A 57,671-nucleotide genomic window follows, 5' to 3' on the forward strand; every position below is an offset into this window, starting at 1 on the left:
GTGATACAGCGACGTTTTACCGTATTGCTGAACAACATACCTCCCAGTTAGTAGAGCCTTCAATATTCTCAGTTGAAGAATTCGATAATAGTGTAGCTGAAATTCGGAAATTCAACCTCTTCAATGAACTGAATCAGCAAGAAGTCGAGAAAATTGTAGTAGAAGGATCGTTCCCTGTTCACCCAGTCGCACTTTTCTTGCTGCCTAGAATATCGAAAGTATTCGGGCAGAATGAAAGAACACTATTCACGTTTCTGGAAAGCAAGGAGTCAGGTGGATTGCTCAATCATCTAGCCAAAAATCAGGACTATTACTACTCTCATAACTTATTTAATTTCTTCTTTAATCAGAAATTCCGAAATGATTACGATGATGAAATATTCAAGCCGTTTTATCTTTATAAGAAGATCACTAATAACCTGGTAGAGAATCAAGAAAATGAGCAACTTTACTCAGTCCTTCGCTTCATAACATTATGGGAGCTGAGTAATTCAAATGCTGTCTATAAACTGGATATTGAATTAATAGCATTCGCTACTGGTATATCATCGGAGCAAGTAAAATCCTTGCTCGAAAAAGCAACTCAATATAAATTTATCCGATATAACCGAATTCTTAGTATTTGGGAATTACATGAAGGAAGTTCCGTATTGTTAGATGAGGTGATAGAAGAAAACAAAAAGTTTCTCAAATTAAATAATGCGAAAAGAACAGAGTTTATGGAAAGTCTGTTACGGAAACAATATTACTTAGCCAATGGCTATAACGATCAAAAGAGTATGACGAGGTTTATGAAAGTCAATATAGTGATGGCTGCGGAGCTGCTTAATGGAGATATCCATGTAGACGAGGCCGAAATCAAAGATTCAGATGGTTTGATTTACTTTGTTTTATTGGACAAAATCCAGAACTTCAAGCCGGCTTTAGAAAAGGCGAAAGAAATTCTAGGTAAAAGATTCATGTTCAGCTTGGTGCCGGTTGAATTCTCAGTTATTCAGCCTTTAATCGATAAAGAGATGGTTGTATCAAATGTATTGAAAAACAAAAAAATACTTAGTGAATATGCTCTACTGGAAGAAGAACTCCTTATTTTACAAGAAGAGCTGTTATACCAGATTTCAAACTTCTTAGAAAAGTATACGGACTTTTCTAGAGACCCTATATGGATTACTAATGGTAAGCGAATACAGCTATATAGCGAGATTGATTTGGAGAACCATATAAGTAAGGTTATGGAAGAACTCTATGCCAAGACACCGCTTGTACTGAATGAAGCTGTTAACCGCATGCATGTCAACGGGGTGCAACAAAAAGCATTATATCGGGTACTTAGCGGCGTCTTGATGGATTATGACAAAGAGGATATCGGAATTGAGGGGCAGGGTCCTGATTACTTGATCTATGCTACAGTCATTAAGAATAACGATATACAGTTTAATGAATTATCAGAGCTGAAAAATGAAATTTTAAAGGAACTTAGAGAAAGACTATTGCGTTGTATCATGGAAAAACCGGATGGCAATCTGCGTTTACTGGTGGATATTATGCAGTCACCACCTTTTGGCATTAGAAAACCATTGATTCCACTATTGTTTGTCATTCTGTTACGTGACAAGTGGGATCAGTTGATGTTTTACCGGAATGATATGTTCGTTTCGGCAGTTGAAGCTGAGAAGATTTATACAATGTTCGATGACTATGAAGAATATCAATACGAATATCATCAGTATTCTGATGGTTTGCTAGCATTCATGGAGAAGTTAGAATGTGAAGTGAATTATTTAATCAGTGAAAACGTAAAAGATAGAACTTTATTAATAAAAGTTTGCAGTGGTTTGTTGAACTGGTTGCGTCAATTACCTAGAGTCACACAAATCACAGGACACCTAACCCAGCGTGAAAAAGAATTGAGAGACTTAATTCGGCGAACTGAAATCAGTCCTTTGGAAAGCATGAAAAGAATCTATCATGAATTTTCAGGGGATGTATGTACGGTGGTTAAAGAGATGGAAGTGATCAGTAACTACTATGGAAGGTTCGCTTTGCATGTAACTGACTTACTTACAAACACATTGGGTATAGACGAATTTGATGGAAAAGAGCAATTCCTACTTCAATATGATCACCAAACAGTCTACAAAAACCGTATGCTAACTGGTTTATCGCGTGCATCTTCAATTGAACAATTTATTGATGAATATATTGGAATTGAACTGGAAGGATGGTCTGACAATACACTTGAATTGTATAAACAGCAGTTGGCAAATGATTTTGAATCCATTGGAATAAACGGTATTGAAGACTTATTGAATGAAGATGCTATCCAGTTGAATTATAATAATAAATATATGAGCATTGAACCTGTTGAACTTTCGACGAAGTCAGAGGTCGTTTTGAAAAACGTTGACAGGATGATTAATAGAGCGGGCAGAAATGTTCCGAAGAAGGAACTTAACTATATCATGTTTAAGTTGATCGAAAAGTATCTTGAATAGGAGTGGAAATGATGGATAGAAAGCCTGTTCATGTTGCGATGTATAGTGGTGGGGCTTCTAGTGCTTATGTAGCTTATCAAATGGTTCAGACCCATGGAGTTGAAAATTGTATACTTTTCTTCACTAATACACTCTGGGAAGATGAAGATAACTATAGATTCATGGAAGAGGTTGCTGACTACATAGGTATTGAAATCACCGAAAGAATTGACGGCAGGACCCCAGAAGAAGTATTTATTGACACCAGGTTTCTGGGAAACTCACGCTTAGCCAAATGTTCAGAGGAATTGAAAGTAAAACAGACAATATTCTTTTTAGAAGAGCTGCGAGATGAACACAATTTAGAACCTATATTGTATTTCGGCATCGGTCCCCACGAATCTCACCGTGCGGATAACCTGAAAGAATTTTATGCACACAGACCAATTGAACCAGTAGAAACGAGATTTCCTATGATAGAAACGTTTAGAGAAGACATAGATGTAAAAGTGATAATTGAACAGGAGTGGGGGATTAAACTTCCCAGAATGTATGAGTTAGGCTTCTCACATGCCAATTGTGCAGGGAGATGTGTGCGTGGTGGTTTCCAACACTATGCACAACTTTATAAAATTTGGCCTGATCAGTATGCTTTGCAGGAAGAAATGGAAGAGAATTTCAGAAAACACTTTGAAAAAGATGTATCAATTCTAAAGAAAGATGGTGGACCGTATACTTTAAAAGAGTATAGAGAGCGAATGGACCAAGAAGGTATAGAGAAGTTTTTGAAGATTCAGGACGAAACAGTGCCGTGTGTTTGTTCGTTTTCTTGAAAATTATAAAAAAACACTATATTTTTGTGGAAAAAGGTATGCAATTAAAGGTTATTGGTGAATTAGAGTAATTCTACAACATGTATATAATCTTGAAAATAAAGTGATTGACGAATCGGTCTAATTGTCTGGTGCCTGTGTCAAGTTGGAATCAGTTAATTCGCTACATTTACATATAAATGAGCACGGAATGCGTCAGGAACAGGTACCTTCAAACTTTTAAATTGTTTACAGATAAGTGGAAAAATAAGATCGATGGTATCACGCCGAATTTCGAGTATTGTCGAGATTCGGTTTTTTAAATAGTTGAAATCATAGATTGCTCTATTTGAATTGGAAGTGTTGTGGTAAAATTGTTACAGAATCGTTTATTCTAAGAACTATTAATAAGTTTACCTTCACATCACATATAGGAGTGGACATACTATGCACGATGAAAGCTATTTTTATCAATTCCTAGAGTCATTCACAAAAGAGTTAGCTGATGTTGCTCATGAGTTAGAATCTACAATTTTCTCTAGTCCAAGAATGATGCTTACGCATTCTAGAGGATTTATTGAAAATATTATATTACTCGTTATGCGTGAAGAAAAGATTCAAGTTGACGATTGGATCACACTTAAAGAAAGACTAGATATTTTGAACAACGGAGGCTTTCTTACAGCAGATGTACGAGATTCGCTCCACAGAATTCGCAAGCTGGGAAACAAAGCTGCACATGACGTGCGGCAGTTCCGTTTCTCGGAGGCATTAGGTACATGGGAGCAAATTTACGTAGTCGTAAAGTGGTTTGTTGAGGTGTATGGCCCAGTAGATATAGTTGTTCCAGAATATACCGATCCAAAGCCAGATAAATCCGATACATACGATACTACTGAGATAGAGTTGCGGTTGAAGTCGCTTGAAGAGTTATTAAAGAGTAAAATTCAAGCTGGCAATCAAACAAAAGCACAAGTGGCAGTCAAGCCGCCGCGAGTGACTACTTTGCCAGGATACACTGCAATCCGTACGATTTCTTACAAAGATGATAGTGTCGACATCCCCTATTTTTTACGGGACGCATTTTTGTTACCACAGCGATTCGATAAATCTGAAACATTTTTAATCCGATTAGGGGCTGAACAACAAGCGAGAATAATGAGTGAGCTTCCAAGTAATTTGGAAGGTCTCCATAAACATGTCAAACGCTATAATGAAAAGAATGATGCGAACTTCTTTAGTGAGTTGAAAGTATTTATTGCAGAAGAAATAACAAGAAGAGAACTGGTCATTCAACGCCCCGGAGAGTTATTCCTCTTCTATAAAGATCGTCATATCGTTGTCACTGAAGAGTTAGCGAAAATTCCATTTAATGCAGATGAATTTACCGGCAGCCCAAGTCTGTTACGCCAACTGAAAGAAGATCAGATCGAAACGGTAGGTCAATTGCCGAGTGAGTTAGCGATACTAGCTAAGTATGATAATGTCGGGATTAAGACGATTGAAAGTTTGTTTGAGCAGTTGGAGAGGAAGCAACTGGATAGGGTAGGGGTTTAGTTTAAGTTACAACATCTTGAAGATAGATGGCTTCGATTTACATGAATGTTTCAGGCATAGGCACCGTCAAATTTGAATTTTCGTTATAATGTAGGTGCACGGAAAGTATCACATCTTGCAGCATTAATCGTAGCAATACTGTTGTTCTTAACAAAAATAATCCATCCTTGAGTAGCAGCTCCTAACTGATGGATTATTTTGTCCAACTAGCTGATTTTCCTTGAAGGGAACCTGTTGTTATTACTTATGACAGACCGCCTAATGTTGGTAGCATTAGGTGGTCTTTTTAGTATATGCTTGTTATTTTTATTACAAAGCTGTTTTTCATCATTACAAAAAACATTTTAAAAAATCAAATGATTCAGGAGGAACTCACCGTGCCCAACACCAACAACAAATCCTATCCCTCATCGAGGATTCCGAGGAATTCACCTATTTACATAACCACTTCAACCGATTTAATCCATTCAAAGTTCTTCAATTTGACAATTATGAAATCCGCCATTCCAATGTGTTGGCGTGGTTGATGGATCCGCAGCAAAATCATGATTTAGGCGCGCATTTCATTAAGAAGCTAATCGCGAAGTTGTTCGTCAATCCTGCCAATTATGAGGATGAGGACAAGATTGCCAATTATGATGTACTTCAGCTGAGCCGTCATTCGTATCATGATCTTGTTGTGTATAAAGAGTTGTCTACTTCTAACCGCAAGCGAATTGATCTGTTGGCTGTCTCTCATATGCATCAAGTGGCGGTACTAATTGAAAACAAGTTTTGGTCCAATGAATCGGAGGTAAAATGCAGCCTTCTTGTTTGATGATTTCTTGAATTTCTTACATGTTTTCAAGAGAGTCCCATGTAACGACTGTTAACTTCTAAAAGAAAAATATTTTAATTTTTAAAAATAAATAAAAATCAGTATGTTTTTAATGTTAGGAACGCATGTATGGTACAATAACAGAGTAATAGAATAGGTGACTCGAGGGTGGTCGGTATGACAGTATTTGAAGCGCTAATGCTGGCAATTTCATTTGCCGCCGTAGCAGTATCGTCGTCTAACCATAAAAAATAAACCATCCTTGAGTGGCTGCTCATAATGGATGGATTATTTCAATACCAGAGCTGATCCCCTTGTAGGGAACCTGCTATTACAGACTGCCTAATGTTAGCAGCATTAGGTGGTCCTTTTTAGTTTATTCATTTTCAAGAATTATATACTTATATCTTTATTATAGTGCAATTTTTTGATTATTACAACCAAATAGTGATTCCTAATGGACTTTGATTGAAATTAATAATAGTAATCCTCTACTTTTTTAAGTGACTCCAAAAAATGTAATACATTATCGTTGAAGGAGTACTCTAAATTGTCAATTGAATAAATGATTAAATCCGCGTCATCTTTATAGACTTTATTGTAAACAGGTTTTACATTACTGTTTTGGATAAATGCCTTGGCAAGCTCAATTGCCAGCATTTTATTCTCATTCAAATTAGACACCTCCTTGAATGAGAATATTTTATAAGAGGATTTATTATGACAAGACTTGATTATTGGTGCCAGATTCTTAGTGAGTTTCGAATTGTTTTAGACCTTAATGCACTAATTTGTACTGAAAAGTAATCCATCCTTAATTTACAAATCATTGTTATGGATGGATGTTTTTGTTTTGAAAAGCGAGTGCCTATGCCAAGTCGAATCGACGTGATGTTTTTGCGCAGGAACTGTCAAAAATGAGAGAAGTTATTTAATAACCACTCCAATTTCTTGGTGAGCGTGTGATTCTCAGCCTCTCATGTACTTATTATAGTAGAGCGTAAAATCGCTACTACCTACTGGGAGGCAACATAAAATGACAACTAAATCATTTCAACCCATTCACTTTTCGGTTCAAGCAGAGGGAATGGAACTCGGTAAGGACTATGCCATTGTTTCTATGGAGCATATTAACGATCCGATTCTAGGATGGGAGTTGGGTTCTAAGAAAGCGTTTTTAGAAGGGCTTGATGTGAATGACACGAAGGCATATGATCATATTTGCGGAATCGATAGTTTGCAACTGCTTGAATCTGAAAAAGTCTATACGGATCATCAACAGTTTTTAAAAGCAGAACTTGTGAAACGTGGCTATGGCCATATACAAATTCATAAAACATCTTATATATCGAATGCAACATTTTATTATCCGAAGCAACCTATTCAACTAGCTGCTGCGCATACTTTCGGGTTGGGCGTAGTTCAGATTTTACGTGGGAAATTTAAAGGTGCATACATGTTGTATAATTACCAACGAATGAATGCTGAAGATTTAGTTGAAGAGGATGATTATGACGAGCAAATGATACTGCATTTGTATTTCCAATTCACAAATCCTTCTTCATACTTTGACAAGCAAGTTGTGAATTTACTTGAAAGAAATTGGGATCTAGCGCAAATTTTGATTATTAACCATAAGGAATACATGCGTGATTATTTCCATGCTGTTGCAGCTTATCATCGGGCGAAGGAGCAGGGAAGTGTGCCGATTGATTTGATGCGGGTGATTCGTGGGATGCGTGTATTCTAATAGAAAGAGGGAAGTATATGAGTCGACGATTGCTGACAGACAAAGTGCGCTTAGAAGAACTTTACGCAAAAGAACTAGAATTAAAGCGAACCGAACCGATTGGTTCGAGCCCACTTTTAGCGCATCTGTCCTATCAGATTTTGCTATTAGAGAAGAAATTAAAAATTAGTAATCCTGACAGACAATTCGATTGCATAGGCATTATGATTGAGCATGCGTATTATATGAAGATGGAGCAGAAAGATCGACATGTTGCAAAGAAGACATTCCAGCAAATACTAAGGTTGGATCGTTATAATCCGGAGGCGAATTATCGTTACGCATTTCTTCATTATGAAGAGGACGATTGGATAAAGGCAATTCAATACTTCCAAGCTGCACTTTTAGAGAACGATTCGAATTTTCCTTTGTCGTCAGATCAGGTAATGAAGGCAAATCTATTCATTAGCTATTGTGCAATGATGATCGTGAAAGAATCTATACACACTGTAAATGAACTGAAGTCAGATGAATTGATGGAGACGGAAGGCATTAGTATCGAGGAGCTGTCCGATAATGTGAAAGACTTGCTCAGTCAGTCAGAATATAAGATTATTCGTAACGAAGGTGAATCATTCATTTCACAAACACACTATGAAGAACTTGAATCGATTGTTGAATCGGACGCAATCTGGCTGGACCTGACGTTGGATCAGCCATATATAAAGAGTGGCAACCGGAGTATAGAGATTTCGCGACAAAACGGCTTGTTGCTAAAGCGGTTGTTATTGAAGTCTGCCAAACAAGAAGGGCTTGCGCTAACCGAGATCACAGGCTATCAGGATGAATTCCTCGCTAATAGTATAGATATTAGTTGGGACAATTATCGGCAGAAAGTCCGTAGGATTAATGAAAGGCTACGTACGATTGGGTTACCTTCTCCGTTCATTCAACATGTTACCGGTAAGCATAGTTATCGAATAGAACCATGTACATTTTCAATTATTGAATATGATGCTAAATAAGAAAATCTCTCTACTGGCTAGAGAGGTTTTTTTGTTCGCGAAAATCGTGTGACAGGGGTGTCACAGGTGTGTACGTATACTTGAGTTATCAAATGAATTGGAGATGTTGAGATGAAGAAGAACTGGAAAGAATTATTCATTGGTTTTGGCTACGAAGTGACGGAAGTCAAAGAAGGACAGTATGATTTAAGCGCTTTAAACGAGCTCAATCAACAACTCCTTATATCTGTTTTAGAGAAGCTACCCCTTACAATGGTTGTTTCAACACAATTACTGTCCATAAAAGAAGAAGCTGTAGCAGAGAATGCGTGGATTTGCCAATTAGAGAAATCCATTTACGGTAGAAGTGAAGCGAGTTATGCGCCGGCTGAAATTCCATTGCAGAAGATTGATGTGTACATTGCCGGCCTTGTCATGCAGCTGAACCGGCTTGGGTATGTTATGACCTATTCATGTGATGGTCATGAGCGACGTATGCCTACACTATATTTTGAAAAAGTGAAGTATGCACGGGAAGCGAAAATCTTGTTGGCTCATTTCGGACTGGAAAGTAGACGAAGAGGGTTGCAACTTTCATTCCCTGTTAATCGCAAAACGTTACCGGAAGTTGCTTTAAAAGTTTCTTGGCTTACACGTGAAGATGTGGAGAGAATTTGTCGTAAAAACAATGACCTCGTTGAGGAAGCATCGTTCAATGAGACATTGGAGAAGTTACTATCCATCCGAGGAGAGAGCGGAAACGAAGATAGAATTCGCGAATTTGTAACTGGAGAACTAGAACCGTATACAGATCATATTGAAGTCGACCACTATGGAAATGTCGTAGCAATCAAGCGATATGGATACGGACCTACCGTACTGTTAAATGCGCATTTGGACACGTGTGAAGCCATTGTGAATGAACGAGAAATTATTAAGAAAGGTGATAGTTGGACGAGCAGTGATGGCATACTAGGCGCGGATGACCGAGCTGGCGTTAATGTAGTATTGTCGGTTGTCAAATCAATGACCAGCAGCCAATTTAAAGGGACGATGAAATACATCTTTACCGTGCAAGAAGAAGTTGGGCTTCAAGGTGCTCGCCAAATTGCAAAATCGTTCCTTTGGGATGTTGATATGGCATTTGTCATCGACCATCGCGGCACCCACGATATCGTCACATAAAAAGGCGGTATGGTTCCATTTTGTACACCTGCGTTTGGTAGAGAACTCGAGCGCATTGCCCGTAGATCTGGCGAAGCGAGATGGCGGACAGTACCAGGGGGCTCAAGTGACACGTATATATGGGCGCAAAGTGGAATTGAAAGTGTGAATCTATTTGCAGGCTACATGCATGAGCACACAGCTGACGAGACGTTGGACGTGAAGGCGTGTTATGGCACGTATTTGTTTGTGATGGAAATATTGGATGCGTGTGATCGGATTGTGCGGAGGGGGAGGGAGGTTCGACGTCAGGATGAGACTAGGGCTGTATATTGAGAGATTGCGTAGAGAGGCGAGTTAAGCTTCTCTATTTTTATATTGAACAATAATAAATCAGATTTGGGATGTAAAGTGAAGAGATTAAGTATTGGTATTATAAGCATAATAGATGTTTATTAGCTTAATACTTTAAATCTATCAGATAATTAAGGAGATATGAAATTAGTTACAAATCATGTAAGGAAGTGGTAGAATAAAATTAATTATTTGATTATTTGTTAATTTATTTAGTTAATTATAGTAAAATGGTTTTGTAATTCAGACTATGTAATCTCAATATACTTTAGAAGATACTATTTGTGGGGGGATTTTATGTTAAATCCTAATATCAATCAATACAGTATAGACAGAGTTGGTAAAATTAATGATAGTCATGAATTTTTATACGAACTGGTATGCTTATCTCATATAGGCATAAAAAAAGACGTGAAAACGGCTGAATTTCATGATTATTCGATTCGATTATTAAATTTTATTCTTGAGACGGGAAATGCTTCGCTTGCTTTACTACTTACAAGAACATTTGTTGAAATACAAACGCATGCTAAGTTTTTCTTGACAGCTAATGCGACAAATGTTAAGCAACTATGTGATTTAATTTTATTACAGTTCAATGAATTAGAGGTAGATATTTATTACAATGTTATGTGGTTACTGAACAACTATGATGAGTCCAAAAGTGAGGTCTATAAATCAATAGATGAGTCTATCGGAGAAGCGAATATAAAATCTATACTTCCTACAAAGATTGACGAAATGGACGGAAATCTTTACGAATGTTATAATCTATCGTTATCTATTGAGCTATTACATTGTTATTTAATTATTGATTATAGCTCACTCAATCACCTTTACTTAGATTTGCTTTCGGATCGAGAAAGATTTAATGGAGAACTTTCGGATGTCAATTTCTCAAAATTACTTTGGTATGGATTTCTTTTAGATCATGAGACTTTATTGAAAGATGTACTGAGAAATTACGATGAATTGGTAAAAAGCCAATTATGGACAATTCGATTTTACAGATTTATTGAACAAAACTTGTCTAAAAAAGAAAAAAGAGATGTTGATAAAATTAATCGTGTTATAGAACGTTTTAAAAAGGAAAAAATTTTCTCAAGTACTGAAAAGAAATTTATTGTAGAAAAAATAACTACCTTGATGGTGACCAAAAAGAAACAAACTCCTCAAAAGTTGAAGAACTCTAACATAACGAAAAGCGTAGTTAGATTGTCGCCATACAATCTTCCACCTAATTTACCAATAAGTGATATTAAACATAAAGTGATGATTGATCTAGCTGTTTATGACAACGAGAAAATGAAAAAGATGATAAAAACAATAAGAGTAGAGGTATTAACTGATAGCAATAAGACGGCTATGTATGTGAGTAAAAATAGCTTGAAAGAAATAAATAAAGAAGCATTGCCAGGATGTGTATGGGTAGAACACTATACGCAACACACAAAAAATTTAACTAAAAATAGAATAGTAAATCCAGAAGTAGCTGTCCATTCTAAAGGAGTTTTACGTGATAGTTCTGCCTTGTTTAATTGGCCAACAACAGAAGTTACAGGAAAAGGCTTTTCTGCAGAAATCGAGTCAAATGGTTTAAATGAACAAAGTATTCTGCGTAAAATGGGCTATCAAATAACAGATACTACTAGGGAAAAAAGGTGGGAAGCATTAATACGGGCTGTTCCAAAATTGGGGTTAAAAAGAGTAGCCTATACGATTGCAGGTTTTGTAAGAATGCGAAAAGGACAAAAAAATGGTCGTGTTAAATTTAAGCATGCAATTGCTGAATGGGAGTATGATTTGCAACGGTTGAAAAGCAAGTATTACAAAAAGGACTTTAATTGGCCGAGAACTTAAAAACAATAGCAATAAGTTATGAATTTAACAACAGGTGCCTGTACCATGTTAAATTCAGTGTTAATTCACTACAATTGCATATACATGAGTGATAGATAGTTAAGTTGATGGGTTTGCAGTTAATTCTTGCATAACTACTCAAATTGATTGTATTGACGTGAATGTTTCTGTCACAGGCACCATCAATACAATCGTCCAATACAATATCCACCGATCCGCGAACCTTTTACAGGTTCTACGGGTCGTTTTTATTTGTGAAGACAAATGGTAGGATGAATTATAAAGCTTTTATAAAGTTACGAGATTTGAGGAATGTCGGTGATAGATTAGAGTCAGGAGGAATGATGATGGGTGAACAGCTATTGCTCGTAGAAGATGATGTGGAAATTGCTCGCGTCATTCAAGACACGCTGCGGCAGGAAGGATATGGCGTGGCATGGGCGACGACGGGGCTGGAAGGATGGGAGGATTTCCAACAGGGTCAGTACGATCTCGTGCTCGTCGATTGGATGCTGCCCGAAATGGATGGCATTACACTCTGTCAGAATATCCGTTGGAAAAGCGATGTGCCGATTATTATGATTAGTGCGCGGAAAGAGGATGCGGACAAAGTGGAAGGTCTCGGCATTGGCGCAGATGACTATTTGGCAAAGCCGTTCAGTCTGGCCGAATTGAAAGCACGTGTCTCTTCACAGTTGAGGAGATGGCGGCGGTATAACGGTCTTGAGGAGGAGTCGCAGCAAGCCGATTATTCGAATGAATTAACGATTGATTGGCAAATGGAGCGTGTGTTTATTAAAAAAGAGGAAGTTGCTCTTACACGAAAAGAGTTCGAACTGCTGAAACTTCTTGCTCAAAATCCGGAACGCATCTTTTCGAAAGGCGAATTGTATCAGCACGTGTGGCAACAACCGGAACTCGGCGATGCACCAACAGTGGCCGTACATATTAAGGAACTCCGTGAAAAACTGATTGACCCTGTCAAAACACCGCGGTTCATCCAGACAGTATGGGGCAAAGGATATCGGTTCATCGGTGAGCGATTATGAAGATCAAAACGTGGTTGTTGCTCTCCTATTTCCTTGTCATGCTGTTGCCGCTTGGTGCCGCATACGGACTGTTCGCGTGGATTAATGCCTATCATCAGGATCGCAATATCGCTGAATATATGGAAAGGTGGACAGAGCTAAACGCTATGCAAGCAGTGTTGAACGATCCCTCTCTGTACGAGCCGAATGCTGATTTGACAAAGGTCAAACAACTTGAAAGCAATCACTTGTCTGTGACGTTATACACGAACATCGGATTAGTCTTATATACGTCTAACCCTATGAAGCATACCCCGCTATCTTTCGTTACGAAAGAGCAATTGTTTGAAGGGTTTTATGAATTACAGCAGAAATTCGGTGCTTTCACTTATAAGGAACCTATTTTTGCCGGCACTACGCTCGTTGGCGTGTACGAAGTCCAGTTGCTGCGGGATGAATGGGTGGCAGGAGTCGGACAGCGGACCTGGTTCGTTGTAGGAATCTTTTCAGTCTTCTTCATTGCCCTGTTCACGTGTGTAACGATTCTCGTCAACCGGAAATTAAACAAGCCACTTCATCAGCTAATGGGACAGATGGATTCATTCGCAAAAGGGGAGCCGGTCACCCAAATCACGACGCGCCATGACGAAATCGGGGAACTGACGAAAAGCTTTGATAGGATGCGGTCGGAATTGACGGAAGCCAACCGTAAACTGGCGGAGGAGCAGCAACAAAAGGAAATGATGATTGCGAGTATCTCCCATGACTTGAAAACACCCCTCACCTCCATCCGCGCTTATGCAGAAGCATTAAAGACGGGAAAACTTTCAAGTGATGAGCAAGCAGAATATCGCAGCGTCATCATTTCAAAGTCTGTGTATATGCGGCAGATGTTGGATGACCTTCTGATGTACACATTATTGCAGTCGAAAAATTATGAGACAGATTACGTAAAAGTGGACGGTGGAGAGTTTTTCGATATGCTCGTGTCCGGTTATGACATGCTGTGTGAAAAGAAACGAATCAATCTAAGTGTAGTGAGCGATGTAACCGGTGAGTATGCGGTCAATGCTAAACAACTGATGCGTGTCATCGATAATGTAATGTCAAATGCGATTGCACATACGAATCCAGGCGGGGAAATCGGGCTTGCTGCTGTAGATGTCGGGAAGACACCGGAATGGAGCTTTCCTTTCGCCGCAGAAGCACTCAAGCGGGAAGATGGCATGTATTTAATTGTCCAAAATGAAGGGCGCGGTCTTACTGACGCTGAAATCGCAAAAGTGTTTGACCCGTTATTTCAAGCGGATCCAGCGCGAACGAAAGCGGGCGACCGGGGGACGGGCCTCGGATTAAGTATAACGAAACAAATTATGGAGAAGCACGGAGGCGACGTGCGAATGGTTTCGGTTCCAGACATCGGAACAGCGATTATATGCTGGTTGCCAAGAATGAAAGGAGAAGAATCGTAATGAAAGAATGGATTAAACCAATGATAGCCGTTAGTTTCTTGCTCTTTTTTGCAGTCGGATTGGCGGCTTGCAACACAGAGCACAATAAGTTTTCACCACAAGAAGTAGTGAATGCAGCGCTAAAAGGTGCAGATGAACAAATAGATTTCTATGGAGAATTTACGATGAAGACAAATGACGATGAAGGCGATTATTACGGGAAGCAATGGGTAGCGAAAGATGGAAAACGCCGCATCGAAATGGCGTCTGCTGATGGTGCGGAAGAAACAATCGCGGTCAATGACGGTACAAACATGACGATGTATGACAAAGCGAGCAATACCGCATCAGTTATGGCGATGACGCAGGAGGATATGCAACTGATCAGCCAGCAGACTCCTCAACAACAAGCAAAAAAGTTGCTCGAACTCGTCAAAGACTCACATGATTTATCGACGGTAGGCAGCGAGAAGATTGCCGGCAGAGATACGTTCCATATAAGCGCAAAAGCTAAAAAAGGGAATACGTTGATTGGTGATCAGGAGATTTGGGTTGATAAGGAAACATGGATGGTCCTTAAATCCATCTCAAAGAGCACTGATCTTGTCATGACACAGGAATTCACGAATGTTGAGTATGATCCGGAATTTGAAGAAGGCATCTTTACACTTGATATTCCTGAAGGTGCAGAAGTAGAGACGTTTGACAAAGAAAGCATGGCACCAAAAGAAGCAACGTTGGAAGATGTGAAAGCGGAACTCGGCACATTCCATATGGTCGTTGAAACAGACGAAATGAAGCTGTCTAGCCTAACAGTTATTGAAGGAATGGAAGGACGTCCCGAATTCTCATTAGACTATACCGATGAAGAAGGAATTCCACTATTTTCAATTTCTGTCTTTAAGGATATGTCGAATACCGTAGATTTCGGCGCAACAGCTAAAGAAGAGCAAATAACAATCCGCGGGCAAAAAGGATCGAAAATGGAAAGCGGCAACTTCCGGTTATTGAATTGGGTCGAAGACGGTGTCGTCTATAGTGTCATTTTGGAAAACCCGACAATCGAGTTTGATGAAATGATTGAACATCTTGAAGAAATGAAATTGGTGGAATGAAGTGAGGCAAAAATCAAAGGGACTCTTTAACCGTAAAGGTTGAGTCCCTTTGATTATAAATCGGTTGACTTTGTCAGGTTGAATTAACGTGAATGTTTCTGGCACCGTCAAATTAGAAATGACTTAGAGCTCGTAAGGGAAATAGTACGCTGTTTTTATCCTTGAAAAAACGCCTTGAACGCTGATGTAACAACGTTTAGGCGTTTTTAAGTGTCTAAGATAAGATGATAGGAAATTTAGTAGGTTGATTGGGTAAAAGGAATCTGTCTAGTTTGCTAGCAAGACGGTAAATACAGTAAAGATCAAAGAATTCCTACCAATATATTAATGAAGGAAAATACAGTTTCCAGTTCTGCTTTTACATCGATATAATAGAAATTAAGTAAAGATCGCTTTAACAATGAAATTGATAATTAGGAACTTCGCAATTCCCAGTGCCAAGTCCTTAAACTATCCCGAAAGGATGATGACAGTGCCTTCTACCCCCATCACAGCGAGAGAACGTCTCCTGGAAGTAATCCGTATATTAGAAGCCTATTCAGATGAGGACGATAGGTTGTCTATCCACGACATACATAGCCGTTTCCCTGAAGACTCACAAGTGGGTATCGGGGCGGTGCGGGAGGATGTCGCTGCCCTTGAGGAATCGATTGTCTTTCCGGTTTCAGCGGTGCAAGAGAAACTAGGAATGCCGAAGCATTATTATTATGACGGCAGGCCGTTTGAAATTCATGAACTTCGCTTACTCATGGATGCAATCAGTGCAGCGAAATTCATTTCACGGAATGAAACGAACCGCTTGCTCATGAAAATCCGGAAGCTGACAAGCCGTAGACTAGCTAAGCAATTGACGAATGAATTGCATGTGGCGGAGCCTTCCGCACAAGACGCGACGAATATCGTTGCAACCGTCCAGCTGCTGCATGAAGCAACCCATGATAAACACATCGTCGCCTTTCAATACGGACGTTATGGGACAGACCTTCAATTCCAATTAAGCAATGAAGGGCAAGATTACATCATCCAACCACTCGGTCTCGTATGGAACAATGATCGTTATTACTTGGTCGCCTATTACCCATCGGTAGATGATATTCGCCAATACCGGGTCGATCGGATGCGGAACGTCCGTGTACAAGACGAGCAATTTGTACCCAACCCGTATTTTGACTTACAAGCATATACGAAGAAGATGTTTCATATGTTTGGCGGCGAGCTGATTTCATTGGAAGCAAGATTTTCCGATAAGCTTATCAATGTAGTGATTGACCGATTCGGCCTGGATGCCAATATACAAGATCATGAGGATGGGACATTTCGTTTAAAAGCGCAAGTAGCGATGAGTGAAGGGCTCGTCCGCTGGCTGTTCCGGTGGGGCGGTGACGTTAAAGTCATGCATCCACAAGAACTTGTCAGCAGAATGAAAGAGGAAGCTGAAAAAATGTATAAGCATTATCTCTAACCTTTGTGGATATTCGCAAAGGTTCTTCATCACATGCCCTTACAATAAAGGAGTGAGAAAAAAGGAGGGCATTGTAATGAAGAAATTGTTGATGGTTTGTAGTGTTTTCGTTGTGATGATACTTGCGGCGTGTGGGGATATTGACGAGAAAAATAGTCGGGAAGTGAAGTCGAGTACGGACGTTGCTTCAGACACTGACGAAGCAACAGAAACGGAAAAAGAGGAAGTGAAAGAAAAAGAGAAACCGCTCGGTACACGGTCCAATCCGTTGCCATTCGGTGACACGATTACTGTGAAAGAAAATATATACGATGATAGCTTCAACGCCTATGAATCATTCGTCGACATTACACTCCTCGAAACGATCCGCGGCGAGGAAGCGTGGAAAATGATCCAAGAAGAAAACATGTACAATGAACCGGCGGATGAAGGGTTCGAATATGTGTTAGTAAAAGTAAAAGGATTTCTAAAAGAATCAGAAACCGAAGACGACAGCCTTTATTTCAGCAGCATGAATTTCAACTTCGTATCGAATGAAGGGGAAGTGTATGACTGGAAATCTGCTGTCATTCCGAACCAACTAGACAAAGAGCTTTACAACGGCGGCTCAGCGGAAGGTTTTATCGTAAATCAAGTGAAAGTCGGAGATGACTTTAAGGTTTCTTATGATTCGAGCGAAGGCTCACCTGTGTTCTTTTTTGTTAAATAAGTAATTGGAGTTGAAAATGATGAAGAAAAAACGATTGGCAATTCTGTTGTTATCAATATTCACCTTAGTAGCTTGCTCATCTAAAGAGGATGCTAACGAAAAAGCGGATAACGGCAAACAAGAAGAGAAGACTGAAGAAACGAGCGGATCTGTGGCCGTCGATAAAGGGCTATTGAACGTGGAAGTGACAATTCCTGCTTCCTTCCTAGAGGGGGAAGACATCGACGTAGTCGTAGCTGAAGCAAAAGAAGACGGCATTAAAGAAGTCACGAAAAACGACGACGGATCCGTCACGTACAAAATGACAAAAGCGAAGCACAAAGAAATGATGCAAGAAATGAAAACGAATGTAACGGAGTATGTCGATGAGCTCGTCAACAACGAAGACTTCGCCTCCATCATGGACATCAAACACAACAAAGACTTCTCTAAATTCACACTAGAAGTCGACAAAGAAGCATTCGAAAACAGCTTTGATGGATTTGCAGCCATGGGACTCGGAATGACCGGGATGTTATATCAGTTGTTTAACGGCGTCGATTCAGAGAAATTGAATGTAACAATCGATACGGTGGACCATAGTTCTGGAGAAGTATTTGGTACGGTGAGTTATCCAGAAGCGTTTGAGGATATGGAGTAATAAGATCGGGTGCCTGTGTCAAGTTAAATTTGGTTTATTCACTACAAAGGCATATGTAATGAGTATTGTATGTTTCCGTTTAAATTGGTTGAATTGAATTGAAGTGAATGTTTCTGGGACTGTCAAAATTATTCGAACGAAGGATTTCCTGTGTCTTTTTGGATAATTGATGGAGCAGCATTTTTGTTTGTTAATCAATATAGACATAGAGTGGATTATGCTATGATATAGGTAAGAACTGAACAGGGAGGGGTTTTACAAATGAAATGGGAAGAAGTGCGTAAATTATACCCGAATCAGTATGTAAAATTGAATATCCTTGACTTTCATGTAGAAGCCGACAAAAAAATCGTGACGGACGTAGCCTTAATAAATGTCATTGAAAATCCGAAAACTGCTACGAAAGAATTGCTACGAGCAAAAGATAGTACGATTGTTTATCATACAGGTACTGAAGAAATTATGATTGAAATGAGAAAACCGACCGGCTTAAGAGGAATTAGACTATGAAGTTGGGGTTGTAAACCGTTTACTTGAAGTAGAGATGCTTATTTCTTACAAAGGAAGAACCAAAGTGCTGGACAAGCTTGTTGTCGATACAGGTGCAGCCCATACGTTGATTTCTTCTGATGTCGTTGAAGAGCTAGGCATATACTTTGAGAATGGTGACCCTTTGGTTAGCTCATATGGTATAGGTGGCGAGGAATATTCATTCAGGAAACCAGTGGACTTCCTCAAGCTCGGACCTCATAAAATATGCAGGCTGAAATTAGATTTTGGTAATTTGCACGAGTGGGGCATAAATGGCCTCATAGGTCTCGATATATTAATAAATGGTCAATTTATAATTGATTTAGAAAAAATGGTATTGGTCCAAAGAAATTAACATATAAAAGCGGGTAGCTGTGCCAGTTTGCATTGAGTTAATTCGCTACAATTGCATATATAGAGTATGTTCCAATTGATGGATTTGCCGTTGAAAATTGGGTACTGTGTAATGTTAAATTCAGTTAATTAACTACAATTGCATATATATATATATATATATATATATATATATATATATATATATATATATATGAGTTGTTGTAGTTGATGTGTTTGTATTTTTGATTGCATATTCATACAAGTTGTCTAAATTAACATGAATGTTTCTGGCACAGGCACCGTCATACTAGCCGAAGAAGAAGGGTGATGGCGTATTCAAGCTAACATCTGAACAGATGGACTTGATCGACGATAAGATAAGAAGGTTGTATACTAAAAAATAACGGTTTATTTATAGCATCTATTCTACTTTCTCTTGATTTTTTCATTGAAAAATTGTTATTATGAAAATTAAATGTAATACATATACTAATATTGCCCTTGCAGATAAAAATCTGTAGTGCGGCCTAAAAGATTTTTAACTGACCATCTCGAGTGGTCCAAAAAGGAAAAGCCATCCTCTTAGTGGGGGTGGCTTTTTACGTTCTTGGAACTCCTACTTGTTACAATTTTGTAGTTGATAGAGGATATTGTAATACAACATGTGATGGGGCAACGTGAAAAGCGAGTAGCTGGTTCTTTTATTCAATTACTCCACTTCCGCTTTAATTTACCCCCTATTAAAAACAGAATGAGTACATAAAGGGCAACAATCAATACAGTACCCCAATTGCCTGCAGCGATTTGATGGCCGGCGAGTGAATAGGCGAGTATGACGGGAAGCTTGCCTAACAATGTTGCGGTGATAAAGGCACCAACCCCTACATTTGATATCCCCGCGATTAGATTAATGCCTGCTGAAGGGACAATTGGAATAATCCGACCAAGCAGTACAGCTAAAAAGCCGTTTTTTTCAATGAGCGCAAGGTATTTCGATAAGTGCTTCTTCTTGGTTACATAGTTTCGTGCGGCGTGACGCAGTACGCTTTTACTAAAGAGAAATAACAGGAAGGATCCGAGCGTTGTCCCGAGCATGTTAATGGCAAAACCCGGAAAGAACGCATGATTACTTGCAATGAATGCAGCGAGTACAGGAATTGGCGCAAAGGGAATCATTGAAACGATTGCCATTATGAAGAATTGATAGATCCATGCATAAGGCCTTTCATTTTCTAGAATGTCTAAAAGTAATTGATCCATAATCGGTCCTTTACGTTGTTTTAGCTCTAGTATAGCTCATATTGGTGGAGGGTGGCTCGTACCATGCATTCGTGAAGTTTCCATATTTTGTGTGGGAGATATAGAAAGGACTTGTTCCTTTCTCTTTCGGTACCTACCTGAAATGGTTATGGGACATACTCTTAGGTAAGTGGACAGTAGGGAATACGGAAAAAAAGCACAAATCATGTATTTATATTGTGATGGCAAACGACATTTCATATGAAAGACAAGATGAAATGATTGTACAAGGCGGTGGTGAATTCAGAGAGACGCCCCGCTGTGCAGGGAAGTGGATTACCCTTCAAAGGAAGCATACGTATCTTTTCTGATCAAGTAGTGAATGCATTTGAATGTAAAGTATCCGCGCAAGATTGTACGATCACCACGAACGAGTTCCCGACGTATCCAACGGTTAAAATGCTGTTAATTAAAGATTGATGAACGTGAAACGTATACCATGCCCCATTAATTGAGAATTGAACGGGTGCCTGGTACTGTTGTTATATGGGGTGGTTTTGTGGAACTTGAAAAGTGGAAACAGCAGCTGCTGAATAATAAGGATTTATTCATTGGAGAGAGCACAGCGAGGCGCTCGGCTGTGCTCATTCCGCTCGTCGAAGTGGATGGGGAATGGTGTATACTGTTTGAAGTCCGGTCGTCAAAGATGAGGTTTCAACCAGGAGATATTTGTTTTCCGGGCGGAAGAGTTGACCCTGATGACCCATCGCTTTTGTTTACGGCTTTACGCGAGACGCATGAAGAGCTTGGCGTAGCGCCACATACTGTGGAAGTGCTCGGTCCGCTGTCACCATACGTTTCTTCGATGTCTTTTGTTGTCTATCCGTTTGTAGGGGTTGTGGATTTCAATGAAATCATTACCTCTTACAATGAAGCAGAAGTTGAAGAAGTATTCACCGTGCCAATTAGCTGGTTGCTTACGCATGAGCCATTTATGCATGAAGTGGCAGTGGATATTACCCCTGATCGGCAGACGTTTCCGTTTGAGAAGATTCCAAATGGAGATCAGTATCAATGGCGGAAACGCACGATAGAGGAATGGTTCTATGAATATGGAACGTATACGATATGGGGCATGACGGCACGGATATTGAAGCATTTTATTGCTGTCATACGTCCGTAGAAAAGCGAATAGGAAGTTTAAGTACCAGGCATCCATACAATTTAGATTTGTGCGGGTACCTGGTACTTTTATGTTATATACCGATAAGTTCGCGTGATCATTTTTCACGGCAATCATTACACGTCTTCCGCGAATCATCAATCACTGCGTCAATACCCCGAACGATGCCCCAGTTTTTTTGAGATGCGCGCGCCTGTTTCGAGTAATCGCTCCCGCATGGAGGCGAGGCGTTCTTCGGTCATGTGGAAGCTTGCGAAGCCGATGCTGACCGCACCGACGACTTCCCCGAATCCGTTCACAATCGAGACGGCTATGGAGGAGGTGCCTTCCGTCCGTTCCCCGTGACTTTCTGCATAGCCTTGCTTTCTTATTTCCTCCAACTTCTTTTCAAATTCAGGAATCTCTTGTTCCTGGATGAGCCTTTTCAAAATAGCACGCGTTTTTTCTTTCGGGAAGGCGGCTAGCATCACTTTGTTCGCTGCGCCAATGTGTAAAGGAATCCGAATCCCGAGTTGGTCATAAATGCGGATTTGGTTTTTTTCATTATCAATTCTTTCGATAATGATGGCGTCGAGTTCTGCTGGTTTGCTTAAATAGACGCTTTCTTCCACTTCCTTTGAAAGCCGGTCGAGCTCAACACGGATTGTATTGACATAATCCATCGAGTCATACACTTGCAGGCCGTACTCCAGCCAAATGGTGCCAAGCCGATACCGTTTCGTTTTTGGATCTTGCTCCACCATTCCTTGTTTTATCATCGCTTGTAGGATTCGATGTAGGGTGCTGAGTGGAAGACACAGTTTTTCGGAAAGCTCCGAAATTGATAGCCCTGTGTCAGCAGTTTGAGAAGCTAATAATTTTGCGATGAGCATCGCACGGTCAATCGTTTGCACAGAAATTTTCCTCCCTTAGGTAAGACAATACGGATAGATAGATTTATTGAAATAAAAAATAGATTACTTTCTTCAACCTTATTGACATTTTACCATAATAGCAATATATTTAATCTATTAAATTTCCTGACAACGGAAACAATTTCCGTTCAGTGGAAAAAGGAGGAGTTAAATTGACGTATTGTTCTTCGATGTATAGACCTTTAAAGCGTGTCATTGTGAAGCATCCGAACGATGCATTCCGCAGTCAGTCGCATCTGGCGAGTGAATGGCGTACCTTCAACTATTTAGCCGAACCTAATTTTGAAGAAGCGGTTAAAGAGTATGACAAATTTATTGACATTCTGAGCAAGCATGTTGAACAAATTGATTATTTACCGCAGTCGGATGACGTCGGTTTGGATTCTTTATATGCCCATGACCCGGTGAAATTCACTCCTGAAGGGGCTATCATTTTAAAATCAGGAAAAGCGCTGCGGCAACCGGAAGCTGCTGTCTATAAGCAGTTTTTGAAAGAGAAAGGTATTCCGATTATCGGTGAGTTGACAGGCGATGCTGTTTCGGATGGCGGTGATATCGTCTGGCTGGATGACCGGACTCTTGTGGTAGGAAGAGGGTACCGGACAAATGATGAAGCAATCCGCCAATTAAAAGAAATGACTGCCCATATGGTGGACGAGTTCATCGTTGTACAATTGCCGCATGATTTAGGGGAAGCGGAGTGTCTGCATTTAATGTCTTTCATCAGTATGGTGGATCACGACTTGGCAGTTGTTCACTCGAGATTGATGCCTGTGTTTTTCCGTCAGTTGTTGATCGATAGAGGGATTCAGCTCATCGAGGTTCCGAATGAGGAGTACGACAAGCTAGGCTGCAATGTGTTGGCATTGGCACCGCGCGTATGTATGCTCCCAATTGGAAACGTTTCCACGAAGGAACAATTAGAGAAAGCAGGTGCAACGGTTTATGAGTATAAGGGCGATGAAATAAGCGTTTTAGGCACGGGGGGACCGACGTGTCTCACTTGTCCAGTTGTCAGAAGCTAACTAAAAGGAGAGATTTCAAATGTTTACAAATGTCATCGTAAAAACACCAGGTAAGAGCTATTTAAATGGACTCACGACATCTGATTTAGGGGAGCCGATTTACGATGTTTTGCTCGAACAACATCAGGCGTATGTAGAAGCTTTGAAGCAATGTGGCGTGAACGTAACCCATTTGCCTGCGAATGAAGCGTTCCCTGATTCCACATTCGTTGAAGATACAGCAGTCCTCACTTTAGAATTTGCGGTTATTTGTAATCCAGGAGCTGCTTCCCGTAATCGTGAAATCGAAGACATGGAGCCTGTCATTCGGAAATTCTATGACAAAGTCTATACGATCGAAGGAACTGGAACGGTGGACGGTGGAGATGTGCTCCAAGCTGAAAATCGGTTTTATATCGGAATTTCTGACCGCACAAACGAAGAAGGTGCCCGCCAGTTACAAGATATCCTTGTAAAAGAAGGGTATGAAGCTGACATCATTCCGTTGAAAGAGTTCTTCCATTTAAAGACGGGCATCGCGTATGTCGGAGAGAATCGGATGGTACTTGCTGGTGAGTTCGTGGATCATCCTGCTTTTGATTCATATGAAAAAATCATTGTCAGTAAAGAAGATGAGTATTCCGCGAACTGCATTCAAGTGAATGATTATGTCATCATTCCAAAAGGCTACGAAGCAACAAAACGTCAATTAAATGAAGCTGGTCTGCAAACGATTGAGCTTGAAATGTCCGAGTTTCAAAAACATGATGGTGGTCTAAGCTGTTTGTCTTTACGTTTCTAAAGAGGTATCCCCGATTAAATTTAGAAGAATTTGTCGGGGATGTTTTCCAAATATTATTAACTGAATTTTAATTTTATTCGAAAGAACATGGGGGTGGATTGTATGAATAAAGTAGGGGAACAAGCGCAAAAGCCGCAATTGAATCGTTCGATGAAAAGCCGTCATTTGCTTATGCTGTCTCTTGGTGGTGTCATTGGAACCGGATTATTTTTGAATGTCGGCTATACGATCAATCAAGCTGGCCCTGGCGGAGCGCTTGTCGGGTACTTGATTGGTGGGTTGATTTTATATATGGTGATGACTTGCTTGGGGGAACTCGCCGTCCATATGCCGGTGACTGGATCATTCCAAGCGTATGCAACGCGTTACATCAGTCCTTCAGCAGGATTTTCACTTGGTTGGATGTACTTTGTCGGTTCGGCTGCTACGGCAGGGGTCGAGTTCACTGCTGCAGGAATTCTCATGAAACATTGGTTTCCTGATATATCGGTTTGGGTTTGGTGTGCCGTATTCATGGCGTTGTTGTTCTTCTTGAATGCGCTCACAACAAAAGGGTTTGCAGAAGCAGAGTTTTGGTTTGCGGGTATTAAAGTCCTTGCTGTAATCGCTTTCATCGTCATCGGAGCACTTGCGATTTTCGGGTTGATACCGTTGCAAGATCGTGTGGCGCCGCATTTCTCTAATTTGGCCCCTAGCAACATGTTTCCTGCAGGGATTGTCATTGTTTTCGTGACGATGATGAATGTCATTTTTTCTTACCAAGGTTCTGAACTCGTCGGCATCGCGGCTGGGGAGACGGAGAATCCGAAAAAGAACATTCCGAAAGCCATTCGGACGATATTGTTTCGAATCATCGTATTTTATATTGCATCCATCGTTGTGCTGTCGGCGATCTTTCCTACATCTGAGTTAGGGCTGATGGAAAGTCCATTTGTCACATTGATGAAAGTGGCGGGTGTTCCTTATGCGGCAGGCATCATGAACTTCATTATCCTGACGGCGATTTTATCGGTAGGGAACTCTTGCTTATATGCATCTACACGTCTCCTTTGGTCGATGGCAAATGAAGGGATGGCACCTAAGCTGTTCGGTCGCCTGACGAAAAACAAGGTGCCGCTCAATGCGTTGATCTTCACGATGTTTTTCTCGTTGCTGTCACTGTTGACAAGTGTGATGGAAGCCGATGCGGTGTTTGTGCTGCTCATGTCGATTGCTGGAATCGCGGTCACGATTTCATGGATGGGTATTGCAACGTCTCAATTAATGTTCCGTCATCGGTACGTTAAAGCAGGAGGGAAAGTTGAAGAACTGGAGTATCGAGTCCGTTTGTATCCTTGGCTTCCGATATTCTGTATTGTCTTCTGTTTAGCCGTATTAGGCTTCCTTGCGAGTGATCCTACACAACGGATCGGTTTACTATACGGCGTCGGTTTCTTCGTCGCTTGTCTAGTGTTCTATAAATTTAAATTGGCAAAGAAGTTTCCTGAGCGTATTGAAGCATCGGAGCTTGCGCCGGAAACAAAATAAAAGTGTTTGGTACTAGAAGAGGAGATTGAGAATGATGAAAGAATCTTTATGGGCGACACCTGAGAACCTACGTGCTTTGTTATGTGAACTTGTCAGTTGGGACAGTCGAACACTGACAGAAGGGGAGCGGTTTTTTGCGCCGAAAGTGATGGCGAAGCTAGGCGAGCTCGACTACTTCCAGGATTATCCGGAACAGTTGGCGATGCATGACGCAGGATTGGGCCGAAATGCTGTCACTGCATTGTACAAGCATGCTGAAGCGACGGAAACGATTGTGCTGATCAGCCATTTTGATACGGTTCAGACCGAGGAATATGGCGTGTTGGAGCCGCTTGCTTTTCATCCTGAAGAGTTGACGAAGAAGCTGCATGACCATAAAGAGGATTTATCAGTAGAAGCGAGAGCGGATCTTGAATCCGGCAATTACTTATTCGGCCGCGGCACGATGGATATGAAGATGGGCCTTGCGCTGCATATGCAACTGATCGAGAAAGCGAGCAAGGAAAAATGGCCGATCAACCTCGTGTTGACGACTGTTCCCGACGAAGAGGTCAACTCTGCAGGGATGCGAACCGTCGTCACGGAGCTCGTCCGTCTGCGGGAAGAGTATGGCTTGACGTACAAATTGTTTTTGAATGGCGAACCTTCTTTTTCTCAAGGTCCAGCAGATAATAAGGAATACATCTATTCGGGAACGATTGGGAAAATCATGCCGGCTGCCTTGTTCTATGGCAAAGAGACGCACGTAGGCGAACCACTCCGAGGGATGACGGCGAACTATATCGCTTCGTTCTTGACACAGAAAATGGAATGGAACGAACGGTTTCGGGAAACGGATCGAGGGGAGAGCACGCCACTGCCGGTTTCATTGCAGCAAAAGGATTTGAAGACGCAATACTCGACCCAAACTCCTTACCGCGCGGCTGCCCTTTACAATGTGTTCTTATTCAAGCGGACAGCGGCTGAAGTGATGGACCTTTTCGCGGAAGTTGCAAATGAAGCGATGGCGGAGTGCAATGCGCACTATCAGGCAGTTTGCGAACGGGAACAGCTGAAGGGTGTAGGGGAAGTGAAGGTACTGCGGTATGATGAACTGCTGTCCTATGCCTTGAACAAACTAGGTGTGGAGGAAGTGAATCGGCACAAGCAAGAAGCGCTCATCAATGAAGAATGGGACGATCGGGAAAAATCGCTTCGCATTGTGGATAATTTGATGATCCAGTGTCAGGAACTTGCGCCGGCAACGGTTCTGCTTTATGCACCTCCTTATTACCCGGCTATTAATTCGTCAGATTCTCCGCTCGTCGATCAAGCGATCAAATTGGTACAGGAGACGGCGAGTACATTCGATTTGACGGTGAATCAAATCCATTATTTCAACGGGATTTGTGATTTGAGTTATGTGAACTACACAGATGATGCTCAAGGGTGGACGGCATTTGAAAACAATACCCCTGTTTATGGCGAAACGTACAGCATCCCATTTGAGGCGATGTCCGAGCTGCGGGCACCCGTCTTGAATGTCGGCCCGTTCGGAAAAGATGCGCACCAGAAAACGGAGCGATTGCATGTGGATAGCGCATTTAAAGAGATGCCGGTTATTTTGGAGACGTTGGTTAAAAGCATGTTTTGATTGCAAATTGAGGGGGTGCCTGTGCAAGGTTGAATTCAGTTAATTCACTACAATTGTATTTTCATGAATACGAAGTGTAACAATTTGTGGGTTTAGATTTATTTGTTGTATAACCATTCAAATTGGTTGAATTGACATGAATGTTTCTGGCACAGGCACCGTAGCATATAAACATTCAAGTTCGATGAATGGACCTGTTTGATTCCGGCACAGGCTCCGTCAAGCGTGTATTGACGTTCAGATCTCATTTTGGTATAATTCATCTATTATTTTTTTGAAATTGAATAGAAACCTTGTATAAATTCAAGAATACGGCTTGAAAGTTTCTACCAGCTACCATAAATGGCTCGTCTACAAGGAATGTGAAATCCATGCAATTTACTATTCCAATTTGTAGAAAAAACTTTGTCCTCACTAAAGGCCAAAGTTTTTTTATGTATGTGGCTTAATTGGACGATTTGGCTGTGTAATAAAGATTTCACCACTGCCGTTCATTCTTAAATTTAACAAATAGGAGATTACAACATGAGAAACTTCTTTAGATTTGCTGAACGGAATACTTCCTATAAGCAGGAAACGCTCGCAGGCGTGACAACCTTCCTGTCTGTCGCGTATATTTTAGTCGTAAATCCGCTGATCTTGAGCCAAGCTGGGATGGATAGCGGGGCGGTATTTACTGCAACTGCTCTTACTGCGATTATCGGTACACTTCTTATCGGTTTGCTTGCGAACTTCCCAATCGGAATTGCGCCAAGTATGGGACTGAATTCATTTTTCACTTTTTCTGTCTGTATTGGAATGGGGATACAATGGGAAGTTGCATTGACGGGTGTTTTTATTGCAGGCGTTATTTTTATGCTGTTAAGTGTCATGAAGATCCGGGAGAAAATTATTACGATTATCCCATTGAATTTAAAATATGCAATCGCTGCTGGAATCGGATTCTTTATTACATTTATTGGGATGAAAAATGGAGGGCTTATTATTGCCAATCCGGATACATTTGTTTCAATTGGAGACTTAACATCCCCTACAACCTTGCTGGCCATTTTTGGCTTGGTCCTTACGATTGTTATGTTAGTGCGTGGAATTAGAGGCGGAATTTTTTATGGGATGATCATTACTACGATAATTGGAATGATTGTCGGATTAATAGACGCTCCCTCAAAAATCATAGGAAGCATACCAAGCTTAGAACCGACATTTGGAGTCGTGTTTTCCCATTTGGATCAGGTGTTCACCCCTGAATTACTGGCAGTGATTTTCACGTTTTTACTTGTTGCCTTTTTTGATACGGCTGGAGCTTTAATTGCCATGGCCAGTCAAGCGGGAATGATGAAAGGGAATACAGTGCCGAACATTGGAAGAGCATTGCTTGCTGATTCTACCGCGAGTGCAGTCGGAGCGATATTGGGAACATCCACGCCTGCGACGAGTGTTGAATCTTCTGCCGGCATTGCAGTCGGTGGCAGAACTGGCTTTACGTCTGTTGTGATCGCTGCTTGCTTTATGATTGCTTTGTTCTTTTCACCGGTTTTATCTGTGATTACGTTAGAAGTTACTGCGCCAGCGTTAATTATTGTCGGCGCATTAATGGCAATGGAAATCAGAAAGATAGATTGGAGCAGACTGGAAATTGTAATTCCATCCTTCTTAACGATCATCATGATGCCCCTCACTTCGAGTGTGGCAATGGGTCTTGCATTTGGTTTCATTCTGTATCCACTTTGTTTTGTGGCGCAAAAGCGGTCTAAAGAAATCCATCCAATTATGTATGTGCTTGGTTTGTTATTTATCCTATACTTTGCGTTTATAGTGTAGCTAGAAGTGTTCGATAGCTTTTTTAGATTAAACCCAGTTAGAAGTATCTTTTAGTTGAAGAATGTGCCAGTACTTGAACCCAAATCGTTCAAGAAACTGGCATTTTTTTTATTTTGAAACCAGATGCACCTTTGCACGCGTCTTAGAGGTAAGATTGTAAATAGTGTGGGTGGCGGGGGTGAGAAATGATTATGAGTCGTTCTTGGAATGAATCCGATGAAGAGGTCTGGCTGTCTGGTTTGATGGATGCGCTTGGCGATCGGTTGACGAATCTGTCTTTCAGTTATTTGAAAGATTGGGGGAAAGCTCAGGAAGTAGTGCAGGATGTCTTTTTTACCTGTTATAAGAAACGCCGTCACGTTCTCGAATTGAATTCAATTGAAGCCTGGCTATACAGGGTCACCGTGAATCGGTGCAAAGACGTCTTACGGACTTCATGGGTTAAGAAAGTGATCGTGAACAATGAGTTGTTTCTTACGCAAAAATCAGGGCAGCCATCGCCGGAACATGAAGCTGTCGCGAAAAGCGAGGATGAGCGGTTAGCCCGGCTCGTTTTGGAGTTGCCGATCAAATACAAGGAAGTCATTTTGCTTTTTTATTATGAAGATCTGTCTGTGGAGGAAATCAGTTATGTGTTGAAGTCCAATCCGAATACGGTCAAAACCCGCTTGAAAAGAGGGCGGGAAGCATTGCAGAAATCCATAGAGAGGAGCGGTTTTCTTGAAAGAACCAATGAGGGATATTAAAAAGTCATTAGATGCGACGGTCTTCAAAGATTCGCAGTTCAGCGCGAAGCATAAGCATGCAGTCTTTCAAAAGATTCATAAACGCAAGACCATCTATGTCCTGCCTGCGCTCGTTAGCGGATTGCTACTGACGGTTGTGGTTTCAACAGGTATTTATTTTGCATCGGAAAGGATAGGCGGTGAAAGTCCGGATGCATTGGTACCGAATCACCCAGTTACCACGGAAATTCCGCCACCTCAAGGAGAGGGTGGAACAGAAACAGTTCCTCTCTATGCAGCCAAAGAGGATGGCGAAGTATCCATGAAGGACGCTGAAACAGCTTATGCGCTTTGCGTAGATGCACTGACGGACTATTACAATGCCATTTGGAACGGCACGGAGATTGACGTGGGCAAGTTCATAGGAAACGAGAACCTTCAACAGTATTTGGAAACGAAGATTCAGTTCGAATCTAAGAAGTACGGCACTATGGACAGCAAGATGAAACAGCTTGAAATCGGCGATTGGGAAGTGACATTTACGAATGATGAGAAGGGAGGATATCTCTATTTGGAAGTACCGGTTAGCATCCGAAAGCATGATGGAGGCGGATATGGAGAAGGTACAGAGTTTTTTGTGGGGAACATAGATGGCAAGCTGGCGATTGTTGACTGGTACACGGGCGGAAAAGATACGTATGATTACTTGGTGCGCGGATATGAGCAGAAGATTGGCAATCCTAATGTTTGGAATGATCATGATTGGGTGAAAAAGTTTAAAAGCGGTACAGGTCTCTATGATTTCGAACAGCAGGTCTATGATCGATTCCAGCTCACCCATGATGCGAACGAGTTGATCGGGTTGGAACCGATCAGCATTGCGAAACTATATGCATACGCCAGTTATCACCAAGACTTTGAAACGGCGTATGCGCTATACACGGATCGTGAGGAGCATATATTATGGAGCGAGGAAGAAGATGAACAAATTCCGTTGGGCGATAGGGGGACACCGGAACAGGTATTGGAAACATATAAAGGACTCGAAAGAGGGTCTTTTATTCAAACAAGTGACTACGAAGGATATATTAAGTTTTATCCAAACGGCGAGCAGCACGTGGAATCCGGCTTCTCCATGATAAAAAATGAAGAAGGCATTTGGCAAGTCGCGTTCTTGCCAGTCCAGTAAATGTTGAGGGGCTATGTGACAAACATTCATGGCTGTTACCCAACTATGAAAAACCTGCGCCTGTGCCAGACTACAATACAATTGTATGTCCGTCCGTGGAAAATGTATCGGTTGATGGCTTTACAATTAATTCATTTACCACGATTCAGTTAAATTAAAATGAATGTTTCTGGCACAGGCGCTTTTAAAATGAAAAGCCTACCCTCGTTTCTCTTTTATGTAAGCAGAGAGGTGAGGAGTAGGCTTTTGGCAATCAGTTTTGTATGTTGTACGTTTTAGTGTTTACGTTTTACTTCGATTCGATAGCCGTCTGGGTCAGTGACAAAGAAGTAAAAAGGTGCTCCGCCTGAAAGTCCCTTCAGTTCACCTGTTTCATAAGGAGAAGCTTTACAGATTTCATGCATTTTTTCTAAATCATCCACGGTTACGCCTAAATGACTGAAACCATTTCCGATTACATAAGGTTCTGCATCGTAATTATACGTCAGTTCAATCTGTACGGAAGAACCGGGTGAATTCAAATAGATAAGATCGAATTTATCTTCAGGGAATTCTCTGCGACTAGCTACTTCAAAATCAAAAAGATTCGTATAAAAATCTAACGTCGCATCAATGTCTCTGACACGTAAACAAATTTCAACGAGTACTTGGTTCATTTTTTCAACCTCCGTAATTGTATAAGTTTTTGTTTGTTAAGATGGTTCAACTGATTGAAAACAGCATCTTTATTTTACCATACATGATTCGTTAAGTGAAAAAATGCGATGGGGTCGCTCAACCTTCATGGCTTTGCCCAATAAACAACGGTCGGAATGTGGTGAAATGACTTCTTATACTTTCAATAGGCTTGTCTTTTCATTTTCCGCTAGATGATCCGGCAAAAAGCAATCCGGTCATTGTCTTAAAATTGATCACGGGCGTTCCGCAATTCGATAAAGTCCTCCAATGTCTCCGCTTGCAAAAAGAGATTGATGGCCTTCTCTTTACCAATCGTCGTCGGGAGTGTTGGAAGTCCTTTGGCACGCAATTCCTGGACTTCTTTTAACGAATTGTAGATCTTTTCATTCTCCGGATATATGTTGGAGGCAAAGCGTAAATTCGTTTCGGTATATTCGTGGCCAGGGTAAACCTGTATCGCATCATCCAAGCATTTAAATGTCTGCAAAGTTTCGTATTGGGCTTCGTAATCGCCGGTGAAAACCCGACCGCAACCTGCTGAAAACAAGGCGTCCCCGCAAAAGAGATGCTGTCCCATTAAGAAACTGATGTGGCCATGCGTATGCCCTCCTGATGCGTAGACTTGGACAGGTTGCCCCAATACGTGAAAGGCGTCTCCTTCCTTTACAATGCGATTCACGAAGTTTTTCGTTTCTTCCGGCCCATACACAACACTTTCCGGATGACTCGCTACAATCTCTCGTACACCGCCGATATGATCTTCATGCATATGCGTTAATAAAATGGCCGTCAAACGAAGCTGCTTTTCTTCCAGGTAATCGAGGACAGCGCCCGCTTGTCCTGGGTCCACGACAACTACCTCTGCTTCTTCCTGAATGCACCATATGTAATTATCAGAAAAGGCTTTGATTGGATGAATAATCATCTTCTGATTCCTCCTCTTGGTTTTTTAGTGTGGAGACTACTTTTGAAAATTGTCTGTGTAAGTTTGTGAATACACACTACAAATTGTTGGTTGAAGAATTATTTTAACATATCAACTATCTTGATTAATCACAAATGTTGGTTGGTACCTACCTATAGCTTACTAAGTTCATCTATGAAAGCGGGCCGTCGTTTATACAGCTCTTTCAGTTCTTCAATTAAACGGATTTGTTCAATATGCCCGCCAATTTTCTTGAATCGTCGTAGCATTTGGCAAATCCCTCTATATTGGCTTCGGTTGTATGTCTGGTCTGCCATTTCTTTTATATAAGTTCCAAATAAACGAATAGCCTCTTCCTTATGAGCATCCATTAAATATTTCAAGAATTGCTCAATACTAGAAGGGTTTGCTTGTACATAGCGAAGCATAGAATCCACGTCATTTTCAGCCTCAATAAGCTGGAGAAACATCCTTTGATTACTAGTTGCTAATTCTTTTTTTAAGTGATCATAAAAGGAAGGGAAATCATCCGCTGCAAGTTCTTTCAAGTCCCAATAGTAATCAAATTCTCCAGCGAAAAGTAATTCACGCCCTGTCTGGATCTGCTCTTCAGACATGTTCATCTCTTTGTACGCTTTATAGCGCCATTTTTTCCAACGAGTCACCAAACCGCGATAGTTCGCATCCTTTTTTTCGCCTGTCAGAGCCAACTCCAGTACGCGACTACTATTGCCATTCTCCCATTCAATGTGCATCAATCGTTCACGAAAGGAGGGATAGTCCAATTTATCGTGCAAAAATTTATGCGCTTCCGCAACAGTACCATGCGTTTGTATCATCTCAAACAGCAAGTTGTAAATCTGCTCATTCGAATAGTCCTTATAATGATTTTCGGTGGTATGATTAATACATGATTCCAATTCACCAATTAATCGCGAACGCAACTCGTCATCTTCGGCAAATAGCGTACTGATGGAAAGCAAATCGTTGCGATAGTCTACCCATCCTTCAAACACGTTATCTTTCGAAAGTTGAATGAGTCTTTCCAACAGCTCCCTTTGCTCCGTGACATCTGTTGTTTCTTCTGCAATCCGACGAATGGTCGTTATTGTTTGGTCGACTACATAACCAATTTCGCCTCCTGAATCATCAGCGTATTGATACGAATTGACCGCTTCAGTTAGGAGCAACCCGGCAACCTCTGTCGCTATCAACGGATCTTTAATCGTATCAATCCTCTCTAGTACCGCTGTTAAGTCAGTCGCAAAGTCACTGACATATTTATAGGAAATATAGCCTTCTCTCGCCATGTATTTATGAATGACCGAGTCAATTAATTCTCTGCATCGATGCAGTTCCTGCTGCGCGTCAACGCTTGCATAATTGAAAACTAACCGATTGTGCAAAACACTGTCTTCATCCGCCAAATCGACCAGTATAGCAATCAATTTTTCTTTTGATAAACTTCCAAGAACGTCTTTCAAATCGGGTTGATTACTTATAGAATCGAATTGTTCAGGAAAGTCTCCATCCTCGAAGTGCTCCAATAGCTCATAAAGAACGGCAACTTCATGCTTGCAAATTGGTCCTGAATCGTAAGGGCACGTACATTCTGATGAAAGGATTGTATAATCCTCATCCATATGTATCGAAATCTCATACAAGTCTGTTCCTTCAACAGACGCTCGATAGCGCCCTTCTTCATGATCATGGGTGATATCCGTAACCAATCCTGATGCAAAATACGTAAATCCCCGTTGCAAAATAACGGGACTCACTTGTTCTTTAAAATGGTAAAGATTCATCCTGTTTCCCCCTAAGTGTTGGTTGCAGCAAGCGTATTCATATTAATCAGTGTCGAGAAGCAGTGCCAGTTTTCATTTTCTTAATTCACACCAATTTTATCACACAGGTGAAGGTTTCTGGCGATGATACCGTCAATTCAATAAGCTATAGCCTAGGAGAGATACGAGAAAAACAACGAGACTTGGAATAAAAACATTCAGGAGCGACCTTTTTAATGCTCTTATTTCCTTAGAAAGAAAAGAATGAAGTACTTCAAAAACTACAAATGTCCCTACTATAATATAGGGTTCCTTCCACAATTCCTACATATCGTGTCGCCTTATACTAGTGATACGTTCAAGGCAAGGGTATCTCCATTTATCCATTCATTAATAACACTCTTTCGTCAAAGCTTGGATATAATACGTGAAAAACTGGTAAACTCTTTTCACCATGTTGCTCATTTTTCCATAAGATGTTTAACCACTCTTCAAAATTGCTTAGTGTTTTAATAATTTTCTTTGTATCTTGACTTATGAAACCAACACGGTACTCATGATTTTTTACATTGTCATCACAGATGAATACCCAATGATTATTCGAACTATCACCAGCATCAAACATCGTAAAAGAAATTAATGTAGCTGAACGAATCCATTCATTCGTTTCTACTAGGAGTACTTCACTTGGAATATCCGGAATAAGGTCGTGAACATGACGAATGTCTGCGCAAGGAGAGATATCGTCAACACCACCAATAGGTTCGCAATCCAACAGGAAAATACCGTTTGAGAAGTGTTTCAAAAACAATCTAAATGATGGAGGCAAGGGATACCCAAGAGTCTTTTCGTATGCGCAGATCATTTCTTCCGACGCAGGTTCTGTCTTGTCAATACTTGGGTATCTCATGTTAAATTGCTCAATGAATTCTTGTATGAACATATTATCACCCTTCCACTGCCAATATTTCTTAGGCAATAAATAATACGTTGAATGTAAAAAATAGTAGTCCATAAAAGCTTAAAAACGACAGGAATAATGAAAAAAGGAACGTATTGGCTAAGCTAAGCCGTCAGTTCCTTGCATCGAGAGTCGAAAAAAATTAAATCTGTTTTTTACTTCAGTTTCCTTCCGCATCCGTCCAAACGACCTTGTACAGCAAAGCGATGTCATAGGTTTCAAGCCTTTCAGGTAAACCGCTGTCTTTCGAGGGTGCGAAAGTAAACAGCGTGCTACCTTTTGTCCCAACCCAAGCGGCAAGATAAATTGGTTTGTCTTTGTGGAGAGTGGAATCTGAAATGACGAGGTTCCCAAATGACCGGGCTAAGCTTCCAACTTCAATAGGGTATGTGATCGATGTGCTCCCTGAAGGATAGCTGAGCTTGATTGCTACGTTTTCTTCATCAAGTTCCGTCACGGTGAACGAGATCAATTTACCATCGAAATGTTTGTCTTGCGTTGAAGATGTGAGAAGAAGTTCCTCTTTGAATTTCCCTTTATGATAGACCTCGACGGAATACGTTAAATCTTCATTTTCGGCAATCTTCCCGTTCACTGTAAAGAATTGCGGATTGTTTGCTCCCGCCATAGAAAGCAATAACTCTTCATGTTCGCTCAATGTATACGGTTTGATGCTCAATGTTGCATCGGTTGAATCTTTAGGAGACATAAAAGAGCAGCCTGCTAAAAGAAAAATCGACATCCATACAATTGAATACTTTTTAATATGTTTCACACAACTCCCCCTCTTAATTTGATTTTACTAGTTATACGTATATAAAAGCAATAAGATTCAGAAAATAGTACATTGAATTTCCAATTAGGTTCGCACCAGGTTCTCATTGAATTTTATAATGCTTTAGAACGTATAGAAGTGAATGCAAGTTATCTATCAGAAATCTTTGTATATTCGATGGAACATATTGTTAGTGATATGATACTATTTAAGTAGTGGGAATTTTGTAGAAAAATAGGAAGGGGACGTGTATGCGTTCGTTTACTAGTCGAAATGTGGATTGTCTAAAAAATGCCTGATTCACAAGTTGTCAATTACTTGCAATAAGATGAAGTTTACCTACCTTTTTCTATATATAATAATGTTTAAAATTGGAGGTGTTTCTGTGGGGAGTTTTGGAAGTAGATTAAAAGAACTTAGAGATTCTAAAGACATTACTGTAGAGAAATTATCGGAAACACTAGGCATCGCGAAAAGTGTGATGTGGAATTATGAAGCGGATAGGAAGGGTCCAAGCTTTCTGCATTTCATAATGATTGCAGAATATTTTAACGTATCATTGGATTATTTGGCATTCAGTAAGCAGGCTGCGGTTGAACTTTCCTCATACGATTCATTTAAAAGTTGTGAAATTCACCTGGATGGAATAGCAATTAGTGAAGAGGAGCATGAAGAGTTGCTCGTTTATTTACAGACACGCAGAGCAATAAAAGCTATGCGAAGCGATGAATAACTATTGTTTCAATATGTGGACTGGATTCAGTTAAATCTCTTAGCGACACTAATAGCTATATAAATTGGTTGCAATAAATATTATTGGCGCAAATTTCAAATTATTCTTTTACAAAAGAGCAAGGGGGGCGTTTATATGTTTAGCTTTTTGAAGTCGAAATGTGGACTATGTAAACGAAAAATTGCGCAATATCAGAGGTACCGACTACCCGATAATAAGGTGAAGAAGATTTGCTTACCTTGTTGTGAGTACGCAGAGAGACGCGCTTATCGGAAGTGTTGAGCGTGTATAATACGTGTGTTTGTGTGTGATAGATTGCAGTTGTGTGATACAGGCACATGATTGTTTAGACGAGGTGTAAACGAGTGGATGTGAATAAGCATTTAATTCTAATAAAAAATATAGATAAGACGAAACAAATTGTTGATTGTGCTTTCCAAGATGGGCAATGGCACGTGAAGTTTCAAAACAACGATAGAATCTATCAATATCGTAAACATAATGTCGTTTGGCATCGTAATCCCAAAATACTGGACCTGCATAATCGAATCATCTATGCAGATGGTCAGCCGCTTTCAGGTATTCAGGTGGTACAGGATTTCGGTGATACAATTCGACTCGTTTTTACGAGAGGTTTTCACAAAGTGTACAAACGATCGCAACTGGTGGTGGAAGAATCGTGTTTAGCTAACGAGAAGTCTTCAAATTGTTTGGGGTATTTGAAAACGTTGGCGGAACATGTAAGTGCCAATCCAGAAGACGAAAATGTTTCATTTTTAAGTAAGCAATACAATCGAATGACAACGATCAGTCCTCGGAGCGTATTAGCTTTGTATTTAGAACGGAAAACGTTTACTCGAAATCCGGTCACTTCAAATCTCATTTTTCCGTTTGGATTAAATGCGAGTCAGAAATCAGCGACAGAAAAGGCAATTGCGGGTCCGATTAGTGTGATTGAAGGTCCGCCGGGTACGGGTAAAACACAAACGATCTTAAACATTATTGCAAATGCGGTCATTTACAACAAAACCGTAGCGGTCGTGTCCAACAATAATGCAGCAACAGCAAATGTCCTGGAGAAGCTACAAAAGTACGGGCTGGATTTTATTGCTGCTTATTTAGGCAATCATTCGAACAAGGAACAATTTTTTGCCGAACAGACTGGAAGTTATCCAGACATGACAGACTGGTTGATGAGCGAAGAGCAATCTCACCGCATTAAAAACGACTTAGTAGAATTGCAAATTAAGTTAAATGAAATGCTTGTCCTGAACAATAAACGTGCGCAATTACAACAAGAATTAGCCATGTTGCAGACGGAATTCCAATATTATGAAGACTATTACTCAAGGAACAAATACAAACAACTACGAATCAACGCTTTTTTACGGTTTGATGCTGAAAAGTTGATGAAAATGATCATTACATATAAAGGTGACGCTGGTAAAAAGAATTCGCTCAAAAAGAGAATTTACAATTCCTTTGTGTATGGCATTTACAAGTCTGATTTACATAAATACGATGCTGAGACGGTCGTTTCTCACCTTCAAAGAACCTATTACGATGTGAAAATAACTGAACATAATAAGGAAATAAAAAGTTTAACAAGTAGATTAGGAAGTTACGATTTCAATCAAGCAATGACTGCATTTAGTGAGCAATCGATGCGATTGTTCAAATCAAATTTAGCAAAGAAATACAGGGAACAAGACAAGAAAAGACCGGTCTATAAAAGTGATGTGTTATGGAAAAATATAGCACAATTTGTTCAAGACTATCCAGTTGTTCTTAGTACGACGCATTCGTTACGCAATAATGTATCTGAGAACTTTTTATTCGATTATGTCTTAATCGATGAAGCTTCACAAGTTGATGTCGTAACAGGTGCGTTAGCGCTGTCATGTGCTAAAAACGCAGTCATCGTTGGGGATACAAAGCAATTGCCAAATGTCATTACGACCGAAGTACGGGAGAAGGCACGCAAGATTTTTGATGCCTATCGTCTGCATGCAGGCTACAATTACGCCGAGCACAGTTTGTTATCATCGATCGTTTCGTTGTTTGACGACCTCCCACGTACACTTTTAAAAGAACATTATCGCTGCCATCCTAAAATTATTGGTTTTTGCAATCAAAAATTCTACAACAACGAGCTGGTTGTTTTAACGGAATCCAATGACATAAAAAAACCGCTACTCTTGTATAAAACGGTCAAAGGGAATCATGCAAGAGGGACGTTCAATCAACGGCAAATTGATGTCGTTTTTAATGAAATCTTACCGGAACAAGACATTGATACGGACAAACAGTCGTTAGGAATCATTACGCCGTATCGTAAACAGGCAAATGAATTTGATCAGTATTTCGGAACGCAAAATATCGAGGCGGACACGGTTCATAAATTCCAAGGTCGCGAAAAAGACATTATTATTCTTTCGACCGTAGCAAATGAGATCAACAAAGACGACTTTGTAGATGACGCCAATCTGATTAATGTAGCCGTGTCGCGTGCGGTCGACCAATTAATTGTTGTGACGGCTGATGGCAGTGAAGAGTGGCATGGTACGAATATTGGTGATCTGATTAAGTACATAAAATACAATAACTTTGAGATTATTGAAAGCCAAATCTATTCCGTGTTTGATTTGCTATATAAGAGTTATTCAGAGAAGCTGTTAAAAGTGATGAAAAAAAGTCAGCAAGTGTCTGAGTTTAGTTCGGAAAACCTCATGAATCTTGTACTAAAAAAAGTCTTGGCACACGATGAATTTAGGAGCTTGGATTTTGTCCTGCATCAACCGTTGCGCATGTTAATCAAAAATCCCGATCAACTGTCTAAGGATGAATTCAATTATGCGATGAACATCTTAACACATACAGACTTTGTCATTTTTAATAAGTTGGATAAGATGCCGGTATTAGTCGTGGAAGTAGATGGCCACGCGTATCACGCTAGAAATCCAAAGCAACTCAAACGAGACCAAATGAAAGATCGGATCTTAGAAAAGTACGGAATACCGATCATTAGAATAAAAACAACGGGAAGTGAAGAGGAGAAGCTCTTACGAGAGAAACTAATTGAATTAACACGTGGATGAGCTATTCACAATAATTCATCCAACAGAAAGGGGGAACTACCGATGGCATTCATTAAAAAGCCATTCCTGTCGAGAGTGGTCGACGCATTGAAGGATAAGGAAGAATTGAAATTACCTGTCGTAATAAAAGAAGCAGATTCAATGGATAGTGAAATTGCACGTTTACAGCAAGCATTGGCAGAGGGACAGTTGAATGACACGGAAGCGAAGAAGCTGACAAAACAAATGAAGTTCCTGGAGATTGGTAAGTCAGGTGAACAATCATTGCTTTTTGAGTTGAAGAATTCGTTTTTGCCAATCATGATTTTGCACGATGTTCAAATTGAGCATAAGGGGTTAACAGCGCAGTTCGATTTCATTGTCATCACCCGTCAATTCTTTTTGGTCATTGAAGTGAAAAAGTATTATGGAAATATTACCGTCAACGAAAAAGGCGAGTTCATTCGAACGGTCAATCGTGGAGGACGAACAATTTTTCAAGAAGGCATGTACAGTCCGATTCGGCAAGTTGAACGGCAAGTGGACGTATTGCGCGCGATGTTGATGGATCATGGTGTTATTGAGAGAACCCCAATCCGATATGTCGTTGCATTTGCGAATGAGAAAACTGTACTTAATATAAAAAAAGCACCGCCGGAAGTGAAAAACCAAGTATTCCGTTCAGACGGAATTGTATCGTTTTTGAAGGCGGAGTTAGCGAAAAAGTCACCTGTCTATTTTAGGGATAACCGAATGCGGGAGTTTGCTGAATACATTAAAGATCAGCATCTCAGTAACCGTGCGATCGAGAAGCAAGAAGAAACCGAAGTCCGTTATTTTACAGAAGAAGCAGACCAAGAAATTCAACCTGCAGTGGGAATTGAGAAAGCGATAACAAGAGATGAACTTGAAGCAGCATTGAAAGCATTTCGGAAACAGCTTGCCGAGAAAACCGGTCAAAAAGCATTTTATATCTTTACGAATAAAACATTAGATGAGCTAATTGAAAAAAGGCCACAAACGTTAGAAGAGTTACGCCAGATTTATGGATTGGGCGATAAGAAGATTCATGAGTTTGGGGAGGAATTGGTGCGGGTGGTTTCTGGAGAGGTAGTTTTGATTTCTTAGCATTTGGGTACTTGGGTTTTTTGGGTATGCCTCTCTTGGGTCTTATTTTTTGTCTTAACCTAATAGTGCGACATTGTATTCAGAAATCAATATTACTGCCACGCTCAAGATACTTCTAATGCCTCGCGAATCGAAAAAAGGATTGAATAATATATTAAAGAGCTGCACTGCGTAACGTCCAATGCGTGAAAGCTGTTATAATGGTTATACTAACTAAAATGCGTGGTGGTATAGATGCAAGAAGAGTCACGCTTCGAAAGAAGAAAGAAAGTCCAGTTCGCTGTTGGAATGGCAGCGATTGATGGTGGAAAACCGAGCGCATTTACAAAAAAACTTTTAGAGCAGTATGAAAATGGTCAATTAACATCCAGTGAATTAAAGCAAGCCATTGTCAAAAAATATACGAGGACTTCCCAGTAACTATGGACTCGTATGTAGAAGAATCTCCTGAGCCAAATTACCTTAAAAAAATTATTTCAGATGCATTATATGCGGTTCCTTCCCAAAATGTTGATTTGGAGGAGGAAGTCTCTAGTAGTTATCAGGTAATCGGTCAGTACGATGTTTCTGAATACGAGGAAAAACCATTTGATATTGAATTCAACAATAATAAAACTAAAAAGTAATCCACCCTTAGGTTTAGCTTACTATCAAGGTTGGATTATTTTATTTCACAAAAATGCGAATGCTGGTATGACAGTAATGAGAAAATGATGCCAGTGCCAAGTCATTTACATAATTGTAAAATGTATCGGTGGATTAGCAATTAATACTTGAATACCTGTTTAAAATGATTAAATTAACATGAATGTTTCTACTCCATGCACCGTCGAAAATCAACCACCTATGCATAGAATCCCTTTTTGTCACTATACTAAGTCCATCTATAATAGGAGGGATGATGATTGTGACAAACGATTCGAATCCTAGCTGGAAAAAGAACCACCCGAGCTCCCAGCTGAGCAATGCTGTTGAAAAGGCGGAACGCTCGGTGAAGCAAGCGTTGTCAAACCCTGAAGAAATGGCGGTCGAACATGCTTTTAATTCGATTTTACGAGCAGAAAATGCCTTTGCCAATGCAGTGGAGAAAAATGAGCATATGGATACGGTTCATCAGAATAAGGAGCAATTGGATGATTTGCGGCAACAACTGAAGGACGTACATGAGCAAGGTGAAAGTATGGAGTAATTAGGAGAGAAGAGTTTACGATTGCGCAGATTGCCGTAAGTGGTAAGCGATATATAGTTTCTTCCGTAGCGGGTATTTGAGGGTACTCTTAATCTCGATGGAATAAAAATACAATAAAAACGGCGATCCCTATCTGAATGTAAAAGGTATTGGATCGCTCTTTTTTTCTTTGTATACATGTATGTTCCGTTGAGGCGCAAATACCGCTAGGAAGTACAAAGTGCTATTCCTATATAACGATTCTGATTGGTCTCTTGACAATAAGGTTTTTCGCTATTGAAACATTGTTAAACATATTTCGATTTTTTTCTTGACGAGCGCAGAAATTCATTATATTATCAACGATATTGAGAATCATTTTCAATTAATTGAAGTCAGGAGATGAATAGGTATGAAGAAAAGTATGATTTTTCTTGTTGTCGCTATGATGCTTGTATTATCTGCATGCGGCAGTGCAAGTAACGAGGGCAAAAAAGAAGAAACAAAAAAAGAGCCAGAGGTACAATCTGGTGAAGTGAATTTATATACAAGCAGACATTATGATGTGGATAATGAATTATATAAAAAGTTTGAAGAAGAAACAGGCGTTAAAGTGAATGTCATCAAAGGTGAAGCTGATGAGCTGATTGAGCGCATTAAGCGTGAAGGTACTGCAACGAAAGCAGACGTTTTCTTAACAGCAGATGTTGGACGTCTTTTCCGTGCGAAGGAAGATGGTTTGCTTCAAGAGGTGTCAAGTGACATTTTAGCTAAACAAGTGCCAGAAAAATTCCGAGATCATGACGATATGTGGGTAGGTTTGACGAAACGTGCACGAGTTTTAGTGTATAATAAAGAAAAAGTGAAACCTGAAGAACTTTCTACTTATGAAGCCCTTACGGAAGATCAGTGGAAAGGACGAGTTCTTGTTCGTTCTTCAGAAAGTGTGTATAACCAGTCCCTTCTTGCTTCTTTCATTGAAATAAATGGAGAAGAGCAAGCGAAAGAGTGGGCACAAGGAATTGTTAACAATCTTGCTCGTAATCCTGAAGGTGGAGACCGAGACCAAGCGAAAGCAATTGCTGCTGGAATCGGTGATGTTGCGATTATGAACACATACTATTTTGGTCAAATGCTGAACTCACAAGATCCAGAAGAAGTGAAAGTAGCTGAAAATCTTGGCGTGTTTTTCCCAAACCAAGAAACAACGGGAGCACATGTGAATATTAGCGGTGCAGGCGTTGTAAAAGGATCGAAAAATGCTGAAAATGCAATGAAATTACTTGAATTCATTACGGGTGAAGAAGCACAAGCAGAGTTTGCTTCAGCGAATTATGAATACCCGGTGAATCCGGATGTTGAACCTTCTGAGCTCCTAAAATCTTGGGGTGAATTCAAAGAACAAGATATTCCGTTGCCAACGCTTGGAGAGAACAACGCGAAAGCGATTATGATCTTTAACGAAGTCGGTTGGAAATAAAAAGAGTAAGCCCCCTGCCGCTTTTGCGGTAAGGGGTTTCTTGCGGAAAAGATAAAGGATGGATTTGTCATGAACAGGTATTTGGCGAACGTGAATGGGTGGACAATTGGAGCTATACTAATTATTATCTTGCTATTTATACCAAATATCTCGATTGTAACCGGCATTTTTTCACCAGCAAGTGAAAACTGGACGCATATTAAGGATTACATGCTCTTAGATTATATAAAATCTTCATTAACACTCGTTTTATTTACAGCATTGTTTACGATAATAATTGGTCTCAGTCTTGCTTGGTTAATTGCCCAATATGATTTTCCGCTAAGAAATTTCATGAAGTGGGCACTCATTCTTCCTTTGTCAATTCCGCCATTTATCGGTGCTTACACGTATCATGGCATTGTGAATTACACGGGTGTGATTCAAAAGACACTCCGTAACCAGTTTGAAATCAATCCTAATCCTGCTTTCTTTGACATCATGAATGTGCCAGGCGCCATTTTTATTTATACAATCTTTCTCTATCCGTATGTATATATGATTACAAGAATTTTCTTGTCTCATCAATCCGCGTCGCTAATTGAAAGTGCTCGTACCCTCGGGAAAGGGCCGTGGGCAGTTTTTTTGAAAGTAGTTGTCCCAATTTCACGCGTCTCAATTATTGGTGGCGTAAGTCTCGTGATTTTGGAAGTGTTAAATGATTATGGAGTCGTTAAGTATTTTGGCATTCAAACGTTCAGTACAGCTATTTTTCAGACGTGGTTTGGACTTGGTGATTTGGATTCATCCATTAAACTCGCTGCTTCCCTCATGGGTATTGTGATTTTTATTCTAATGGTGGAACGTTTACTACGTGGTGGTAAACAATACAGTTATTCAACGACAAAAGTGAGACCGCTTCCTCTTGTCAAGTTGAAAGGGAAGTCAGCCGCTTTTGCTACGATGTATACCTTGACGATTTTTAGCATTGCCTTTCTAATCCCTGTCATTCAGCTGGTCGATTGGGTGATCTTGACGTTTGGAAAAGTGCCGATGGATGAGGTTCTCGTGTATACGAAAAACTCTGTTTCTGTCGCTGCACTCAGCGCGACATTGATTATTGTATTCTCGTTGATCATCGGTAATTTTAGCCGGTTCGTCCATCATAAATTTGCAAAAGTACTACCTAAATTGACCATTCTCGGTTATTCAATTCCGGGGGCAGTCATCGCGGTAGCGGTCGTTACGACATTTATAGCGCTTGATCGTTTTTTTGCTCCTGTTTATCGGTGGTTCGGGATGGATGCAGATCTTGTCTTAAGTGTGAGTCTTTTCATGCTCATCAGTGCGTATGTCATCCGTTTTTTTGCGATTGGATATAATTCGATTGAAGCTGGATTCGATAAAATCGGCACGGATTTCCATGACGCTTCTCGCATGTTAGGGGTTAGCCGATTGCGAACATTTTTCAAAATCGACGTTCCGATGATGAAGGGTGCGATTATTAGTGGATTCGTCCTTGTGTTTGTCGATATTCTCAAAGAAATTCCGTTAACACTTATTTTAAGACCCTTCAACTATGACACGCTTGCAACGAAAGCATTTCAGTATGCAAGTGATGAAAAAATCATGGAGGCTTCACAGGCTTCGTTACTGATTGTGGGTGTCAGCGCAGTTGCCATTATTGTTTTCCATAAGCTACTAAGAGAGGAGCCGAAATGATATGTTCATCGACATTCGAGATTTGAGTTTTTCGTATGCTAATTCAGTAACGAGAGCAGTTAACTGCATTTCGTTTACAGTGGAAAAAGGGGAAGTCATCTCTATCCTTGGTCGAAGCGGAAGTGGAAAGAGTACAATTTTACGCTTGATCGCAGGTCTTGAAATGCCGGATGCGGGTTCGTTTACATTGAATGGCAGAAAAATTATGGATGCGCGGACATTTATTCAGCCAGAAAAGCGGGGAATTGGGATGGTTTTTCAAGACTATGCGCTATTCCCTCATATGAGTGTAGAGGAGAACATATTATTTGGGCTTTCGAAGATGAGTCGGAAAGAGAAGCAGAAGCGTGTAAATGAAGTGCTTGAACTCGTTGAACTGGAAGGTTTTGAAAAACGCTATCCACATCAATTGAGCGGCGGCCAACAACAAAGGGTTGCTCTTGCACGGGCAATCGCTCCAGAACCTGAACTTATCCTGCTTGACGAGCCGTTTAGTAACCTTGATACAGATCTTCAAGTGAAAATCAGGGAAGATCTTCGGCGCATTCTTAAGAAGGCTAATACGACTGCTGTATTTGTCACGCACAATATCAATGATGCGCATGCACTGGCGGACCGGATTGTGAAGATTAAAGACGGGAAGATTGACATCATTGGGCGTCCTTGTGATTTGTTGGTCGGTAGTGCAACGTAAGCACCTACAACACGGGTGGAGTTGTTTTGAGGAACTGCTTTGCCTGTGAAAGAATGAAATTAGTGAATTCAACACGATTACCAAACAAATAAAATGAAAGAAGGGAGCCCGTCATATTGAATGGGCTCCCTTCTTTCATGTAAATTGTTATATAATGGACGCTAAACAATTATTGTGGATTGGTGCGCATAAATAATTCCCGGTCAAGCGCATTAATTTTATGTGTAACGTATTTGAGTTCTTTCGTCAAATTATCTTTGTCTTGTATCGTGTTTTTTGATAACGCTTCGAAATGTTGGCCGACCCTGTTAATTTTGATTCAACTGCATCTAATCGTGTATCGACCGCATCAAATCTTGTATTCATTTCGGTTTTCATGTTAGACATTTCGGCCTTCATGCTGGCCATTTCGCTCTTCATGCTGGTCGTTCCAGCCTTCATGCTGGCCATTTCCGATTCTATAGAAGTAAGCTTGTCCATGACTTTTTACATCATTTCCGTCAATTGAGTTTCCATCAGCATCACCCCGTTTTACTCATTATACGATTGATGTACGGTTACTTCAACGAGGGATATAATTGCTATAGATAACAGGTATTCTTTTAATTGTTTGAAAGGAGTTACTGCTGACTTCTCTTTATCGGTTGGCAGCAATTTAGTTACGGCTAATAGATTAAGTTGCTTGCCAATGATTTTGGCACAAATGAAAACTGCGTCTGTGCGTGTTTACTGTGTAATATCCTGATGTATGAAGACGATACGACAATGGTCAAAGTGAATTTTACAATAGGAGATGTAGGAGAATGACGGTTAATCTAAATGAAAAGGCACTTCAACTATTTGAGGTAAATGAATATGATGCAGCGCTTGCACTGCTTGAGCAGGTGGTTAAGGAAAAGCGGACAGTGCAATCGTTGAATAATTTGGCGTGGATGTACTTGTATGAAGAAGAGGATGTGCGTCGAGCGAAACCGCTTCTGGAAGAGGTTGTAGCGCTGTGCCCGAACAGTCACTTTCCGTTTAACATGCTCGGAGAAATTGCGTTGGGGGAGAAGGATTGGGAAAGTGCAAGGGAACTGTTGACGGAATCAATAGCCATTCAATCGTCACGTGAAGCCATTCATAATTTAGCAGTTGCCGACTTTCATACGGGTCGTTTTAAGCAAGCGGCAGACGGATTCCATGCAGTCGCTGAAGACTCGGATATCGTTTGTTGGTATGAAGTAATCGCACGTATTCGAAACGGGGAGTTGGCTGGTGCCAAATCAATACTTGACGAGTGGAACAGTGAGTCTGCTCATTATTTAGGGGCAATCGAAGCGGCAGATGCTTATGTGGAATTGGACTGCTGGCAAGAAGCGCGGGACATGTTTGAAAAAGAGTGGAAAGATTATTTCGTTTCGCCTTACGTGATCGGCCGGTATGCGTATGTTTTATTCCGCTTACATGATGTGCACGCTTGCCGGCAAGTGATCGATCAGGCGGTTGAGGACAAGCAAGTGGAAATCGAAGAAGTGAAGCAGGAAATATGCGATGAACATTGGTCTGAAGCGGATAAAGCCGATAGAGTTCAGGAGTTGCAAGAGGAACTAAAAGGCCTACAACAACTATTTGCAAAATTGCAGGCAGGCTATCGACCGGTTTTTGAGTTTGAATTACATTCTGAGGGCGGCTGTTATTTGTTTGGCTGTAAACAACACGGTCATTCGGAGTGGGTGGAGTGATTGGTTAGGGGTTTGTTGATGGTTCTGGTGAATCAAAGACTTAGGTAAGCTTTACAAATGGAGCACTTATATTCATGTTGTGTTGCTGAGTAGAAGTCAGCACACATTGTTAGGATTCATTACAAGGGGGAAATGTATATGGTCGGTATGTTGAAAAGCAAGCGGGTTCTTTTACGAGAAATAGAAGAAGAGGATTGGGTGGACGTTCATCACTATGCTTCTCAAGAAAAGGTTTGTCAATATCAGCCCTGGGGACCGAACACAGAACAAGATTCCAAGGAGTTTGTAATGCAGGTTTTACGCTTGCGCTCATAAAAGAGCATGTCCGAATGAGGGAATACAATCATGCCTATTCCTGGTTAGCTGAAGGTAAATCCCTGTTGCCAAAATTAAATGCAAAAAAACAGGAGTACTATGAAACGCACTTCAATATTAAGTCGTCCTTCGAATGAATTATTTGGAAGCGATTTGAAACATGGTCTTTACGGTGTTTACGTGGACCAAAAAGGTACAGCTGTTATAGACCTAGTCCCGTTTACGCATATCATAGGTGTACCGTCACCTCAGGATCAATTCGAGTTGTTGAATACAATGACACAAACTATCCTCAGCCATCCAGAAGTAAAGGAAATTTATTATACATTTAATTTGAACCGGACGGATTTCTTTGATTGGCTGGACGCCGATGAGCAAGTATATACACGGGAATAAATTGCGGTTGATTGACAGGAACTACAGATGGTCAGGTTCTTCTTCGTTTAATGAAGAACCTGGCCATTTTAGATTGGTGACAGAGTAGACGATGCAAATCGAATGTTATCGTTTTTTCTTCCGCGCCCTATACTTCAACAGTATGCTAAAAACGACTACGCCTGTAATGATGGTATAGGCGAGTATTTGCCAAGTGAACAACAGTTGAATGGCATCTTCGATCGAAGTGCCACGGAGGAATACATCATACGGATTTGCGTTGCGGTACGCGATCGGTAGCTTGTCTCCGACGTTGTATTGCTGGTACGTATAGGGGGTGACGTCTTTTATGACACGGAAATTCTGTCCGTATTTGTCTTCGAAAGAGATGACGAATTCGTATTTTGAGTCTGCATATTTGCGATAGGAGATTTCGTAGTTACGGTCGAAAGTACGTTACCAATTGCCAAACCTGCTATTTCATTTCATCATTGTCTCGTAGAAAGTGAACCCGGTTCTTGATAGACCAAAATCAACTCCAAATAACTCTCAATCCGCTTCGCTTGCCCAACAGCACCTAATTCTCTAAATAGATAAATCGATTTTCGAATCTTCGTGATCCTTGTTCTGTTTCTCCCAATCGCAATTTATAAGCACCTTTGAGCTGCAACAAGTTTGCCCGCTCAAACAATTTGTGTTCAGGTAGTGAGAGCTTGTGCAGGTAGGAAAAGAACTCGTTCAATTCTGTTTGAAATCTCGTGTCGTGCGTGAAGTCAGTGACAGGCCCCAATAGATACGTAATTGAATTCATGAGAATGGTCGTAATGACGTCATTTACCTTTTGGAAATCCTTGTATCGAATACTTTTTTCATATGCGGTTCGTGAAAGCAGGAGCACGGTTTCCGGTTCAAGAAAAAATAGCGTGGCATTATAGAGCATCAATTCATAAAGCCCCCATACTTCAATGCGGAAGAAGTAATCTGCTAATCGTTGAATGTCCTCTTTGGTTACTTCTTCATCCATCCTTTTGTTGTCAAGGATCCCTTCATACATATGTAGCATTAACACATGATACTGATAGGTTTCCACCCCGAATTGCTGCCACTTTTTCGTTTGCTGCTGTTTTAACTTCCTTAGTGCATCCGAATCACCTTGTGTGTATGCGTTGTGAACCGCTCTGAAAAACTGTTCAAGTTGGCTCGATTGGAACTCGTTGTGCACAAACAAAAATTCATCAAAACTCATCATCATTTTTTCTAATATGTCCGTGAACAGCCCAAGTGTCATATCGGAATCGCCGCGCTCAAATTTCGATAGGAATGAAATCGAGCAAATCCCATCCGCCAATTCCTTCATCGTCAGCCCTTTTTGCTCCCGAATCTGTCGTAGTGTTTCCCCGTATGCTTTCATTACTTCGCCCCAATTCCACTATATGAAAATTTGATAAAGCCTTCTAAAATTTCATTCTACAATAAAAATAAGATATTTCCATTATACATGAGGAGGCGGCTGAAATGGCTGAAGCAAAACAGTATCTAATAAAAAATGGGACGATTATTGATGTTGAAAAAGGGGAATCATTCCTCGGCTCAATTGAAATTGAAGGAACAAAAATTAAGCGGATGTATAAGGTGGATGAAAGGTTGCCAGAAAACCTTCAGATAATTGATGCGAACGGTATGTATATTATTCCAGGTTTGATCGATATGCATTGTCATATTCAATGTAGATTTGCGCCACATTTCTTAGCGTCTGGTGTGACAACTGTCCGGAATCCGGCGAGTAATGTGATGATGATTGAGGATTTGCTCAACGCGCCGTTAGATGCACCAACGCCTCGTGTTTTTTCAGCAGATCGTATGATTGACGGCGAACCGGGGCTATGGGGGCCAACAAGTTACGGAAATTTTGTTACAGAAGATCCTGAAGAAGCTCGAGTGGAAGTGCGAAGACAGGCAGCAACCGGTGTTAACTTCATCAAAATTTATGGCTTGGCAAATCGGGAGGTTATACAGGCAACCGTTGAAGAAGCGCGGAAATTTAATTTGGAAGTGGCATGCGATTTGATCCATTCCCAAAAAGTGAGTGCGTTGGAAGCAGCGGAGCTAGGCGTTACGTGGTTCGAGCATGCTTCAGGGTTTGTACAGTCTCTCTATCCCGGATGGTACCCAACTGCGGATCAAGCAGAATGGAGTCATATCGATTGGGAGAATCCTGACGAGCAGATGATTAAAGAACTTTGTAAACAGATGCTCCAATATGAAGTGAAGCTCTGTCCGACGCTTGTCTGCTTCGATCAGTTGAAACGGTATCCTCATATTTGGTCGCCGGAAAATCTGGTGATACGTTCTCTCGAAGAACATGCTATTTTGATGAGTCATTGGAAGAGCATGGAACAACAGGTAGACAGCATTAATCAGCAATTTTGTCATCAGCATGCTTTTACAAAACTTGTGACGAAGACCTATTTTGACCTTGGTGGGACAGTTGTAGCAGGGACAGATACACCTGCGCTTTTGTACACGTTCCCAGGGATGGCGCTGCATCGAGAGTTAGAGCTATTAAGAGAGATTGGCCTAACTGAAATGGAAACGTTACAAGCTGCAACAATCCGTGCGGCGCGATCCATCTATCTTGAGAACATCGGCGCAATTAAAGAAGGGTACATTGCTGATCTCGTCATCTTGAATGAGAATCCCCTCGAAGCGATCGAACATACGAAAAGCATCCATCGCATTGTGAAAGGTGGGAGGGTGTACAGCCGAGAAGAAGTGCTTACGTATATTCCAAGTGAAGAGGATTTTGAACAACGTATGGTTGAATTCCAGAAGAGGTGGGAGGAGGAGATGGGTACAGTCGAAGTTGGTGGTTGAGATTAGTGTGATAAGAATCGATCCCTGAACAGTAAACAAATTATACCTTTATTAAAAAACATCCATCCGTGAGTGCTTACTCATGGGTAGATGTTTTTTGGTGTTGCTTCCATGTTCAAATAGGATTGTTTACAAAACAATACCTGTCTATTTCTTGTCATTCAACTTATCGGTGAATAGCCCTAGCTAAATTGGCTAACTTTATGAATAATGCCATGTAGAGCCAATCAATATATTGTAATTTTATAAAAGTTCAGTATAATAAAAATAGATTGGTGGATTTTCCACTGGTTAGTGAAGCAAATCATAATGAAAGGGTTGAAGAGTAGACGGTAAACATACTAGCAGTCTAGCGAAAACAAAGTTCAGAACGATTAATTAGCGAAGAAGAACTGGAATTTCAATGCGCTCCAGTCTCCAACATCTTAGTACGCTTTCTGCCTCATGTGTTTTGACTGGATAATCCAGCAAAGAAACAAAATACAAAGGAGTGGATTGTAGATGAAAGAAAAAGAATTTCAAATGACAGACGAACCTTGTGAAACGATTGACATTAAAAAATTGGAGAAGTTAGATCGGGAAACTAGGTATATCGTAAATTCGGAATTTCGGACAGGCTTGTCATTAACAGTTGTCTATTTCCTTTTCGTTCTTTCGGTTCCTGTCATGAACTGGTTTAAACCGGATTGGGCGTTTGCAAAGCTGTATGGTGGCATGTCAACAAGTTGGTTTCTAACTGCAATTGTTGCGATGGTGATGGCTTTTGTTATCGCGTTCGTGCACACGAAATTGTATGAGCGATGGGAAAAGAAAGTTGAGACCATTATTGCTTCTAGCGAAGAAGAGCCAAACACATCTTCAGGTAGAGAGAAGGAGGTTGTTAAATGATGGAATTCCTCCTAGATCCAAAATATTTATTCACCCTTTTGCTCTTAGGTACGATTGTCTACATTACGTATCTATCAAAAAGGAATGAGAGTGCAAGTGATTTCTTCGTTGGTGGACGTCAATTCGGCTGGTTTACGAATGGCTCTGCAATTGCTGGGGACTATTTGAGTGCTGCTACATTTCTAGGACTTGCAGGACTTACATTTTCAATTGGATATGACGGAGCTTTTTATACGTTCAGCTTTTCGATAGGCTTAACGTTGTTGGCGTTATTTGTGGCGGGACCTTTGCGCCGTTTAGGAGCATATACGGTCGCAGATTTTGTCGCATATCGTTTTCATAGCAAGCGGGCGCGTATTATCGCTGTCATCGTTGTGTTGGCAATTTCAGGTTTTTATGCTGCACCGCAATTGCTTGGTGCGGCTTCCATTTTAAGTATGTTTTTTGGCACATCATATGAATTTGGAATTATTTTTACAACTGCGGTTATGATTTTCTATGTCGGTGTCGGTGGAATGAAAGGGACAACCTTAAATCAAGCTTTGGAGCTTTGGATTCGGTTAGGCGCTTTTATTGTTATGGTGGCGGCAGCCATTTACGGTGGATTTCATTACGAAAAGATTTTAGCCGTCATCAACGACTTCAGTGGAACAATTGCAAACACTGGAGCATTTACAAGTGATGGGAAAGACATCGTGTTTAACGGAGAAAATTGGTACAAATCTGGTTTATTTAATCCGAATTTTTTGCATAGTCTTTCCATGGTCATTGGACTTGCACTTGGTGTTATTGGACTACCTCATATTTTATTACGTTTTTATACGAATCCAAATGCGAAGGCCGCTCGGAAATCTGCAGTAATGTCCATTGGGATTGCCAGTTTGTTTTTCGGTCTTGCTGTGTACCTTGGAGTCGTTGGACGCGCAATTTTTTTGGAAGGAAATGCGAGTACTGAAGTGATGAAGAACTTAGTAACTGGCGGCGATAACATGGTCGTTCCGTCAATTGCAACGGCACTTGGCGGTCAGTGGCTCCTTGGTTTTGTAATTGCTGGAGCATTTGCTGCGATTTTCTCAAACTTGTCTGGATTGTTCATTGCCAGCTCAGGAGCTATTGCGCATGACTTGTATGCAAAGTTTTCAAAGAAGGAGTTGACTGAAAAACAACGTGTACGAGCAGGTAAATGGGCCATCGTCTTTCTTGGCGTCTTTTACGGTGTGCTTGGCCTACTTGTGAAAACCGCCTCAATCGGTCACCTTGTTGCACTCGCTTTTACCGTTGGAGCGAGTACGTTTGCACCAATATTTATCCTTGGAATTTGGTGGCGAGGAATCACTGAAAAAGGTGCCATTGCAGGTCTAGTCATGGGGCTATTAGCATCGCTGTTCATGATTTTCTTTTCGTCAGTTTTACCAGAAGCATTGCAATTTAGAGTACCAGGTATCATTACTGTGCCAATCGGGTTCTTATCCGTTTTTATCGTCTCAAAATTGGATGGCAAAGTACCGGCTGACGTAAATTTATTCATGCGAAAAGTCCATGCTAAAGAAGAGTTGTCGTAAGCGGCGTTCTATTTTAGAGGATTTGATGAATGATGACGTTGTGTATCTTACAAAATCATAGGATTGCTGAAGAAGTTTGTTTTTCTACTAATCTGTTTTCTAGGAGGCGTTAACGTGTATGTACCGTTGCTATTAACAGACTTTTTAGATCGTGCCGTTAAACTATATGGCCAGAAAACGGCCGTTATTGACGATGATAAAGTTGTCACGTATTCCGAGTTAAATAACAGGGTGAACCGACTATCACGTGGATTGCGGAAAATGGGAGTCGAAAAAGGTGATCGCGTTGCTATTTTAGCACCGAATACGTTGGAAATGTTAGAAGGATTTTACGGAGCATTCCAGTTAGGGGCTGTTGCTGTACCTCTTAACATTCGACTGAAACCAAATGAGTATTTGTTTATCTTAAATCATAGTGAAACAAAAGTGTTGCTCGTAGATTGGGAATTGTACGAGTCGATTGCGCCTGTTAGAGAGCAGTTGCATGTAGAACAAATTATTGTGCATGGTGCTGCTAATATAGAGCTTGCAGGAACGGATGTAGCGTATGAAGAGTGGCTTGCTCAATTTTCAACAGATCCGATTAATCGAGCGGAATTGGATGAATGTGATATTGCGAGTTTGCTTTATACGAGTGGCACGACGGGTGATCCGAAAGGTGTTATGCTTACGCATCGAAACAACTACTTGCAAGCCCTTCAAGTGATGCATCATTTACGTGTCAATGACCAGGATGTACTACTTCACGTGCTACCGATGTTTCACGTGAATGGGTGGGGATCAATTTTTTATTATACAGGCAACGGCGCAACGCAAGTCATGTTGAGGAAAACCCGGCCTAAAGAAATTTTTGAGAAAATGCAAAAGTACGGTGTAACGGTCATGCACATGGCCCCAACAGTATTAAATTCACTCATCCAGTATTTTGATGAAAATCAGTTGAATAATGACCCGCATAAGCAAGTTCGCATTGTAGTGGGAGGATCCGCTCCTCCTGTCACTTTTATTCAAAAAGTAGAGGAAGAACTTGGGTGGGAATTCATTCAAATTTATGGAATGACAGAGACGTCCCCATTGACGTTAATTTCCTTGATTCGCGATCAACATGTGAATGAACCGAAAGAAGTGCATTACCGGATGAAAGCGAAAGCAGGCTATCAAATGAGCTTGACTGAAGTAAAAGTGGTCAATGAAAATGGGGAAGAAGTGAACCATGACGGTCGGGAAATTGGAGAACTTGTCGTCCGGGGGAACGGTGTGATGGAAGGGTATTGGAAAAATGAAGCTGCAACACAAGCTGTCATCCGGGATGGCTGGTTCCATACTGGCGATATGGGAGTCGTCGATCAGGAAGGAAACATCGAAATTGTGGACAGGAAAAAAGACATCATTATTAGTGGTGGTGAAAATATTTCTTCTATTGAAGTGGAGAATACACTGTATGAGCATCCGGCGATCTTGGAAGCAGCTGTCGTTTCCATTCCACATGAAAAGTGGGGAGAGACACCTCATGCAGTAGTTGTCATCCGGGAAGGTGTGACAGTGACGGAAGAGGAAATCATTTCTTTTGCGAGAGAACAGATTGCCCATTATAAAGCCCCAACCTCCGTTTCTTTTGTAGAAGAACTACCTAAAACTGGATCTGGTAAGATTCAAAAAGCGCATTTACGTAATGAATTTTGGAAGAGTAAAGAGAAAATGGTTAACTAGTGTTACGTGTATGTCCGTGAAAGGAAACGGTGTATTTACAGTCATTGCGTGAAGGTAAATTGGTTGTTGTAAAATGTCCTATATTGTTCATGAAAGAAACCATCCAGCGCTCATATCATCGCGGAGGATGGTTTCTTCATTTTGACGCTCATTAGGTTACCTAGCAGAAGACGTTAATGGTTTGTTCGGTTGTCAATAATCTTCTGCACCTCGTCAGTCGTCAATTCAGCAAGCTTGCAAATTAACTCCAAAGGTAGAGATTCATCGTGCATTTTCAAAACAAATGCCTTTTTGGTTTGTTCAATGCCTTGTTCAATGCCTTGTTCAATGCCTTTCGCGATTCCGATTTCTCGCCCTTTTTCAACGCCTTGCTGAATACCTTGCTCGATGCCTCTTTCAATCCCTTTTTCAAGTCCAAGCTTTTCAGCATCTTCCATCCGTTGAATATGGTCACGCAACGCAATTTCCCTGCTGAGAGCAAGGTGGAATGTTTCGGGATCCATACTTAGTTTACGGATTTCCTCAAATGCCTCTTTGTATGCGGAACTTTCCATCGCAACTTCCTCCTTTATCTTTTGATTTCCTCTAAAAAATAGCAGCCATTTTTCGAGCGCATTCATATCATCTAAAGGCTTTTGCAGTTCTTTTGGCAATTGAATAACGTGTATCTCCAAGTGCTTTGAAAAGAGAAGACCTTTTCTTGGTTCTATTATTTGAAATGTACTATGGATGTCTTTAATTGGCAACATTTCAAAATCCGAAATGATAATCTGGATTACTTTTTTCAACTGTCCATACGGATCTGTACTTCTTATTTGTGAACTATACAAACTCGCCCAATAATACAGCATGCGTTCGTTGAAAGCAGTATGTCTTTCCAATTGCATTTCTATGTTAATTTGTTCGCCAAGTTCAGTTGTCGCACGCAAATCCATAATGGACAACTTATCAACGGCATACTTTTTCGTATTCACGGGATCCATTAACTGTAAAGACTTAATCGTACCCCCTAAAATTGAATTGACAAAATGCAGAAGCAACCGATTGTTCCGTTCATCTGTGAAAAACGATTTGAAAACAAAATCATTTCGTAGCTCTAGTAATTCAGAACCGTACACTTCCATATCTTCCTTCACGACAGTAACCAACGTACATCCCTCCATTTCGTTACAATTATAATAAAACAAATGTTCGTGGAAATCAATTAAAATAACGAATTATTCAAACTTTTATTAAGTGTATTCTATTCTATGTATTTTGTGAAGACTATTTTTATAATATCCCTCATTTGCAAGGTGGATTGTAGAGGACTGAAATGCATAACTAAAAACCGTGTAGACAAAGTTGAATCCTACTTGATCTACACGGTTTAGTAATGTCGTCCTATTATTTATTTTTATCTTTGTCGTTTTCCTCTTGCTCTATCGCTTTATCCGCCTTATTGAAGTCTTTTTGATAAAGTACTTCTTGTGCTGAACTGAGATTATTGTTCTTGTCAGTCATCTGTTCATGTGGCTGTTTGTTCTTATCCATTTCAATTACTCCCTTCATCCTTGTGTCTCTATTACTTGTACCCAAACCTTGGAATACTATGCACAACTCAATGTTAGAGTACATCCATCATTTTTTCGCATCAACCAACACAAGCACTTTTCCATTTTGAACGTCATCTGCAAACTGTTCTGCATCATCATCCGGAACACCTAGTTCAAGCAATGCGTGCTTTAATCCGCCAGCATCTGTACCAGCGCCGATTACTGCACCGCCAATCGTTGTCAAAATGGGGCCGGCCGCTAACACTGCACCGAATCCCGGAATCACAACTGTCGATAACCCTACTAGAACGCCTGCCATACCGATCGCACCGCCCGTTGCAGCTCCTGCAATCGCTCCATCTCTCGTTGACGGTTTAATTTCCTGTGTTACGGCATCCGGCGTTTCAATATGTTTAGCAATCACCGAAATCTCATCAGTTGTAAAACCTTCCTTTTTTAATGATTCCACTATTTCAGCTGCTTCGTGTTCAGTCGAATAGACGC

At 40.6% G+C, this 57,671-nt stretch carries 55 protein-coding genes and 1 riboswitch (2 of these 56 running past the window's edge); of the genes, 41 read left to right on the forward strand and 14 right to left on the reverse strand.

The window, feature by feature from the left end; genetic code table 11:
• The 3 genes from ACVHUV_RS08565 to ACVHUV_RS08575 all read left to right on the forward strand — a co-directional run.
• Positions 1–2,495 carry the 3' portion of a DUF6079 family protein gene (locus ACVHUV_RS08565; protein WP_462086741.1) on the forward strand. 946 nt of this gene lie to the left of the window's left edge, so 2,495 of the gene's 3,441 nt are visible here — the last part of the coding sequence; its start codon lies beyond the left edge, outside the window; it ends in the stop codon at positions 2,493–2,495.
• A gap of 11 nt (positions 2,496–2,506) precedes the next feature.
• Positions 2,507–3,307 carry a hypothetical protein gene (locus ACVHUV_RS08570; RefSeq protein ID WP_462086742.1) on the forward strand — a complete coding sequence of 267 codons (801 nt, stop codon included), beginning with the start codon at positions 2,507–2,509 and terminating at the stop codon, positions 3,305–3,307.
• 426 nt (positions 3,308–3,733) lie between these two features.
• A complete protein-coding gene (locus ACVHUV_RS08575; RefSeq protein WP_462086743.1) occupies positions 3,734–4,843 on the forward strand; it encodes a DUF4145 domain-containing protein in 1,110 nt (369 codons plus the stop codon).
• A gap of 83 nt (positions 4,844–4,926) precedes the next feature.
• Here ACVHUV_RS08575 and ACVHUV_RS08580 read toward each other — a convergent pair whose 3' ends face one another.
• Positions 4,927–5,049: a hypothetical protein gene (locus ACVHUV_RS08580; protein ID WP_462086744.1), complete on the reverse strand. Its 123-nt coding sequence runs from the start codon at positions 5,047–5,049 to the stop codon at positions 4,927–4,929.
• Between the two features lie 71 nt (positions 5,050–5,120).
• Between ACVHUV_RS08580 and ACVHUV_RS08585 the strand changes: the two genes are divergently transcribed.
• A complete protein-coding gene (locus ACVHUV_RS08585; protein WP_462086745.1) occupies positions 5,121–5,660 on the forward strand; it encodes a PD-(D/E)XK nuclease family protein in 540 nt (179 codons plus the stop codon).
• Between the two features lie 474 nt (positions 5,661–6,134).
• Here the strand turns inward: ACVHUV_RS08585 and ACVHUV_RS08590 are convergent, their stop codons facing one another.
• A complete protein-coding gene (locus ACVHUV_RS08590) occupies positions 6,135–6,335 on the reverse strand; it encodes a hypothetical protein (protein ID WP_462086746.1) in 201 nt (66 codons plus the stop codon).
• Positions 6,336–6,696: 361 nt separating this feature from the next.
• Here ACVHUV_RS08590 and ACVHUV_RS08595 point away from each other — a divergent pair, with 361 nt between their 5' ends.
• From ACVHUV_RS08595 to ACVHUV_RS08655, 13 genes are all read left to right on the forward strand, one after another.
• Positions 6,697–7,410: a hypothetical protein gene (locus ACVHUV_RS08595; RefSeq protein WP_462086747.1), complete on the forward strand. Its 714-nt coding sequence runs from the start codon at positions 6,697–6,699 to the stop codon at positions 7,408–7,410.
• 17 nt (positions 7,411–7,427) lie between these two features.
• Positions 7,428–8,414 carry a tetratricopeptide repeat protein gene (locus ACVHUV_RS08600; RefSeq protein ID WP_462086748.1) on the forward strand — a complete coding sequence of 329 codons (987 nt, stop codon included), beginning with the start codon at positions 7,428–7,430 and terminating at the stop codon, positions 8,412–8,414.
• Between the two features lie 111 nt (positions 8,415–8,525).
• Complete coding sequence (locus ACVHUV_RS08605; protein ID WP_462086749.1) at positions 8,526–9,578, forward strand: M28 family peptidase; 1,053 nt, start codon at positions 8,526–8,528, stop codon at positions 9,576–9,578.
• A 9-nt stretch (positions 9,579–9,587) separates the two neighbouring features.
• Positions 9,588–9,893 (forward strand): hypothetical protein, encoded by a 306-nt coding sequence (locus tag ACVHUV_RS08610; protein ID WP_462086750.1) that lies wholly within the window; start codon positions 9,588–9,590, stop codon positions 9,891–9,893.
• Between the two features lie 315 nt (positions 9,894–10,208).
• Positions 10,209–11,771, forward strand: coding sequence for a hypothetical protein (locus ACVHUV_RS08615; protein ID WP_462086751.1), 1,563 nt, complete (start codon positions 10,209–10,211; stop codon positions 11,769–11,771).
• A gap of 347 nt (positions 11,772–12,118) precedes the next feature.
• Positions 12,119–12,820 carry a response regulator transcription factor gene (locus ACVHUV_RS08620; RefSeq protein ID WP_462086752.1) on the forward strand — a complete coding sequence of 234 codons (702 nt, stop codon included), beginning with the start codon at positions 12,119–12,121 and terminating at the stop codon, positions 12,818–12,820.
• Entirely contained in the window at positions 12,817–14,271 is a 1,455-nt protein-coding gene (locus ACVHUV_RS08625; protein WP_462086753.1) for a HAMP domain-containing sensor histidine kinase, read from the forward strand. Before ACVHUV_RS08620 ends, ACVHUV_RS08625 begins: the two co-directional genes overlap by 4 nt.
• On the forward strand, positions 14,271–15,365 hold the full coding sequence (locus tag ACVHUV_RS08630; RefSeq protein WP_462086754.1) for a LolA family protein: 1,095 nt from the start codon (positions 14,271–14,273) through the stop codon (positions 15,363–15,365). Before ACVHUV_RS08625 ends, ACVHUV_RS08630 begins: the two co-directional genes overlap by 1 nt.
• A 400-nt stretch (positions 15,366–15,765) precedes the next feature.
• A complete protein-coding gene (locus ACVHUV_RS08635) occupies positions 15,766–16,827 on the forward strand; it encodes a helix-turn-helix transcriptional regulator (RefSeq protein WP_462086755.1) in 1,062 nt (353 codons plus the stop codon).
• A 76-nt stretch (positions 16,828–16,903) separates the two neighbouring features.
• Positions 16,904–17,536, forward strand: a complete 633-nt coding sequence (locus tag ACVHUV_RS08640; protein WP_317946523.1) for a hypothetical protein — start codon at positions 16,904–16,906, stop codon at positions 17,534–17,536.
• Between the two features lie 19 nt (positions 17,537–17,555).
• Complete coding sequence (locus tag ACVHUV_RS08645; protein ID WP_371390219.1) at positions 17,556–18,176, forward strand: hypothetical protein; 621 nt, start codon at positions 17,556–17,558, stop codon at positions 18,174–18,176.
• A 261-nt stretch (positions 18,177–18,437) separates the two neighbouring features.
• Entirely contained in the window at positions 18,438–18,686 is a 249-nt protein-coding gene (locus ACVHUV_RS08650; protein WP_317946527.1) for a hypothetical protein, read from the forward strand.
• A gap of 64 nt (positions 18,687–18,750) precedes the next feature.
• The gene (locus ACVHUV_RS08655) at positions 18,751–19,062 is read left to right on the forward strand and encodes a retropepsin-like aspartic protease (RefSeq protein ID WP_371390220.1); all 312 of its coding nucleotides are present in this window, start codon (positions 18,751–18,753) and stop codon (positions 19,060–19,062) included.
• Between the two features lie 686 nt (positions 19,063–19,748).
• On the opposite strand, the gene ACVHUV_RS08660 is transcribed toward ACVHUV_RS08655, so the two are convergent.
• Positions 19,749–20,303, reverse strand: coding sequence for a TVP38/TMEM64 family protein (locus ACVHUV_RS08660; protein WP_317946531.1), 555 nt, complete (start codon positions 20,301–20,303; stop codon positions 19,749–19,751).
• Positions 20,304–20,841: 538 nt separating this feature from the next.
• On the opposite strand from ACVHUV_RS08660, the gene ACVHUV_RS08665 reads away from it, so the two are divergent.
• The gene (locus tag ACVHUV_RS08665; protein ID WP_317946560.1) at positions 20,842–21,465 is read left to right on the forward strand and encodes an NUDIX hydrolase; all 624 of its coding nucleotides are present in this window, start codon (positions 20,842–20,844) and stop codon (positions 21,463–21,465) included.
• Positions 21,466–21,614: 149 nt separating this feature from the next.
• On the opposite strand, the gene ACVHUV_RS08670 is transcribed toward ACVHUV_RS08665, so the two are convergent.
• Positions 21,615–22,358, reverse strand: coding sequence for an IclR family transcriptional regulator (locus ACVHUV_RS08670; RefSeq protein ID WP_462086756.1), 744 nt, complete (start codon positions 22,356–22,358; stop codon positions 21,615–21,617).
• A 191-nt stretch (positions 22,359–22,549) separates the two neighbouring features.
• Between ACVHUV_RS08670 and ACVHUV_RS08675 the strand changes: the two genes are divergently transcribed.
• The 7 genes from ACVHUV_RS08675 (at position 22,550) to ACVHUV_RS08705 (ending at position 31,080) form a co-directional block, all read left to right on the forward strand.
• Entirely contained in the window at positions 22,550–23,404 is an 855-nt protein-coding gene (locus ACVHUV_RS08675) for a dimethylarginine dimethylaminohydrolase family protein (protein WP_462086884.1), read from the forward strand.
• A gap of 19 nt (positions 23,405–23,423) precedes the next feature.
• On the forward strand, positions 23,424–24,185 hold the full coding sequence (locus tag ACVHUV_RS08680) for a dimethylarginine dimethylaminohydrolase family protein (RefSeq protein ID WP_462086757.1): 762 nt from the start codon (positions 23,424–23,426) through the stop codon (positions 24,183–24,185).
• A gap of 102 nt (positions 24,186–24,287) precedes the next feature.
• The gene (locus ACVHUV_RS08685) at positions 24,288–25,712 is read left to right on the forward strand and encodes an amino acid permease (RefSeq protein ID WP_462086758.1); all 1,425 of its coding nucleotides are present in this window, start codon (positions 24,288–24,290) and stop codon (positions 25,710–25,712) included.
• 34 nt (positions 25,713–25,746) lie between these two features.
• Positions 25,747–27,345, forward strand: coding sequence for a M20/M25/M40 family metallo-hydrolase (locus tag ACVHUV_RS08690; RefSeq protein ID WP_462086885.1), 1,599 nt, complete (start codon positions 25,747–25,749; stop codon positions 27,343–27,345).
• A 273-nt stretch (positions 27,346–27,618) separates the two neighbouring features.
• A riboswitch (purine riboswitch) is annotated at positions 27,619–27,719 on the forward strand.
• A 151-nt stretch (positions 27,720–27,870) separates the two neighbouring features.
• On the forward strand, positions 27,871–29,166 hold the full coding sequence (locus tag ACVHUV_RS08695) for an NCS2 family permease (protein ID WP_462086759.1): 1,296 nt from the start codon (positions 27,871–27,873) through the stop codon (positions 29,164–29,166).
• A 185-nt stretch (positions 29,167–29,351) separates the two neighbouring features.
• Positions 29,352–29,912, forward strand: a complete 561-nt coding sequence (locus ACVHUV_RS08700) for a sigma-70 family RNA polymerase sigma factor (protein ID WP_371390227.1) — start codon at positions 29,352–29,354, stop codon at positions 29,910–29,912.
• Positions 29,887–31,080: a hypothetical protein gene (locus ACVHUV_RS08705; RefSeq protein WP_462086760.1), complete on the forward strand. Its 1,194-nt coding sequence runs from the start codon at positions 29,887–29,889 to the stop codon at positions 31,078–31,080. Before ACVHUV_RS08700 ends, ACVHUV_RS08705 begins: the two co-directional genes overlap by 26 nt.
• A 275-nt stretch (positions 31,081–31,355) precedes the next feature.
• On the opposite strand, the gene gloA is transcribed toward ACVHUV_RS08705, so the two are convergent.
• The 5 genes from gloA to ACVHUV_RS08730 all read right to left on the reverse strand — a co-directional run bounded on the left by gloA (position 31,356) and on the right by ACVHUV_RS08730 (position 36,203).
• Positions 31,356–31,736, reverse strand: coding sequence for a lactoylglutathione lyase (gene gloA / locus ACVHUV_RS08710; RefSeq protein WP_371390229.1), 381 nt, complete (start codon positions 31,734–31,736; stop codon positions 31,356–31,358).
• A 245-nt stretch (positions 31,737–31,981) separates the two neighbouring features.
• On the reverse strand, positions 31,982–32,683 hold the full coding sequence (gene gloB / locus ACVHUV_RS08715) for a hydroxyacylglutathione hydrolase (protein ID WP_462086761.1): 702 nt from the start codon (positions 32,681–32,683) through the stop codon (positions 31,982–31,984).
• A gap of 152 nt (positions 32,684–32,835) precedes the next feature.
• On the reverse strand, positions 32,836–34,488 hold the full coding sequence (locus ACVHUV_RS08720) for an SWIM zinc finger family protein (protein WP_462086762.1): 1,653 nt from the start codon (positions 34,486–34,488) through the stop codon (positions 32,836–32,838).
• A 358-nt stretch (positions 34,489–34,846) separates the two neighbouring features.
• Positions 34,847–35,410, reverse strand: a complete 564-nt coding sequence (locus ACVHUV_RS08725) for an SMI1/KNR4 family protein (RefSeq protein WP_462086763.1) — start codon at positions 35,408–35,410, stop codon at positions 34,847–34,849.
• 178 nt (positions 35,411–35,588) lie between these two features.
• Positions 35,589–36,203: a YgaN family protein gene (locus tag ACVHUV_RS08730; RefSeq protein WP_462086764.1), complete on the reverse strand. Its 615-nt coding sequence runs from the start codon at positions 36,201–36,203 to the stop codon at positions 35,589–35,591.
• Between the two features lie 385 nt (positions 36,204–36,588).
• On the opposite strand from ACVHUV_RS08730, the gene ACVHUV_RS08735 reads away from it, so the two are divergent.
• The 9 genes from ACVHUV_RS08735 to ACVHUV_RS08775 all read left to right on the forward strand — a co-directional run bounded on the left by ACVHUV_RS08735 (position 36,589) and on the right by ACVHUV_RS08775 (position 46,184).
• Positions 36,589–36,936, forward strand: a complete 348-nt coding sequence (locus ACVHUV_RS08735; protein ID WP_462086765.1) for a helix-turn-helix domain-containing protein — start codon at positions 36,589–36,591, stop codon at positions 36,934–36,936.
• Between the two features lie 365 nt (positions 36,937–37,301).
• Positions 37,302–40,034 carry an AAA domain-containing protein gene (locus tag ACVHUV_RS08740; RefSeq protein WP_462086766.1) on the forward strand — a complete coding sequence of 911 codons (2,733 nt, stop codon included), beginning with the start codon at positions 37,302–37,304 and terminating at the stop codon, positions 40,032–40,034.
• A gap of 42 nt (positions 40,035–40,076) precedes the next feature.
• Complete coding sequence (locus ACVHUV_RS08745) at positions 40,077–41,141, forward strand: NERD domain-containing protein (protein ID WP_462086767.1); 1,065 nt, start codon at positions 40,077–40,079, stop codon at positions 41,139–41,141.
• 234 nt (positions 41,142–41,375) lie between these two features.
• On the forward strand, positions 41,376–41,561 hold the full coding sequence (locus ACVHUV_RS08750) for an antitoxin VbhA family protein (RefSeq protein WP_371390235.1): 186 nt from the start codon (positions 41,376–41,378) through the stop codon (positions 41,559–41,561).
• Positions 41,562–41,563: 2 nt separating this feature from the next.
• Entirely contained in the window at positions 41,564–41,767 is a 204-nt protein-coding gene (locus ACVHUV_RS08755) for a hypothetical protein (protein ID WP_462086768.1), read from the forward strand.
• Positions 41,768–42,048: 281 nt separating this feature from the next.
• Positions 42,049–42,330 (forward strand): hypothetical protein, encoded by a 282-nt coding sequence (locus tag ACVHUV_RS08760; protein ID WP_462086769.1) that lies wholly within the window; start codon positions 42,049–42,051, stop codon positions 42,328–42,330.
• 391 nt (positions 42,331–42,721) lie between these two features.
• Entirely contained in the window at positions 42,722–43,789 is a 1,068-nt protein-coding gene (locus tag ACVHUV_RS08765; protein ID WP_371390236.1) for a Fe(3+) ABC transporter substrate-binding protein, read from the forward strand.
• A 69-nt stretch (positions 43,790–43,858) separates the two neighbouring features.
• A complete protein-coding gene (locus ACVHUV_RS08770) occupies positions 43,859–45,490 on the forward strand; it encodes an ABC transporter permease (protein WP_462086770.1) in 1,632 nt (543 codons plus the stop codon).
• Position 45,491: 1 nt separating this feature from the next.
• A complete protein-coding gene (locus ACVHUV_RS08775) occupies positions 45,492–46,184 on the forward strand; it encodes an ABC transporter ATP-binding protein (protein ID WP_317943811.1) in 693 nt (230 codons plus the stop codon).
• Positions 46,185–46,430: 246 nt separating this feature from the next.
• Here ACVHUV_RS08775 and ACVHUV_RS08780 read toward each other — a convergent pair whose 3' ends face one another.
• Positions 46,431–46,664 (reverse strand): hypothetical protein, encoded by a 234-nt coding sequence (locus ACVHUV_RS08780; protein ID WP_462086771.1) that lies wholly within the window; start codon positions 46,662–46,664, stop codon positions 46,431–46,433.
• A gap of 323 nt (positions 46,665–46,987) precedes the next feature.
• On the opposite strand from ACVHUV_RS08780, the gene ACVHUV_RS08785 reads away from it, so the two are divergent.
• The 3 genes from ACVHUV_RS08785 (at position 46,988) to ACVHUV_RS08795 (ending at position 48,619) form a co-directional block, all read left to right on the forward strand.
• On the forward strand, positions 46,988–47,908 hold the full coding sequence (locus ACVHUV_RS08785; protein WP_462086772.1) for a tetratricopeptide repeat protein: 921 nt from the start codon (positions 46,988–46,990) through the stop codon (positions 47,906–47,908).
• Between the two features lie 138 nt (positions 47,909–48,046).
• Entirely contained in the window at positions 48,047–48,223 is a 177-nt protein-coding gene (locus ACVHUV_RS08790; RefSeq protein WP_462086773.1) for a GNAT family N-acetyltransferase, read from the forward strand.
• Positions 48,224–48,322: 99 nt separating this feature from the next.
• Positions 48,323–48,619, forward strand: a complete 297-nt coding sequence (locus ACVHUV_RS08795; RefSeq protein WP_462086774.1) for a hypothetical protein — start codon at positions 48,323–48,325, stop codon at positions 48,617–48,619.
• Between the two features lie 556 nt (positions 48,620–49,175).
• On the opposite strand, the gene ACVHUV_RS08800 is transcribed toward ACVHUV_RS08795, so the two are convergent.
• Positions 49,176–50,009 carry an Rgg/GadR/MutR family transcriptional regulator gene (locus ACVHUV_RS08800; RefSeq protein ID WP_462086775.1) on the reverse strand — a complete coding sequence of 278 codons (834 nt, stop codon included), beginning with the start codon at positions 50,007–50,009 and terminating at the stop codon, positions 49,176–49,178.
• A 104-nt stretch (positions 50,010–50,113) separates the two neighbouring features.
• On the opposite strand from ACVHUV_RS08800, the gene ACVHUV_RS08805 reads away from it, so the two are divergent.
• From ACVHUV_RS08805 to ACVHUV_RS08820, 4 genes are all read left to right on the forward strand, one after another.
• The gene (locus ACVHUV_RS08805; protein WP_462086776.1) at positions 50,114–51,472 is read left to right on the forward strand and encodes an amidohydrolase family protein; all 1,359 of its coding nucleotides are present in this window, start codon (positions 50,114–50,116) and stop codon (positions 51,470–51,472) included.
• Between the two features lie 501 nt (positions 51,473–51,973).
• Entirely contained in the window at positions 51,974–52,360 is a 387-nt protein-coding gene (locus ACVHUV_RS08810; protein ID WP_462086777.1) for a DUF485 domain-containing protein, read from the forward strand.
• Positions 52,357–53,922 carry a sodium/solute symporter gene (locus tag ACVHUV_RS08815; RefSeq protein WP_462086778.1) on the forward strand — a complete coding sequence of 522 codons (1,566 nt, stop codon included), beginning with the start codon at positions 52,357–52,359 and terminating at the stop codon, positions 53,920–53,922. Before ACVHUV_RS08810 ends, ACVHUV_RS08815 begins: the two co-directional genes overlap by 4 nt.
• Positions 53,923–54,036: 114 nt before the next feature.
• Entirely contained in the window at positions 54,037–55,632 is a 1,596-nt protein-coding gene (locus ACVHUV_RS08820; RefSeq protein ID WP_462086779.1) for a long-chain-fatty-acid--CoA ligase, read from the forward strand.
• Between the two features lie 173 nt (positions 55,633–55,805).
• On the opposite strand, the gene ACVHUV_RS08825 is transcribed toward ACVHUV_RS08820, so the two are convergent.
• The 3 genes from ACVHUV_RS08825 to ACVHUV_RS08835 form a co-directional block, all read right to left on the reverse strand.
• Positions 55,806–56,780, reverse strand: a complete 975-nt coding sequence (locus ACVHUV_RS08825) for an Rpn family recombination-promoting nuclease/putative transposase (RefSeq protein WP_462086780.1) — start codon at positions 56,778–56,780, stop codon at positions 55,806–55,808.
• A 238-nt stretch (positions 56,781–57,018) separates the two neighbouring features.
• A complete protein-coding gene (locus ACVHUV_RS08830; RefSeq protein ID WP_317943836.1) occupies positions 57,019–57,165 on the reverse strand; it encodes a YfhE family protein in 147 nt (48 codons plus the stop codon).
• 87 nt (positions 57,166–57,252) lie between these two features.
• Positions 57,253–57,671, reverse strand: the 3' portion of a protein-coding gene (locus tag ACVHUV_RS08835; RefSeq protein WP_462086781.1) for a general stress protein. Its footprint extends 19 nt past the window's final position; only the last 419 of its 438 coding nucleotides appear in the window; its start codon lies beyond the right edge, outside the window; it ends in the stop codon at positions 57,253–57,255.

The sequence above is a fragment of the Sporosarcina saromensis genome (assembly GCF_054901285.1).

What these genes read in the sequence shown, in the direction of transcription:
- ACVHUV_RS08570 (WP_462086742.1), top strand. Translation starts at nt 2,507, where the DNA reads ATGGATAGAAAGCCTGTTCATGTTGCGATGTATAGTGGTGGGGCTTCT.
- ACVHUV_RS08575 (WP_462086743.1), top strand. Translation starts at nt 3,734, where the DNA reads ATGCACGATGAAAGCTATTTTTATCAATTCCTAGAGTCATTCACAAAA.
- ACVHUV_RS08595 (WP_462086747.1), top strand. Translation starts at nt 6,697, where the DNA reads ATGACAACTAAATCATTTCAACCCATTCACTTTTCGGTTCAAGCAGAG.
- ACVHUV_RS08600 (WP_462086748.1), top strand. Translation starts at nt 7,428, where the DNA reads ATGAGTCGACGATTGCTGACAGACAAAGTGCGCTTAGAAGAACTTTAC.
- ACVHUV_RS08605 (WP_462086749.1), top strand. Translation starts at nt 8,526, where the DNA reads ATGAAGAAGAACTGGAAAGAATTATTCATTGGTTTTGGCTACGAAGTG.
- ACVHUV_RS08610 (WP_462086750.1), top strand. Translation starts at nt 9,588, where the DNA reads ATGGTTCCATTTTGTACACCTGCGTTTGGTAGAGAACTCGAGCGCATT.
- ACVHUV_RS08615 (WP_462086751.1), top strand. Translation starts at nt 10,209, where the DNA reads ATGTTAAATCCTAATATCAATCAATACAGTATAGACAGAGTTGGTAAA.
- ACVHUV_RS08620 (WP_462086752.1), top strand. Translation starts at nt 12,119, where the DNA reads ATGGGTGAACAGCTATTGCTCGTAGAAGATGATGTGGAAATTGCTCGC.
- ACVHUV_RS08625 (WP_462086753.1), top strand. Translation starts at nt 12,817, where the DNA reads ATGAAGATCAAAACGTGGTTGTTGCTCTCCTATTTCCTTGTCATGCTG.
- ACVHUV_RS08630 (WP_462086754.1), top strand. Translation starts at nt 14,271, where the DNA reads ATGAAAGAATGGATTAAACCAATGATAGCCGTTAGTTTCTTGCTCTTT.
- ACVHUV_RS08635 (WP_462086755.1), top strand. Translation starts at nt 15,766, where the DNA reads ATGAAATTGATAATTAGGAACTTCGCAATTCCCAGTGCCAAGTCCTTA.
- ACVHUV_RS08640 (WP_317946523.1), top strand. Translation starts at nt 16,904, where the DNA reads ATGAAGAAATTGTTGATGGTTTGTAGTGTTTTCGTTGTGATGATACTT.
- ACVHUV_RS08645 (WP_371390219.1), top strand. Translation starts at nt 17,556, where the DNA reads ATGAAGAAAAAACGATTGGCAATTCTGTTGTTATCAATATTCACCTTA.
- ACVHUV_RS08650 (WP_317946527.1), top strand. Translation starts at nt 18,438, where the DNA reads ATGAAATGGGAAGAAGTGCGTAAATTATACCCGAATCAGTATGTAAAA.
- ACVHUV_RS08660 (WP_317946531.1), bottom strand. Translation starts at nt 20,303, where the DNA reads ATGGATCAATTACTTTTAGACATTCTAGAAAATGAAAGGCCTTATGCA.
- ACVHUV_RS08675 (WP_462086884.1), top strand. Translation starts at nt 22,550, where the DNA reads ATGTATAGACCTTTAAAGCGTGTCATTGTGAAGCATCCGAACGATGCA.
- ACVHUV_RS08680 (WP_462086757.1), top strand. Translation starts at nt 23,424, where the DNA reads ATGTTTACAAATGTCATCGTAAAAACACCAGGTAAGAGCTATTTAAAT.
- ACVHUV_RS08685 (WP_462086758.1), top strand. Translation starts at nt 24,288, where the DNA reads ATGAATAAAGTAGGGGAACAAGCGCAAAAGCCGCAATTGAATCGTTCG.
- ACVHUV_RS08690 (WP_462086885.1), top strand. Translation starts at nt 25,747, where the DNA reads ATGAAAGAATCTTTATGGGCGACACCTGAGAACCTACGTGCTTTGTTA.
- ACVHUV_RS08695 (WP_462086759.1), top strand. Translation starts at nt 27,871, where the DNA reads ATGAGAAACTTCTTTAGATTTGCTGAACGGAATACTTCCTATAAGCAG.
- ACVHUV_RS08700 (WP_371390227.1), top strand. Translation starts at nt 29,352, where the DNA reads ATGATTATGAGTCGTTCTTGGAATGAATCCGATGAAGAGGTCTGGCTG.
- gloA (WP_371390229.1), bottom strand. Translation starts at nt 31,736, where the DNA reads ATGAACCAAGTACTCGTTGAAATTTGTTTACGTGTCAGAGACATTGAT.
- gloB (WP_462086761.1), bottom strand. Translation starts at nt 32,683, where the DNA reads ATGATTATTCATCCAATCAAAGCCTTTTCTGATAATTACATATGGTGC.
- ACVHUV_RS08720 (WP_462086762.1), bottom strand. Translation starts at nt 34,488, where the DNA reads ATGAATCTTTACCATTTTAAAGAACAAGTGAGTCCCGTTATTTTGCAA.
- ACVHUV_RS08725 (WP_462086763.1), bottom strand. Translation starts at nt 35,410, where the DNA reads ATGTTCATACAAGAATTCATTGAGCAATTTAACATGAGATACCCAAGT.
- ACVHUV_RS08745 (WP_462086767.1), top strand. Translation starts at nt 40,077, where the DNA reads ATGGCATTCATTAAAAAGCCATTCCTGTCGAGAGTGGTCGACGCATTG.
- ACVHUV_RS08750 (WP_371390235.1), top strand. Translation starts at nt 41,376, where the DNA reads ATGCAAGAAGAGTCACGCTTCGAAAGAAGAAAGAAAGTCCAGTTCGCT.
- ACVHUV_RS08755 (WP_462086768.1), top strand. Translation starts at nt 41,564, where the DNA reads ATGGACTCGTATGTAGAAGAATCTCCTGAGCCAAATTACCTTAAAAAA.
- ACVHUV_RS08765 (WP_371390236.1), top strand. Translation starts at nt 42,722, where the DNA reads ATGAAGAAAAGTATGATTTTTCTTGTTGTCGCTATGATGCTTGTATTA.
- ACVHUV_RS08770 (WP_462086770.1), top strand. Translation starts at nt 43,859, where the DNA reads ATGAACAGGTATTTGGCGAACGTGAATGGGTGGACAATTGGAGCTATA.
- ACVHUV_RS08775 (WP_317943811.1), top strand. Translation starts at nt 45,492, where the DNA reads ATGTTCATCGACATTCGAGATTTGAGTTTTTCGTATGCTAATTCAGTA.
- ACVHUV_RS08780 (WP_462086771.1), bottom strand. Translation starts at nt 46,664, where the DNA reads ATGGACAAGCTTACTTCTATAGAATCGGAAATGGCCAGCATGAAGGCT.
- ACVHUV_RS08785 (WP_462086772.1), top strand. Translation starts at nt 46,988, where the DNA reads ATGACGGTTAATCTAAATGAAAAGGCACTTCAACTATTTGAGGTAAAT.
- ACVHUV_RS08790 (WP_462086773.1), top strand. Translation starts at nt 48,047, where the DNA reads ATGGTCGGTATGTTGAAAAGCAAGCGGGTTCTTTTACGAGAAATAGAA.
- ACVHUV_RS08795 (WP_462086774.1), top strand. Translation starts at nt 48,323, where the DNA reads ATGAAACGCACTTCAATATTAAGTCGTCCTTCGAATGAATTATTTGGA.
- ACVHUV_RS08800 (WP_462086775.1), bottom strand. Translation starts at nt 50,009, where the DNA reads ATGAAAGCATACGGGGAAACACTACGACAGATTCGGGAGCAAAAAGGG.
- ACVHUV_RS08805 (WP_462086776.1), top strand. Translation starts at nt 50,114, where the DNA reads ATGGCTGAAGCAAAACAGTATCTAATAAAAAATGGGACGATTATTGAT.
- ACVHUV_RS08810 (WP_462086777.1), top strand. Translation starts at nt 51,974, where the DNA reads ATGAAAGAAAAAGAATTTCAAATGACAGACGAACCTTGTGAAACGATT.
- ACVHUV_RS08815 (WP_462086778.1), top strand. Translation starts at nt 52,357, where the DNA reads ATGATGGAATTCCTCCTAGATCCAAAATATTTATTCACCCTTTTGCTC.
- ACVHUV_RS08830 (WP_317943836.1), bottom strand. Translation starts at nt 57,165, where the DNA reads ATGGATAAGAACAAACAGCCACATGAACAGATGACTGACAAGAACAAT.